Annotated in this window: 57 protein-coding genes (2 of these 57 cut by a window edge); 12 read left to right on the forward strand and 45 right to left on the reverse strand. The window is 69.4% G+C overall.

Features of this window, described 5'->3' with window-relative positions; translation table 11 throughout:
- From ACLIME_RS06675 to ACLIME_RS06700, 6 genes are all read right to left on the reverse strand, one after another.
- Positions 1-875, reverse strand: the 5' portion of a protein-coding gene (locus ACLIME_RS06675) for an acetylornithine transaminase (protein WP_411558477.1). It extends 310 nt beyond the left edge of the window; only the first 875 of its 1,185 coding nucleotides appear in the window; it begins with the start codon at positions 873-875; the stop codon falls past the left edge of the window.
- A complete protein-coding gene (argB, locus tag ACLIME_RS06680; protein ID WP_411558478.1) occupies positions 872-1,777 on the reverse strand; it encodes an acetylglutamate kinase in 906 nt (301 codons plus the stop codon). Before argB ends, ACLIME_RS06675 begins: the two co-directional genes overlap by 4 nt.
- A 2-nt stretch (positions 1,778-1,779) precedes the next feature.
- A complete protein-coding gene (gene argJ / locus ACLIME_RS06685; protein ID WP_411558479.1) occupies positions 1,780-2,949 on the reverse strand; it encodes a bifunctional glutamate N-acetyltransferase/amino-acid acetyltransferase ArgJ in 1,170 nt (389 codons plus the stop codon).
- Complete coding sequence (gene argC / locus ACLIME_RS06690; protein ID WP_411558480.1) at positions 2,946-3,989, reverse strand: N-acetyl-gamma-glutamyl-phosphate reductase; 1,044 nt, start codon at positions 3,987-3,989, stop codon at positions 2,946-2,948. The genes argJ and argC overlap by 4 nt, the downstream gene beginning before the upstream one ends.
- Before the next feature lie 201 nt (positions 3,990-4,190).
- Positions 4,191-4,880 (reverse strand): response regulator, encoded by a 690-nt coding sequence (locus tag ACLIME_RS06695; protein ID WP_191941332.1) that lies wholly within the window; start codon positions 4,878-4,880, stop codon positions 4,191-4,193.
- Positions 4,877-6,160: a sensor histidine kinase gene (locus ACLIME_RS06700; RefSeq protein ID WP_411558481.1), complete on the reverse strand. Its 1,284-nt coding sequence runs from the start codon at positions 6,158-6,160 to the stop codon at positions 4,877-4,879. Before ACLIME_RS06700 ends, ACLIME_RS06695 begins: the two co-directional genes overlap by 4 nt.
- 140 nt (positions 6,161-6,300) lie before the next feature.
- On the opposite strand from ACLIME_RS06700, the gene ACLIME_RS06705 reads away from it, so the two are divergent.
- Positions 6,301-6,948: a hypothetical protein gene (locus ACLIME_RS06705; RefSeq protein ID WP_411558482.1), complete on the forward strand. Its 648-nt coding sequence runs from the start codon at positions 6,301-6,303 to the stop codon at positions 6,946-6,948.
- Between the two features lie 36 nt (positions 6,949-6,984).
- Complete coding sequence (locus tag ACLIME_RS06710) at positions 6,985-8,544, forward strand: helix-turn-helix domain-containing protein (protein ID WP_124769494.1); 1,560 nt, start codon at positions 6,985-6,987, stop codon at positions 8,542-8,544.
- A 72-nt stretch (positions 8,545-8,616) separates the two neighbouring features.
- Here the strand turns inward: ACLIME_RS06710 and pheT are convergent, their stop codons facing one another.
- The 10 genes from pheT to infC all read right to left on the reverse strand — a co-directional run bounded on the left by pheT (position 8,617) and on the right by infC (position 18,037).
- Positions 8,617-11,130 carry a phenylalanine--tRNA ligase subunit beta gene (pheT, locus tag ACLIME_RS06715; RefSeq protein ID WP_411558483.1) on the reverse strand — a complete coding sequence of 838 codons (2,514 nt, stop codon included), beginning with the start codon at positions 11,128-11,130 and terminating at the stop codon, positions 8,617-8,619.
- 2 nt (positions 11,131-11,132) lie between these two features.
- Positions 11,133-12,173 (reverse strand): phenylalanine--tRNA ligase subunit alpha, encoded by a 1,041-nt coding sequence (pheS, locus tag ACLIME_RS06720; protein ID WP_064294511.1) that lies wholly within the window; start codon positions 12,171-12,173, stop codon positions 11,133-11,135.
- Between the two features lie 91 nt (positions 12,174-12,264).
- The gene (locus ACLIME_RS06725; protein WP_411558484.1) at positions 12,265-13,164 is read right to left on the reverse strand and encodes an amino acid ABC transporter permease; all 900 of its coding nucleotides are present in this window, start codon (positions 13,162-13,164) and stop codon (positions 12,265-12,267) included.
- On the reverse strand, positions 13,161-13,808 hold the full coding sequence (locus ACLIME_RS06730; RefSeq protein ID WP_124769498.1) for an amino acid ABC transporter permease: 648 nt from the start codon (positions 13,806-13,808) through the stop codon (positions 13,161-13,163). Before ACLIME_RS06730 ends, ACLIME_RS06725 begins: the two co-directional genes overlap by 4 nt.
- Before the next feature lie 107 nt (positions 13,809-13,915).
- The gene (locus ACLIME_RS06735; RefSeq protein WP_079707066.1) at positions 13,916-14,812 is read right to left on the reverse strand and encodes a glutamate ABC transporter substrate-binding protein; all 897 of its coding nucleotides are present in this window, start codon (positions 14,810-14,812) and stop codon (positions 13,916-13,918) included.
- Positions 14,813-14,903: 91 nt separating this feature from the next.
- Positions 14,904-15,623 (reverse strand): amino acid ABC transporter ATP-binding protein, encoded by a 720-nt coding sequence (locus ACLIME_RS06740; protein ID WP_079707380.1) that lies wholly within the window; start codon positions 15,621-15,623, stop codon positions 14,904-14,906.
- Between the two features lie 221 nt (positions 15,624-15,844).
- On the reverse strand, positions 15,845-16,645 hold the full coding sequence (locus tag ACLIME_RS06745; RefSeq protein WP_411558485.1) for a TrmH family RNA methyltransferase: 801 nt from the start codon (positions 16,643-16,645) through the stop codon (positions 15,845-15,847).
- Positions 16,646-16,747: 102 nt separating this feature from the next.
- Positions 16,748-17,134 carry a 50S ribosomal protein L20 gene (rplT, locus tag ACLIME_RS06750; protein WP_064294422.1) on the reverse strand — a complete coding sequence of 129 codons (387 nt, stop codon included), beginning with the start codon at positions 17,132-17,134 and terminating at the stop codon, positions 16,748-16,750.
- Between the two features lie 27 nt (positions 17,135-17,161).
- Positions 17,162-17,356 carry a 50S ribosomal protein L35 gene (gene rpmI / locus ACLIME_RS06755; RefSeq protein ID WP_056012069.1) on the reverse strand — a complete coding sequence of 65 codons (195 nt, stop codon included), beginning with the start codon at positions 17,354-17,356 and terminating at the stop codon, positions 17,162-17,164.
- Positions 17,357-17,371: 15 nt separating this feature from the next.
- Positions 17,372-18,037 carry a translation initiation factor IF-3 gene (gene infC / locus ACLIME_RS06760; protein ID WP_194719021.1) on the reverse strand — a complete coding sequence of 222 codons (666 nt, stop codon included), beginning with the start codon at positions 18,035-18,037 and terminating at the stop codon, positions 17,372-17,374.
- Positions 18,038-18,267: 230 nt separating this feature from the next.
- Here infC and ACLIME_RS06765 point away from each other — a divergent pair, with 230 nt between their 5' ends.
- Positions 18,268-18,639 carry a DUF1844 domain-containing protein gene (locus ACLIME_RS06765; RefSeq protein WP_056012072.1) on the forward strand — a complete coding sequence of 124 codons (372 nt, stop codon included), beginning with the start codon at positions 18,268-18,270 and terminating at the stop codon, positions 18,637-18,639.
- 27 nt (positions 18,640-18,666) lie between these two features.
- Here the strand turns inward: ACLIME_RS06765 and ACLIME_RS06770 are convergent, their stop codons facing one another.
- From ACLIME_RS06770 to hisB, 4 genes are all read right to left on the reverse strand, one after another.
- On the reverse strand, positions 18,667-19,494 hold the full coding sequence (locus tag ACLIME_RS06770; RefSeq protein WP_411558486.1) for an SseB family protein: 828 nt from the start codon (positions 19,492-19,494) through the stop codon (positions 18,667-18,669).
- A complete protein-coding gene (gene priA / locus ACLIME_RS06775; protein WP_079707068.1) occupies positions 19,478-20,224 on the reverse strand; it encodes a bifunctional 1-(5-phosphoribosyl)-5-((5-phosphoribosylamino)methylideneamino)imidazole-4-carboxamide isomerase/phosphoribosylanthranilate isomerase PriA in 747 nt (248 codons plus the stop codon). Before priA ends, ACLIME_RS06770 begins: the two co-directional genes overlap by 17 nt.
- Positions 20,225-20,309: 85 nt before the next feature.
- Complete coding sequence (gene hisH / locus ACLIME_RS06780; protein ID WP_138944589.1) at positions 20,310-20,945, reverse strand: imidazole glycerol phosphate synthase subunit HisH; 636 nt, start codon at positions 20,943-20,945, stop codon at positions 20,310-20,312.
- Complete coding sequence (gene hisB / locus ACLIME_RS06785; protein WP_411558487.1) at positions 20,942-21,550, reverse strand: imidazoleglycerol-phosphate dehydratase HisB; 609 nt, start codon at positions 21,548-21,550, stop codon at positions 20,942-20,944. The genes hisH and hisB overlap by 4 nt, the downstream gene beginning before the upstream one ends.
- A 110-nt stretch (positions 21,551-21,660) precedes the next feature.
- Between hisB and ACLIME_RS06790 the strand changes: the two genes are divergently transcribed.
- Together ACLIME_RS06790 and sufU are read left to right on the forward strand one after the other, a co-directional pair.
- Positions 21,661-22,968, forward strand: coding sequence for a SufS family cysteine desulfurase (locus ACLIME_RS06790; RefSeq protein WP_411558488.1), 1,308 nt, complete (start codon positions 21,661-21,663; stop codon positions 22,966-22,968).
- Positions 22,965-23,402, forward strand: coding sequence for a Fe-S cluster assembly sulfur transfer protein SufU (sufU, locus tag ACLIME_RS06795; protein WP_191941341.1), 438 nt, complete (start codon positions 22,965-22,967; stop codon positions 23,400-23,402). Before ACLIME_RS06790 ends, sufU begins: the two co-directional genes overlap by 4 nt.
- Before the next feature lie 34 nt (positions 23,403-23,436).
- Here the strand turns inward: sufU and ACLIME_RS06800 are convergent, their stop codons facing one another.
- From ACLIME_RS06800 to ACLIME_RS06810, 3 genes are all read right to left on the reverse strand, one after another.
- Positions 23,437-24,516 carry a histidinol-phosphate transaminase gene (locus ACLIME_RS06800; protein ID WP_411558489.1) on the reverse strand — a complete coding sequence of 360 codons (1,080 nt, stop codon included), beginning with the start codon at positions 24,514-24,516 and terminating at the stop codon, positions 23,437-23,439.
- A gap of 31 nt (positions 24,517-24,547) precedes the next feature.
- On the reverse strand, positions 24,548-26,008 hold the full coding sequence (locus ACLIME_RS06805; RefSeq protein ID WP_124769503.1) for an amino acid permease: 1,461 nt from the start codon (positions 26,006-26,008) through the stop codon (positions 24,548-24,550).
- Positions 26,009-26,097: 89 nt separating this feature from the next.
- Complete coding sequence (locus ACLIME_RS06810) at positions 26,098-26,490, reverse strand: LysM peptidoglycan-binding domain-containing protein (RefSeq protein ID WP_411558490.1); 393 nt, start codon at positions 26,488-26,490, stop codon at positions 26,098-26,100.
- A gap of 271 nt (positions 26,491-26,761) precedes the next feature.
- Here ACLIME_RS06810 and lexA point away from each other — a divergent pair, with 271 nt between their 5' ends.
- On the forward strand, positions 26,762-27,460 hold the full coding sequence (lexA, locus tag ACLIME_RS06815) for a transcriptional repressor LexA (RefSeq protein ID WP_071262299.1): 699 nt from the start codon (positions 26,762-26,764) through the stop codon (positions 27,458-27,460).
- Positions 27,461-27,544: 84 nt separating this feature from the next.
- Here lexA and metE read toward each other — a convergent pair whose 3' ends face one another.
- Both metE and ACLIME_RS06825 read right to left on the reverse strand, forming a co-directional pair.
- Positions 27,545-29,872, reverse strand: a complete 2,328-nt coding sequence (gene metE, locus ACLIME_RS06820) for a 5-methyltetrahydropteroyltriglutamate--homocysteine S-methyltransferase (RefSeq protein WP_411558491.1) — start codon at positions 29,870-29,872, stop codon at positions 27,545-27,547.
- On the reverse strand, positions 29,869-30,867 hold the full coding sequence (locus ACLIME_RS06825; RefSeq protein ID WP_411558492.1) for a methylenetetrahydrofolate reductase: 999 nt from the start codon (positions 30,865-30,867) through the stop codon (positions 29,869-29,871). Before ACLIME_RS06825 ends, metE begins: the two co-directional genes overlap by 4 nt.
- Before the next feature lie 236 nt (positions 30,868-31,103).
- On the opposite strand from ACLIME_RS06825, the gene ACLIME_RS06830 reads away from it, so the two are divergent.
- Positions 31,104-32,024, forward strand: a complete 921-nt coding sequence (locus ACLIME_RS06830; RefSeq protein WP_411558493.1) for a hypothetical protein — start codon at positions 31,104-31,106, stop codon at positions 32,022-32,024.
- A 9-nt stretch (positions 32,025-32,033) separates the two neighbouring features.
- Here ACLIME_RS06830 and hflX read toward each other — a convergent pair whose 3' ends face one another.
- The gene (gene hflX / locus ACLIME_RS06835) at positions 32,034-33,638 is read right to left on the reverse strand and encodes a GTPase HflX (RefSeq protein ID WP_228498742.1); all 1,605 of its coding nucleotides are present in this window, start codon (positions 33,636-33,638) and stop codon (positions 32,034-32,036) included.
- A 41-nt stretch (positions 33,639-33,679) separates the two neighbouring features.
- On the opposite strand from hflX, the gene ACLIME_RS06840 reads away from it, so the two are divergent.
- Positions 33,680-34,303, forward strand: a complete 624-nt coding sequence (locus tag ACLIME_RS06840; RefSeq protein WP_079707080.1) for a class I SAM-dependent methyltransferase — start codon at positions 33,680-33,682, stop codon at positions 34,301-34,303.
- Between the two features lie 5 nt (positions 34,304-34,308).
- Here ACLIME_RS06840 and dapF read toward each other — a convergent pair whose 3' ends face one another.
- The 16 genes from dapF to dapA form a co-directional block, all read right to left on the reverse strand.
- Positions 34,309-35,190 carry a diaminopimelate epimerase gene (dapF, locus tag ACLIME_RS06845; protein WP_124769508.1) on the reverse strand — a complete coding sequence of 294 codons (882 nt, stop codon included), beginning with the start codon at positions 35,188-35,190 and terminating at the stop codon, positions 34,309-34,311.
- Between the two features lie 9 nt (positions 35,191-35,199).
- On the reverse strand, positions 35,200-36,114 hold the full coding sequence (gene miaA, locus ACLIME_RS06850; RefSeq protein WP_411558494.1) for a tRNA (adenosine(37)-N6)-dimethylallyltransferase MiaA: 915 nt from the start codon (positions 36,112-36,114) through the stop codon (positions 35,200-35,202).
- Positions 36,111-37,712, reverse strand: a complete 1,602-nt coding sequence (miaB, locus tag ACLIME_RS06855; RefSeq protein WP_411558495.1) for a tRNA (N6-isopentenyl adenosine(37)-C2)-methylthiotransferase MiaB — start codon at positions 37,710-37,712, stop codon at positions 36,111-36,113. Before miaB ends, miaA begins: the two co-directional genes overlap by 4 nt.
- Positions 37,713-37,747: 35 nt before the next feature.
- Entirely contained in the window at positions 37,748-38,626 is an 879-nt protein-coding gene (locus ACLIME_RS06860) for a regulatory protein RecX (protein ID WP_411558496.1), read from the reverse strand.
- A 26-nt stretch (positions 38,627-38,652) separates the two neighbouring features.
- Entirely contained in the window at positions 38,653-39,795 is a 1,143-nt protein-coding gene (recA, locus tag ACLIME_RS06865) for a recombinase RecA (protein WP_079707085.1), read from the reverse strand.
- A gap of 281 nt (positions 39,796-40,076) precedes the next feature.
- On the reverse strand, positions 40,077-40,301 hold the full coding sequence (locus ACLIME_RS06870; RefSeq protein ID WP_079707086.1) for a DUF3046 domain-containing protein: 225 nt from the start codon (positions 40,299-40,301) through the stop codon (positions 40,077-40,079).
- A 92-nt stretch (positions 40,302-40,393) separates the two neighbouring features.
- The gene (locus tag ACLIME_RS06875) at positions 40,394-40,702 is read right to left on the reverse strand and encodes a helix-turn-helix domain-containing protein (protein ID WP_056012120.1); all 309 of its coding nucleotides are present in this window, start codon (positions 40,700-40,702) and stop codon (positions 40,394-40,396) included.
- Between the two features lie 219 nt (positions 40,703-40,921).
- A complete protein-coding gene (locus ACLIME_RS06880) occupies positions 40,922-41,437 on the reverse strand; it encodes a CinA family protein (protein ID WP_079707087.1) in 516 nt (171 codons plus the stop codon).
- Entirely contained in the window at positions 41,434-42,042 is a 609-nt protein-coding gene (gene pgsA, locus ACLIME_RS06885; RefSeq protein WP_411558497.1) for a CDP-diacylglycerol--glycerol-3-phosphate 3-phosphatidyltransferase, read from the reverse strand. Before pgsA ends, ACLIME_RS06880 begins: the two co-directional genes overlap by 4 nt.
- A gap of 2 nt (positions 42,043-42,044) precedes the next feature.
- Positions 42,045-44,939 (reverse strand): DNA translocase FtsK 4TM domain-containing protein, encoded by a 2,895-nt coding sequence (locus ACLIME_RS06890; protein ID WP_411558498.1) that lies wholly within the window; start codon positions 44,937-44,939, stop codon positions 42,045-42,047.
- A 77-nt stretch (positions 44,940-45,016) separates the two neighbouring features.
- Complete coding sequence (locus ACLIME_RS06895; protein ID WP_079707090.1) at positions 45,017-45,508, reverse strand: GNAT family N-acetyltransferase; 492 nt, start codon at positions 45,506-45,508, stop codon at positions 45,017-45,019.
- Positions 45,509-45,566: 58 nt separating this feature from the next.
- Positions 45,567-46,805, reverse strand: a complete 1,239-nt coding sequence (locus tag ACLIME_RS06900; RefSeq protein ID WP_124769514.1) for an ABC transporter permease — start codon at positions 46,803-46,805, stop codon at positions 45,567-45,569.
- Positions 46,798-47,502, reverse strand: a complete 705-nt coding sequence (locus tag ACLIME_RS06905; RefSeq protein ID WP_411558499.1) for an ABC transporter ATP-binding protein — start codon at positions 47,500-47,502, stop codon at positions 46,798-46,800. The genes ACLIME_RS06900 and ACLIME_RS06905 overlap by 8 nt, the downstream gene beginning before the upstream one ends.
- On the reverse strand, positions 47,499-48,491 hold the full coding sequence (locus ACLIME_RS06910) for an efflux RND transporter periplasmic adaptor subunit (protein ID WP_124769515.1): 993 nt from the start codon (positions 48,489-48,491) through the stop codon (positions 47,499-47,501). The genes ACLIME_RS06905 and ACLIME_RS06910 overlap by 4 nt, the downstream gene beginning before the upstream one ends.
- 147 nt (positions 48,492-48,638) lie before the next feature.
- On the reverse strand, positions 48,639-50,315 hold the full coding sequence (locus tag ACLIME_RS06915) for a ribonuclease J (RefSeq protein ID WP_064294449.1): 1,677 nt from the start codon (positions 50,313-50,315) through the stop codon (positions 48,639-48,641).
- 20 nt (positions 50,316-50,335) lie between these two features.
- Complete coding sequence (gene dapA / locus ACLIME_RS06920) at positions 50,336-51,313, reverse strand: 4-hydroxy-tetrahydrodipicolinate synthase (RefSeq protein WP_124769516.1); 978 nt, start codon at positions 51,311-51,313, stop codon at positions 50,336-50,338.
- Between the two features lie 108 nt (positions 51,314-51,421).
- Here dapA and ACLIME_RS06925 point away from each other — a divergent pair, with 108 nt between their 5' ends.
- The 4 genes from ACLIME_RS06925 (at position 51,422) to ACLIME_RS06940 (ending at position 53,837) form a co-directional block, all read left to right on the forward strand.
- On the forward strand, positions 51,422-51,856 hold the full coding sequence (locus ACLIME_RS06925; RefSeq protein WP_411558500.1) for a thioredoxin family protein: 435 nt from the start codon (positions 51,422-51,424) through the stop codon (positions 51,854-51,856).
- On the forward strand, positions 51,853-52,353 hold the full coding sequence (locus tag ACLIME_RS06930; RefSeq protein WP_411558501.1) for a DUF4395 domain-containing protein: 501 nt from the start codon (positions 51,853-51,855) through the stop codon (positions 52,351-52,353). The genes ACLIME_RS06925 and ACLIME_RS06930 overlap by 4 nt, the downstream gene beginning before the upstream one ends.
- A 128-nt stretch (positions 52,354-52,481) precedes the next feature.
- Positions 52,482-52,907, forward strand: coding sequence for an OsmC family peroxiredoxin (locus tag ACLIME_RS06935; RefSeq protein WP_079707096.1), 426 nt, complete (start codon positions 52,482-52,484; stop codon positions 52,905-52,907).
- A 39-nt stretch (positions 52,908-52,946) separates the two neighbouring features.
- Positions 52,947-53,837 carry a TIGR01777 family oxidoreductase gene (locus ACLIME_RS06940; RefSeq protein ID WP_411558502.1) on the forward strand — a complete coding sequence of 297 codons (891 nt, stop codon included), beginning with the start codon at positions 52,947-52,949 and terminating at the stop codon, positions 53,835-53,837.
- Positions 53,838-53,860: 23 nt separating this feature from the next.
- Here ACLIME_RS06940 and ACLIME_RS06945 read toward each other — a convergent pair whose 3' ends face one another.
- The 3 genes in view from ACLIME_RS06945 to ACLIME_RS06955 are tightly spaced (at most 48 nt apart) and all read right to left on the reverse strand, a layout consistent with a single transcriptional unit that may run on beyond the window.
- Positions 53,861-54,283, reverse strand: a complete 423-nt coding sequence (locus ACLIME_RS06945) for a hypothetical protein (protein WP_197977658.1) — start codon at positions 54,281-54,283, stop codon at positions 53,861-53,863.
- A gap of 11 nt (positions 54,284-54,294) precedes the next feature.
- On the reverse strand, positions 54,295-55,113 hold the full coding sequence (gene dapB / locus ACLIME_RS06950; RefSeq protein WP_159879073.1) for a 4-hydroxy-tetrahydrodipicolinate reductase: 819 nt from the start codon (positions 55,111-55,113) through the stop codon (positions 54,295-54,297).
- Positions 55,114-55,161: 48 nt separating this feature from the next.
- Positions 55,162-55,627, reverse strand: the 3' portion of a protein-coding gene (locus tag ACLIME_RS06955) for a histidine phosphatase family protein (protein ID WP_071262315.1). 137 nt of this gene lie beyond the right edge of the window; only the last 466 of its 603 coding nucleotides appear in the window; the start codon falls outside the window, past its right edge; the stop codon is at positions 55,162-55,164.

Here is a 55,627-nt window from a genome sequence, read left to right on the forward strand (position 1 = left end):
ACCGCGTTCGCCGTCGCGGTCGCGAGCGGGTTGCCTCCGAAGGTGCTGCCGTGCTGGCCGGGTCCGAACAGCTCGGAGGCGGCGCCGAAGGTGATGAGGGCGCCGATCGGCATGCCACCGCCGATCCCCTTGGCGACGGTGATCGCGTCCGGGACGATGCCGTCCCGCTGGAACGCGAACCACTCCCCCGTCCGGCCGGCCCCGGTCTGGATCTCGTCGATGATGAGCAGCACGCCGTGTGCCTCGGTGAGTGCCCTGGCACGGGCGAGGTAGCCCTCCGGCAGATCGATGACGCCGGCTTCGCCCTTGATCGGTTCGAGGATCAGCGCGGCGACCCGGTCGTCAATCGCCGCCTCGAGTGCCTCGATCGTGGTCGGGATGTGCTCGACGCCGCCCGGGAGCGGGTGGAACCCCTCCTGCAGGGCAGGCTTGCCGGTCAGGGCGAGCGCGCCGAAGGTCCGCCCGTGGAAGGAGTTCTCCAGGGTGAGGACCCGGGTCCGCGATCCGTCGCCGTGGTTGAGTCGGGCGAGCTTGAACGCCGCCTCGTTCGCCTCGGCACCGGAGTTCGCGAAGTACACCCGACCGCCCTCGTCCGCTCCGGCGAGACGCTTCAGCCGGGCCGCGAGCTCGAGCTGCGGCGGACTCGAGAAGTAGTTGGAGACGTGCGCGAGCGTGCTCGCCTGTCGCGTGATCGCACCGACGAACGCCGGATGCGCATGTCCCAGTGCGTTCACCGCGATGCCCGCGAGGAAGTCGAGGTAGCGGTTGCCCTCGGCGTCCCAGACATGGCATCCCTCACCGCGCGTCAGCATGGCGATCGGTGTGTTGAACGTGCGCATCATGTCGCGGTCGACGCGGCTCTTCCAGTCGCTCATGAGTCCTCCGGGACGACCTCGGTGCCTGAGCCGTTCTGGGTGAACACCTCGAGCAGGATGGAGTGGGGTACGCGGCCGTCGATGATGGCAGCCTTGGCGACCCCGCCGTCGACGGCGTCGAGGCAGGCGGTCATCTTCGGGATCATGCCCGATTCGAGCGTGGGCAGCATGGCTCGGAGCTCACTCGTCGTGATCTGCGAGACGAGCGAGTCGCGGTTGGGCCAGTCGCTGTACAGCCCGGCGACATCGGTCAGGATGACGAGCTTCGCGGCACCGAGTGCCACGGCGAGCGCCGCGGCGGCCGCATCGGCGTTCACGTTGAGCGTCTGGCCGGGCTGGTCGAGGTCGGGGGCGATCGAGGAGACCACCGGGATGTTGCCGGCGTCGAGGTAGGCCTGCACCGAGGTCGGGTCGACGCTGACGACGTCGCCGACGAGCCCGATGTCCACGGTCTCGCCGTCGACGACGATCGAGCGACGACGCCCGCCGAACAGGCCCGCGTCCTCGCCGGACAGTCCTGCGGCGAGCGGGCCGTGTCCGTTGATCCGCCCCACGAGCTCGGGGTTGACCTGACCGGTGAGGACCATGCGGACGACCTCCATGGCCTCGGGCGTCGTGACCCGGTACCCGCCGCGGAACTCGCTGTGGATGTCGAGCCGCTCGAGCATCGCGGAGATCTGCGGGCCGCCACCGTGCACGACGACGGGCTTGAGCCCCGCGTAGCGCAGGTAGACCATGTCCTCCGCGAACGCCTGCGCGAGCTCGTCGCTCACCATCGCGTTGCCGCCGAACTTGACGACGATCGTCTGGTCGCGGAAGGTCTTCAGCCAGGGAAGCGACTCGATGAGGGTGGCGGCCTTGATCGCCGCCTCCTCGGGAGAGTTGTCTCGATACTGGGTCATCATCAGCTCGCGTACGCGCTGTTCTCGTGCACATAGTCGTGCGTGAGGTCGTTCGTCCAGATGGTGGCTCCCGTGTCACCGGCGTGGAGGTCGATGAGCACGTGCACGGCGCGCGGTGAGAGGTCGACGAGGTCGCGCGACTGATCCGGCTCGCCGGCGGTGCACACCTGGACGCCGTTCATGGCCACGTCGATCCCGTACGGGTCGAACTCGGCGCCCGTGGTCCCGACGGCCGCGAGCACCCGGCCCCAGTTCGGGTCGTTGCCGAAGATGGCCGCCTTGAAGAGGTTGCTGCGCGAGACCGCGCGGGCGACCTCGACCGCGTCGTCCTCGGACACCGCGCCGACGACCTCGATCGCGACGTCGTGGGCCGCGCCCTCGGCATCGGCTTGCAATTGCAGGGTGAGGTCGCGGCACACCTCCGTCAGCGCCTCGGTGAAGGCGGACAGCTCCGGGGTGACGCCGCTCGACCCGGACGCGAGGAGCGACACCGTGTCGTTGGTGGACATGCAGCCGTCGGAGTCGAGGCGGTCGAAGGTGACACGGGTCGCGCTGTGGAGCGCCTGGTCGAGCTGCGCCGGCTCGAGCACAGCGTCGGTCGTGATGACGACGAGCATCGTCGCGAGCCCGGGGGCGAGCATGCCCGCACCCTTCGCCATGCCGCCGACGGTCCATCCGTCCGCGCTCCGAACGGCCTGTTTCGGCTTCGTGTCGGTCGTCATGATCGCGGTCGCCGCGGCGAGGCCGGCCGCTTCGCTCGCACCGTCCTCGTCGGCGACCGCGCGGGTGGCGTCCCAGACACCCGCGGTCAGCTTGTCGAGGTCGAGCTGTTCGCCGATGAGGCCGGTGGAGCACACGAGCACGTCGCCGGCCGAGATCGCGAGCCGCTCGGCGACGGCCTCCGCGGTCGCGTGGGTGGTCTGGAAACCGCGCGTCCCCGTGTAGCAGTTCGCCCCACCCGAATTCAGGACGATCGCCGAGACGATGCCGTCCTGCATGACCTGCTCGCTCCAGAGGACCGGGTTGGCCTTGCACCGGTTGCTGGTGAAGACCGTCGCCGCATGCTGCAACGGACCGACGTTCTGGACCACCGCGAGGTCGAGGCCCCCGGAAGACTTGAGACCGCAGGCGACGCCCGCCGCGAGGAACCCTGCTGCTGCTGTCACACTCACGGTGCCACTCCATTCACACTCAATCCGGTCGTCTCGGGGAGCCCGAGCGCGATGTTCGCCGATTGGATCGCCGCGCCGGCGGTCCCCTTCACGAGGTTGTCGACGGCGGTCACGACGACGACCCGTCCCACCGTCTCGTCGACGGCGAGTCCGATCAGCGCGGTGTTGGCGCCGAGGACGTCGGCCGTCCGTGGGAACGAGCCCTCGGGCAGCACCTGGACGAACGGTTCGTCGGCGTAGGCCGTCTCCCAGGCCTCGCGGACCGCTGCCGCCGTGGTGCCCGCGACGATGCGCGCCGTCGAGGTCGCCAGGATGCCGCGCGACATCGGGACGATGACCGGGGTGAACGAGATGGACGCGCGATCGGTACCGGCCGCCCGGAGACTCTGCGTGATCTCGGGAATGTGCCGGTGGGTACCGCCGACGGCGTACGGGTTGGCCGTGCCGAGCACCTCGCTCGCGAGCAGGTTGACCTTCAGGCTCTTCCCCGCGCCGGACGGCCCGACGGCGAGCACGGAGACGAGGTCGAGCGGCTCGATCACTCCCGCGGCGATGCCGGGCGCGAGGGACAGGGCGACGGTGCTCGCGTTGCATCCGGGAGCGGCGATCCGCTTGGCGCCCACGAGTGCGTCGCGCCCCCGACCGGTGGACGTCTGGAGCTCCGGCACGCCGTAGGCCCAGGCGCCGAAGTAGTCGCCGCCGTAGAAGGCGTCCCAGTCGGTTTCGTCGACGAGCCGATGGTCGGCTCCGCAGTCGACGACGAGGGTCTCCGGCGGAAGCGATGCCGTGACCTCACCCGACTTGCCGTGCGGCAGGGCGAGGAAGACGACGTCGTGTCCCGCGAGCACCTCCGGCGTCGTCGCTTCGAGGACGAGATGCCGGAGCGATCGGAGGTGTGGCTGGTGGTCGACGAGCGGTTGACCGGCGTTCGCGTGCGCGGTCACCGTCCGGACGTCGAAGTCGGGGTGGTCGGCGAGCAGCCGAAGCAGCTCGCCTCCTGCGTAGCCGGATGCTCCGGCCACCGCTACAGAGAAGGACATGGCTCTACCTTATTGAGTGGACGCTCGAGGGGCGGAGGCGGCGACTCCTGGACGACTGCACGGTCACCTGGACCGTGCGAGCACCGGGGTCGCCTATCGTCGCTCTGCGGTAGCGCGTGCGGACACGGGACGGCGGAGGGCGCGGAGCGTGATCGCCCGCGAAGAACCCTGTGCCTGGAAACGTGCCATGTCGAGAGCGTACTACGACGACGAGGATGCCGACGAATCCGCGCCCGGAGCAGCCCGCTCCGCGATGAGCGCGGCCTGGACCCGCGACCGTGCGTCGAGCTTCACGAGGATCCGGGACACGTGCGTGCGGGCCGTCGCCTCCGACAGCCCGAGCGCGGTCGCGATCCCCGCGTTGCTCAGTCCAGCGCGCAGCTGCTCGAGGACTTCACGCTCCCGCGGTGTCAGTGTGGCCAGACCGGGGTGCGGCAGCGCCGGCTCCGGCACGACCGGAGGTCTGGCCGCGGCGAGACGTTCGAGGACTCGGCGGGTCACCTCAGGGGCGAGCACCGCCTCGCCCGCATGCACTCGTCGGATCGCGTCGACGAGGCCGGCAGCGGAGACCGTCTTCACCAGGAAGGCGTTCGCCCCGGCCGCCAGCGCCTCGTCGACGTACCGGTCGAGCGCGAAGGTCGTGAGCATGATGATGCTCGGCGGTGGGGTGGCCGCAGCGAGGATGGCCGGGATCGCGTCGATGCCGGAGGCACGCGGCATCTGGACGTCGAGCAGCACGACGTCCGGTCGATGTCGCGCGGCTTGCGCGACGACGGCCTCCCCGTCCGCCGCCTCGGCGACGACCAGGATGTCGTCCGGCTCGTCGAGCAGCGCTCCCAGACCCGCTCTGACGGCGGCATGGTCGTCCGCGATGAGGACCGTGATGGTCATGACGCCCCTCCTGCGGTGACGACCGCGGGGGTGGTCGGTGACACGGGGCTCGGCACGGTGAGCGCCGTCCGCCAGTCCGGACCGTCCGGCCCCGCGACGAGGTCGCCTCCGATCAGACGTGCCCGCTCGGCCAGGCCGACGAGGCCGACCCCACCGGACCCGGCGAGCACCGAAGACGAGGTCGCCGTCGGCAGCGGGTTGCTGAGCGTGACGGACAGGGCACCGGGCGGGAGCGAGACCTCGACCCGGACGGAGGCACCCGGTGCGTGCTTCGCGGTGTTCGTCAGGCCTTCGACGAGCGTGCGGAGCCCGACGATCGAGGTCTGCGCGGGGACCTCGGCGAGCGCCGCGTCGTCCGGTGCCCGTACCTCCACCTCTAGCCCGTTGGCGCGGGCGACCTCGACCGCGCGGCGGACCGACTCGGCCGTGAGTCGGTCCGGTGCCTGGGTCGGGTCGTCGGTCGACTGGTCACCGCGGAGCACGTCGATCATGGTGCGCATGTCGGCGAGCGCGTCGAGACTGCTCGTCCGGACGAGTGCGAGGCTGCGCCGCAGCGCCACCGGGTCGGTGCCGTCGCGTCGTTCCAGGGCCGCCGCCGACTGCATCGCGATCGCCGAGAGGTGACCGGCGATGACGTCGTGCAGCTCCCGGCTGAGCTCGAGCCGTTCACGGGTCACGGCGTCCTGCCGGAGCGCAGCCGCCGCCTGGGCGATCGTGTCCGCGCGCTCGCGCTGGCGTTCGGCCTCGAGACGGGGGTACCGGACCATCCTGCCGTACCAGATCGAGCTCGCCAGGATGACCGGGACGATGATGAGCGAGCCGAGGACCACGCCGCGACCGAGCCGGGTGACGGCCTCGACGTCGTCGGTGAACCAGATCACCGCGAAGACACCGACCGACACGACGGCGAGCGCGGTGCAGGCGAACGCGGCGACGTCCATGACCCGGGACCGCGAGTAGAGCGCCGCCGCATAGGCGAGGTCGGACACGACGATGAGCATCCCGAGGCCGCTGCCTCCGGTGGTGAGCGCCTCGGCGAGGGCGATCAGGACGCCGACGGCCAGCGTGGTCAACGGGCGTCGACGGCGGAGCAGGTGCACCGCCAGGATGGCGGCGAGGAAGACGAGGGTGAGGAGGAGCGGCGGTTCCGACACGGTCGTCCCCCAGGGGACATGGATCCCGAGGAGGGCGAACAGGAGTCCCATGGCCGCGCACACCGTGGTGATGACCGGCTCGCGGTGTCGATCCACCCATGCGCGCGGTCCTTCGAGAGCAGCCATACCTCCATCACACCAGCTCGCGCCACACGGCGCGAGCGCCGGAGGGACGAGCCCGCGTACGCAGTTCCGCTGACCCCGTCGCCGGAGGATCAGCAGCACGGTCGATGTGGCACGGCATCACCCCGCGACACCATCGGAACATGGACAGCTTCACTGAACTCTTCGGCACGAGCCCACTCATCTGGGCCATCCTCGGCGCGGAGGCGGCGTTCTGGATCCTCCTCTTCGGCGGGCTCGCGGTCCGCTACCTCCTCCGGCGACGCCGGCTCAGCGCGATCATGTTGATCGGTGTACCGGTCGTGGACCTCGTCCTCCTGGTCCTGACCGCGACCGACCTCGCGTCCGGCGAGGAGCCCAACGTCACGCACCTCCTCGCGACCATCTACCTGGGCTTCACGGTGGCGTTCGGCCACGCGCTCATCACGAAGGCGGACGTCTGGTTCGCACACCGGTTCGCCGGCGGTCCAGCACCGCGGCCGAAGCCGAAGTCCGGGCCCGCGTACGTCCGGGCCGCCTGGTCGGAGTGGCGTCGGGTGGTCCTCGCCGTCGCGATCGCGGTCGCCGGGCTCCTCGCGATGCAGGCCATGGTCGGCTGGACCGTCCCCGCGTCCTTCGCCCTCGCGAACGAGGATGTCATCTGGGGCATGATCATCAAGCTCGTCGCGATCACCGGCATCTGGTTCGCCGCAGGCCCGGTGTACGCCGTCCTCTTCCGGAGCTCCGCGCCCGCGCCTGACACCACGGAGCGGGTTTCAGATTCCGTTCCGACATCTCAGGGGCATCCCTAACGGCGCTCTATCTCATATCTGAGATAGAGTGACGACATGGAAGACACGGCAACGTTTGAACGAACGGACCCTGCGGCACCGCTCCGGCAGGTCGGAGCACTCATCCGCGGCGCCCGTCAGGGACGCAAACTCACCCAGGCCCAGCTGGCGGAACGCGTCGGCACGAGCCAGAGTGCGATCAACCGGATCGAGCAGGGCAGTCAGAACATCAGCATCGACCTCCTGAGCCGGATCAGCACCGCGCTCGAGAGTGAGATCGTCAGTTTCGGCGAACAGAAGAAGAACTCGCACCTCCGCGTCCAGGGCGGCCGACAGCTGCACGGGACCATCGCGGTGCGTTCGAGCAAGAACGCCTCGGTCGCGCTCCTGTGCGCGGCGCTCATGAACCGCGGCCGCACCACGCTGCACGGCATCGCCCGGATCGTCGAGGTCGACCGCATCATCGACGTCCTGCGCAGCCTGGGCGTCTCCGTGGTCTGGTCGCCCGACGGCCAGGACGTCGAGATCCACGTCCCGGACGACCTCTCACTCGAGAGCATCGACGAGGACGCCGGTCGCCGGACCCGCAGTGTGCTCATGTTCCTCGGCCCGCTGCTCGGCCGCTACGACACCTTCGCCCTCCCCTACGCCGGTGGTTGCGACCTCGGGACCCGGACCGTCGAACCGCACCTCATCGCGCTCCGGCCGTTCGGCTTGTCCATCGAAGCGACCGCCGGCTGGTACCAGGCCACCGTCGCCCCCGACGTGCCCGAGGAGCTGAGCGTCGTGCTCACCGAGCGCGGCGACACCGTGACCGAGAACGCCATCATGGCCGCCGCGGTACGCGACGGCGTCACGACCATCCGCAACGCCAGCCCGAACTACATGGTGCAGGACCTGTGCTTCTACCTGGAGCTCCTCGGCATCACCATCGAGGGCATCGGGAGCACGACGCTCCGGATCACCGGCCGCAGCGTCATCAACGAGGACGTGGACTACTGGCCGAGTGAGGACCCGGTGGAGGCGATGAGTCTACTCACCGCCGGGATCGTCACCGACTCGGAGATCACCGTCACGCGCGTGCCGATCGAGTTCATGGAGATCGAGCTCGCGACGCTCGGCGAGATGGGACTGCGCTACACCCGCTCCCCCGAGTACGCAGCCGCGAACGGTCGGACCCGTCTCGTCGACGTCACCGTGCACCCCTCGAAGCTGCACGCCCCGATCGACAAGATCCACCCCATGCCGTTCCCGGGGCTCAACATCGACAACCTCCCGTTCTTCGCGGTCATCGCGGCCTGCGCCGAGGGCGACACGCTCATCCACGACTGGGTGTACGAGGGCAGGGCGATCCACCTCACCGACCTGACGCGACTCGGCGCGAACGTCCGCCTGCGCGACCCGCACCGCATCGACGTCTCCGGGCCGACGCACTGGTCCGGCGCCGAGGTGAGCTGCCCTCCCGCGCTGCGACCGGCCGTCGTCATCCTGCTCGCCATGCTCGCCGCGAAGGGCACGAGCGTGCTCCGGAACGTCGACATCATCGCTCGCGGGTACGAGCAGCTGCAGGAGCGACTCATCACCCTGGGTGCGTCGATCGAGACCTTCCGCGACTGAGTCGTCCCGTCCGACGGACGCGGCCCCGCAGATCGTCGATCCGCGGGGCCGCTGTCGTCCGGTACGACCGGCTCAGTCCCGGATGCTCGCGCCGAAGCGCTCGGCCGCCACTGCCGCGCCGGCCAGCTTCGCGTCGCTCGCCTCCGCCGCGGTGAGCGTGCGGTCCGGCGCGCGGAACCGCAGGGCGAAGGTCAGGCTCTTGCCACCCTCGGGCACGCCCGAACCGCGATAGTCGTCGACGAGGCGGATGTGCTCGAGCAGCGAACCGGCTCCGACCCGGACGGCGTCGAGGACCTCACCGGCCGAGACCGTCGCGGGGACGAGCAGCGAGAGGTCCTGCGTCGCAGCAGGAAGGGTTCCGATGCCGACGGCCTCGGGCAGTGCGTCGCCGAGCGCGATGATGCGATCCAGGTCGAGTTCCGCGACCGCCACGACACGCGGCAGGTTCGCCTCCTCGGCGACGGCCGGGTGCACCTCCCCCGCGTACCCCACCAGGACGTCGCCGACATGCAGCGCCGCAGTCCGTCCGGGGTGCAGTGCCTGGTGGCTGCCCTGCGAGACGGTGATGTCGACACCGGTCGCCACTGCGACGGCCTGGACCGCCTCGAGCGCGTCCGCGATACCGGCCGCGACGGCGGGCTGGCCCGGCTGCTTCGCGACGGCGTTGCCGACCGCGAGGAATCCGAGATGACGCGGTTGGGCCGGGACCCCCGCCTCGAGCTCCTCGAGCTGGGCCTCGCTCGGACGGACCGCCGCCTGCGGGAGTTCGGCCTGGCCGAACGCGCCGTGACGGGACGGACGGAACACCGCGCCCACCTCGAAGATCGAGAGGTCGGTCAGACCGCGCGAGACGTTCCGGTGGGCCACCGCGAGGAGACCGGGCAGAATCGACGCACGGAGGAAGGGGGCCTTCGCGTCGAGCGGGTTCGCGAGCTTCACGGCTGGGAACGCACCCGGCTGCGGAGCGCCGAACCGCGCGTTCTCCTCGGCGGAGACGAACGGATAGGCCAACACCTCGGTCGCGCCGCCGTAGGCGAGCGCATCGGCGACCCCACGGCGCAACCGCTGCGAACGCGAGAGCCCACGTCCCGGAGGCGCGACGGGGAGCACCGACGGGATGCGGTCGTATCCGAGGATCCGCGCCACCTCCTCGGCGAGGTCCTCCTTGCCGGTGATGTCGTGGCGCCAGCTCGGCGGCGTCACGAGCAGGCCGCCATCGGTCGCCTCGACGGCCGCGCCGATCTCGGCGAGCGCGGATCGTGTCTCGTCCGCTCCGAACGTGACGCCGATGAGGCCGTTGATGTAGTCGTCGGGGAGCAGGATCGGCTCGCGATCCGGCGCCGTGGTGACGGTGGAGCCGAGGTCGTCCGTCCGGCCACCGGCCAGGTCGACGAGCAACTGCGCGACGCGACCGGCGGCCGCGACGGCGATCTGCGGATCGACACCGCGCTCGAACCGCTTCGAGGCCTCGCTCGGCAGCTTGTGGCGGCGCGCGCTCCGCGCGATGGACACCTGGTCGAAGTTCGCGGCCTCGATGAGGACGTTGCGCGTGGCATCGGTGATCTCGGTGTCGAGGCCACCCATCACGCCCGCGAGCCCGATCGGGCCCGAGTCGTCGGTGATCAGCAGGTCCTCGTCGTGGAGCTTCCGCTCCTGGCCGTCGAGCGTGACGAAGGTCTCGCCCGCCCGCGCGCGCCGGACGACGATGCCGCCCGTGAGCTTGTCGAGGTCGTACCCGTGGATCGGCTGTCCGAGCTCGAGCATGACGTAGTTCGTGATGTCGACGACGAGCGACAGCGAGCGGATGCCGGCGAGCTTCAACCGCGCCACCATCCACGGCGGGGTCGGCTTCGTCGGGTCGACGTCGCGCACGACGCGGGTGACGAAGACGCTCGACCCGACGCGATCGCGGATCGGCGCCGCATCCTCGATCGTGACGGGGAAGCCGTCGAGTGGCCCGGTGAACGCCTCGGGGACGCTCGCCGCCGGGTCGCGGAAGGCCACACCGGTCGCGTGCGAGTACTCGCGTGCGACCCCTCGGATCGAGAACGCGTAGCCGCGATCGGGCGTCACGTTGAGCTCGACCGCAGCGTCGTCGAGACCGAGCAGGCTGATCGCGTCGGTGCCGACGGGTGCCTCGACCCCGATCGTCGAGAGGCGCAGGATCCCGTCGTGGTCCTCACCGAGACCGAGCTCGCGAGCCGAGGCGATCATGCCGTCGGACACGTGGCCGTAGGTCTTGCGAGCGGCGATCGGGAACGGACCGGGCAGCACGGCGCCGGGCAGGGTGACGACCACCTGGTCGCCGACGAAGAAGTTGCCGGCACCGCAGACGATGCCCCGCACGGCGCCCTCGGCGTCACCCTCGGCGACGCGGACCTGGCACCAGCGGATGGTCTTGCCGTTGGACTGCGGCTCCTCGACGTACTCGAGGACCTCGCCGACCACGATGGGACCGGTCAGCTCGAAGCGGTGGACGTCCTCCTCCTCGAGCCCGACGCGCACGAGCGCGGCGTGGACGTCTTCGGGGGTGGTCCCCGGGGCGAGTTCGACGAACTCCCCGAGCCAGCTCAATGGAACACGCACGACTACACCACCATCCCGAACTGCTGGGAGAAGCGGACGTCGCCCTCCACCATCTCTCGCATGTCCTGCACGCCGTCGCGCAGCATCAGACCGCGCTCGACGCCCATCCCGAAGGCGAAGCCCGAGTAGACCTCGGGATCGATACCGGCGGACCGGAGCACGTTCGGGTTGATCATGCCGCACCCACCCCACTCGATCCAGCGCGGTCCGTCCTTGAAGGTCGGGTGCCAGAAGTCGAGCTCGGCGCTCGGCTCGGTGAAGGGGAAGTAGCTGGGACGCAGGCGGACCTTCGCGTCGTCACCGAAGACGCTCTTCACGAAGTGGTCGAGCGTTCCGCGCAGGTGCGCCATCGTCAGGCCCTTGTCGACGGCGAGACCCTCGAACTGCATGAAGACGGGCGTGTGCGTCGCGTCGAGCTCGTCCGTGCGGTAGACGCGCCCGGGGGCGAGCACGTACACGGGGAGCTCGCGCTCGAGCAGCGAGCGCACCTGGACCGGCGACGTGTGCGTCCGCAGGACGAGATGCGACTCCAGCGGCTCCACGAAGAAGGTGTCCTGCATCGCGCGGGCCGGGTGGTCGGCGTCGAAGTTCAGGGCGTCGAAGTTGAACCACTCGCTCTCGACCTCGGGCCCCTCGGCGATCTCCCACCCCATGCCGACGAAGATGTCGGACACGCGGTCCTGGAGCAGCGTGAGGGGGTGCCGCGCACCGGGCACGCGTCGCAGCGGCACGGCGGTGACGTCGATCGCCTCGGCGGCGAGGCGTGCCTCCGTCTCCGCGGCGACGATCTCGCCCTCGCGCTCGCTCAACGCCTTCGAGACGCGCCCGCGGGCCTGACCGACCAGCTTGCCGAGCGCGGCCTTCTGGTCGTTCGGCACGCTGCGGAGCGATCCGTTCAGGGCGGCGAGCGGTGACGCTTCGCCGGCGTGGGCTGATCGGACCGCTTTCAGGGCGGCCGAGTCGGTGGCTGCGGCGATCGCTTCGAGAGCGGCGTCGACCGCGGCGTTCACCGCTGGTTCGGAGATTGGGGATGCGTCGGACACGAGAGCCAAGTCTACCCAGGCGGTCGGCCCACATGGGCGACCGTCCTCGCCCCGACGGCGGCCCGATCGCCCGGGCTCCGTCGGGACGACGTCAGATGCTCGCGCCGGACGACTGGTTCCCCGCCTGGATGCCGAGGATCTTGGTCGTCGTGTCCTCGGTCACGGCCTGTTCCTTCGGCGTCCGCGGCGACCGTCGGGTACGCACCTCGACGATCTTCGCGACGCCCGAGAGGATCAGGCAGAGCACGATGTAGATCGAGCCCATCACGATGATCGAGGGGATGATCGGGCTGCCGTAGAGCGTTTGCGACCCGAACTGCTTCGCGAGGTAGAGGAGCTCCTGATAGGTGATCAGGAAGCCGAGTGCCGTGTCCTTGAGGGCGACGACGAGCTGGGCGATGATCACCGGCAGCATCGCGCGGATCGCCTGCGGGAACAGGATGAGGCGCAGGACGGCGGACTTCCGCAGGCCGATGGCGTAGGCGGCCTCGCCCTGCCCCTTCGGCAGCGACTCGATGCCCGCTCGGAAGATCTCGGAGAACACCGCGCCGTTGTACAGCGTCAGCGCGATGGCGACGGCGACGAACGGCGTCACGAAGGTGAAGCCGAGGGGCGGCAGCCCGTAGTACATGAGCATCATCAGGATGAGGACCGGGACCGCCCGGAAGAACTCGATGAAGATCGTGAAGGGGACGCTGATGATCTTGTGGTCGGACAGTCGGCCGATCGCCAACACCAGTCCGAGGACGACGCTGCAGACGGCGGCGACCGCGAACGCGGACAGGGTCGCACCCGTCGCCTGGAGGATCTGCTCCCAGACACGCGGGAAGGTGAAGAGCTTCCACTTCGAGGCGGTGAACTGTCCGGTCTCGATGAAGCGGAAGACGACGAAGGCGAGGATGCCGGCGACGACGAGCACCGTCGCCGCACCGATCCAGCGATAGCGGACGATGGCCTTCGGGCCGGGGGTGTCGAACAGGACGGAGCTCATCGCGCGATCCTCCACTTCTTCTCGAAGGCCCGTTGGGCGAGGGACAGGAGCGACACGAGCGCCACGAAGATGAGGGCGACCCACAGGAGACCGACGAGCAGCGGCTCACCTCGCTCGGACAGGTTCGCGCGGATCGCGCCCGCTTCGGCGACGGAGAAGCCGGCGGCGACCGTCGTGTTCTTGAGCAGGGCGATGAGCACGCTGAACAGCGGAGGCAGCACGGCACGGAACGCCTGCGGCAGGATGACGAGCGTCATGGTCTGTCCGAACGGCAGCCCGATCGCGCGTGCGGCCTCGGCCTGACCGATCGGCACCGTGTTGACGCCGGACCGCAGGACCTCTGCGACGTAGGTCGCGGTGTAGAGGCTCAGCCCGATGATCGCGAGCGTCGTGTAGCTCACTTCGGGGAGCCCGAGCTTCGGGTAGCCGAAGGCGAAGAAGAAGAGGATGAGGGTCAGCGGGGTGTTGCGCACCGTGTTGACGTACACGGTGCCGAAGAGGCGCATCGCCGGGACCGGCGAGACCCGCATGGCACCGACGATGGTGCCGAGGATGAGCGCGAAGAACCCCGACACCACGAAGAGCAGCAGGGTGTTGCGGAAGCCCGTGACGAAGAGGTCGAGGTTGTCGAGCAGGACGTTCATGTCGCGCACGCCTTTCGGGAGGGGGACGCCCCTGGCGGGCGCCTGGGCGGAGTCGACGGGACAGCTCCCCCGGACGGCCGCTGGTCGGCGGCCGCCCGGGGCGCTGCTTAGTAGTCGTCGACCGCCGGCTGGGTCACCTTGGTGCCGGAGGCGCCGAGGGTGGCGTCGTAGATCTTGGTCCAGGTGTCGCCGCCATCGGTGAACATCGTGTTGATGAAGTGGCGGAGGGCGTCGTCACCCTTCGGCAGACCGATGCCGTACAGCTCGGTGCTGAACGGCTCGCCCACGACCTTGAGGTCGTCGGGGAACTGCGCCGCGTACCCGATCAGGATCGCCTGGTCGGTCGTGACCGCGTCGACCTTGCCGTCGTTCAGGGCCTCGACACACTGCGAGTAGGTGTCGAACTCCTCCGTCTTGGTGTCGGGGAAGTTGTCCTTGATGTTCTGGATGGGCGTGGAGCCCGTCGCCGAACACACGGTCTTGCCGGCGAGGTCGTCCTCGCCCTTGATGTCGTCGTTGTCCGCGGCGACGAGCAGGCCCTGGCCGGTCTCGAAGTACGGTCCGGCGAAGTCGATCTGCTCCTTGCGCTTGTCGGTGATCGAGTAGGTGCCGACGTAGTAGTCGATGTCACCGTTCACGATGGCCGATTCGCGGTTGGCGCTCGGGATCGCCTTGAACTCGATCTTGTCGGCGTCGAAGCCGAGCGACGCGGCGATCCAGGTGGCCATCTCGACGTCGAAGCCGGAACGCTCGCCGGTGGCGGCGTCGAGGTATCCGAGACCGGGCTGGTCCTCCTTGACACCGATGCGGACCTTGTCGGCCTTCACCATCGCGTCGTACGTGGGGCTGCCCTCGAGCTGGACGTCGGAGGCGACCTCGAAGAGTGCGCCGCCGTCGGACGCGCCGTCGGTCGATCCGGTGCCGGCGTCGCCGCCGCTGCACCCGCTGAGCGCGAGCGCTGCTGCAGCGACTCCCGCGGTGATGAACATGAGCCTCTTGCGCATGTTTTCCTTCCTTCCTTGGTGCCCGGGACGGGCCGATCGGTTGGTCAGTTCCGGGTCGCCGCGCGGGTCGCGCGATCCGGAGTCGGATGGGTCAGTGGGTGAGGAGCTTCGACAGGAAGTCCTTCGCCCGCTCGGATTGCGGGTTCGTGAAGAACGACTCGGGGTCGGTGTCCTCGAGGATCTCGCCGTCGGCCATGAAGACGACGCGGTCGGCGGCCTTCCTGGCGAAGCCCATCTCGTGGGTGACGACGATCATCGTCATGCCCTCGCTGGCGAGCTGCACCATGACGTCGAGGACCTCGTTGATCATCTCGGGGTCGAGGGCCGAGGTCGGCTCGTCGAACAGCATGACCTTCGGCTTCATCGCGAGGGCACGGGCGATCGCCACGCGCTGCTGCTGCCCGCCGGACAACTGTGCCGGCAGCTTGTCGGCCTGCACGCCGATGCCGACGCGTTCGAGCAGCACCTTCGCCGCATCGTCGGCGTCGCGCTTCTTCTGCTTGCGCACCTTGATCGGGCCGAGGGTGACGTTCTCGCGGATCGTCTTGTGCGCGAACAGGTTGAACGACTGGAACACCATGCCGACGTCGGCGCGCAGCTCGGCGAGCTGCTTGCCCTCCTCCGGCAGCTTCTTGCCGTCGATCCGGATCTCCCCCGAGCTGATCGTCTCGAGCCGGTTGATCGTCCGGCAGAGGGTCGACTTGCCGGACCCGGACGGTCCGATCACGACGACGACCTCACCCTTGTTGACGGTGAGGTTGATGTCCTTCAGGGCGTGGAACTCGCCGTAGTGCTTCTCGACGTTCTCCATGACGACGAGGGGCTCGCCGCGCCCTGCCTGGATCGGGTTGCTCGTGGTCTCGTATGCGCCGGCGGCACCATGCGAAGCTGCTGCATCGGGTTCCGTCGGGCCGGAGTTCGGGGACACTGTTGGCTCCATGTAACCCAAACTAGGTGACCGTGTGTTTCGTGCGCATGACGGAAGCGCTACGGTTACCGTTTCGTAACCTCGACGGTCGACGCCTCAGGCGCTCAGGCGTGCTGCGCGAACGCGCTCTCGAAGACGCACACCGAAGCCGCAGTGGCCAGGTTCATGCTCTCGGCACGGCCGTAGATCGGTACCGTAACCGCACGGTCGACGAGCTCGAGGTGCTCGTCGGTGAGTCCCCTGGCCTCGTTGCCGAACACCCATGCCGTCGGCCGCGCGAGCACACCTTCCGACCGGGCCACGAGGAGGTCCTCGCCCTTGATGTCGGCCGCGAGCGCCTGCAGTCCCGCTGCACGGGCCCGTTCCAGCACGGCGGGCAGCTCGACACCGACCGCGACGGGCAGGTGGAAGAGCGAGCCGGTCGTGGAGCGCACGACCTTCGGGTTGTAGAGGTCGACGGTCCGTCCGCTCAGGACGACGGCGTCCGCGCCGGCGGCGTCGGCGGCTCGGATGATCGTCCCGAGGTTGCCCGGATCGCGGACCTCCTCCAGGATGACGACGAGCTGCGGCTCTCCGGCGAAGATGTCCTTGATCGAGGTCGGGAACTGCTGCGCGACCGCGATGAACCCCTGCGGGGTGACGGTGTCGGCCATCGACTCGAGGACCTGCTCGGTGACGAACTCGATCTCGAGTCCTGCATCGGTGGCCGCGGCCCCGATGTCGGTGTAGCGCTCGAGGGCCGTCGGCGTCGCGTACAGCTCGAGGATCAGGTCGGGCCGGAACTGCAGGGCCTCCGAGACCGCCTGTGGTCCTTCGAGGAGGAACAGGCCGGTCTCCTGTCTCGCCGGACGCTTGGCGAGTTTGGCGACGGATCGGACGCGCGGTGACCGCGGATTGTCAAGCACGCACCCATCCTATGGGTCGCGCTCCGGACAGACGAAACGGCCCGATCCCTGGTGGGATCGGGCCGTTCGAACACGTCGTCCGGTCGGACGCAGGGCTTCCGACTACGCGGAGACCTTGGGCGCCGAGGTGTCGGCGGGCAGCGCGGCCTTGGCCGACGCGACGAGGGCCGCGAAGGTGGCGGGCTCGTGCACCGCGAGGTCCGCGAGGATACGGCGGTCGACCTCGATCCCGGCGAGGCCGAGACCCTGGATGAAGCGGTTGTACGTCATGCCGTTGGCACGCGATGCCGCGTTGATGCGCTGGATCCAGAGGCGACGGAAGTCACCCTTGCGCGCACGACGGTCGCGGTACGAGTAGACGAGGGAGTGAGTGACCTGCTCCTTGGCCTTGCGGTACAGACGCGAACGCTGACCGCGGTAACCGGCGGCGCGCTCGAGGATGACGCGACGCTTCTTGTGAGCGTTGACCGCCCTTTTGACTCTTGCCATGTTCCTAGTTCCTTACGGGTAAACGGTCTAGCGACCGAGCAGCTTCTTCATGACCTTGGCGTCGGCGGGCGCCAGCACCTGGTCCTGGTTCAGGCGACGGGTGCGACGGCTGGACTTGCTCTCCAGGTTGTGTCGCATACCGGCCTGCTGCTTCATCAGCTTGCCGCTGCCGGTGACCTTGAATCGCTTCTTGGCCCCGGAGTGGGTCTTCTGCTTCGGCATGGGATTCCTCGTTTCTTATCGGTTCTCGTCGGTGGATGACTCCACCGGAGCAGCCTCGTCGGCTTCGTCGGCTTCAGCCGGACGTGCCTTGGATGCCGCACGTTGTGCGTTGGCTTCGGCTTTCGCCTCGGACTTGTTCTTGAGTGGACCGACGACCATCACCATGTTGCGACCGTCGACCATGGGGGTGGACTCGACGGTGCCCCACTCGGACACGTCCTCGGCGAACTTCTGGAGCAGGCGGACGCCCTGCTCTGGGCGGGACTGCTCGCGGCCGCGGAACTGGATCATGGCTTTCACCTTGTCACCGGCCTTGAGGAAGCCCTCGGCGCGCTTGCGCTTGGTCTCGTAGTCGTGCTGATCGATCTTGAGGCGGAACCGGACCTCTTTGAGGATCGTGTTCGCCTGGTTGCGCCGGGCCTCTTTGGCCTTCTGCGCAGCCTCGTACTTGAACTTGCCGTAGTCCATGATCTTCGCGACGGGCGGCTTGGAGTTTGGTGCGACCTCGACGAGGTCGAGATCCGCTTCCTGCGCGAGGCGAAGGGCGACCTCGATTTTGACGACGCCGACCTGTTCTCCGCCGGGACCGACGAGTCGGACCTCCGGGACGCGGATACGGTCATTGGTACGGGGATCGCTGATGCGGAGCTCCTCTGACTGGGTGGGATGCCACGCGACCAGGTCCGATACCTGCGACGCGACGAAATCGGTTCACCACACACCCGTACCCTCCGCCGGTGTTCAGAACACCTGTCGGAAGGCACCACGCCCGACGACCCGAAGCGGTGAAGCGACAGGCGGAGCGTGACAACCCGGTAACCTTGTGAAGCGGTCAAGCGCGGGTGGGAGAATCTCCTCTTTCGTACCGAGACATGTCTCGGAGCACCGCACGAGTCTAACAGAGGATCCACGTGAACAACACCACCAGCCCGTACGACCACGACGACGAGTCGGGAGGGGCCGATCAGGCCACCCGGGACATCGCCGACGTCCCCGCCGTCGAGGTCATCACCACCGCCGCCGTGCACCTCATGAGCGCCGCAGCGGTCAAGTGCGGCCTCGCGGACGCCCCCGACGCCCAGACGGACCTCGACGAAGCCCGCAAGCTCATCAACGCCCTCGCCGGTCTCATCACCGCGGGCGCCCCGGAGATCAGCGACATGCACGCCCGGTCGCTGCGCGACGGCCTGCGATCCCTGCAGCTCGCTTTCCGGGAGGCGTCCACCATCCAGGATCCCATCGGCAAGGGTCCCGGCGAGAAGTGGACCGGCCCGGTCACCTGATCGCAGCGCGGCGCTCCGCCTCGCCGATCAGTCGGCGGGGCGGAGCGACACCGCGAGCGAGTCGACGCGCGTCGCGATGACCTCGTCCGCGGCCCAGCGCTGAGCCAGCCGCGCGAGCACTGCGTCGAGCTCCTGCTGGGTCAGTCCCTGCAGCAGGCCGAGCTCGACCACGAGCTCGGATCCGGCGAGCTTCGCCTCAGGATCTCCGGCTCGTAGGCGCACACTCACGACCGCGAGCTCCTGCTCGATCGACCGCTCGAACGCGTCGCGCACCAGCGGGTCCGCGAAGCTGGGCGTCCACGGCTGCGACTGCGCGATCGCCCACAGCGCGGGGCGGCGTACGGCGAACTCGGTGATCGACGTCGGATCGAGGACCACGACGTCCGTCTGCTCGCTCGCGGCCGCCAGTGCGACCCGGACGCCGTCGGCCGGGATCGGCCTCGCCGTCCGGTTCCACGCGGACATCGCCTGCACCGAGCTGAACACCGGGAGCACGGTGCGGCCGTCCGGACCGGTCACCGTCACGATGGACAGCTCCTGCGACTTGTCGACCAACTGGCCGTGCTCGTTCTCGCCGGCCTCACCGAGGTGGGCCACGAGCGGGATGAGCAGGCGGGAGTCCCGGAACGCGTCGACGACGTCGGCCTCTCCGACCTCGCCGGCCCGGAAGCGTCTGAGGGACTCGATCAGCCGCTCGGGCGCACTGCCGTCGTCACCGGAACTCGCGTTCGGCTGAAAGCTCCGACCAGCCCAGGGCTGGCCGGCCGAATCGGCGCCACCCGCCGCATGGTGGGCATGCCCGCCCGACGGACCGTGCCGGTCGGGCGCGGAGGATTCGTCAGCGGCCCGAGACATCCAGCGCCTCGGCCAGGGTGAACGCGCCGTTGTAGAGCGCCTTCCCGATGATGGCGCCCTCGAGCCCCAGGGGGACCAGCTCGCGCAGGGCGACCAGGTCGTCGAGGCTCGAGATGCCGCCTGAGGCCACCACCGGCCGCTCCGTGCGCTCGAGCACCTGTCGGAGCAGTTCGATGTTCGGCCCCTGCATCGTGCCGTCCTTCGTGACGTCCGTCACGACGTAGCGTGCGCAGCCCGCCTCCTCGAGACGGTCGAGGACCGTCCACAGGTCGCCGGCGTCCTGCGTCCAGCCGCGAGCGGCGAGCGTCGTGCCACGAACGTCGAGGCCGACCGCGATCGCCTCGCCGTACTGGGCGATGACACTCGCGGCCCACTCGGGGTTCTCGAGCGCCGCGGTCCCGAGGTTGACGCGTGCGACGCCCGTCTCGAGCGCCTGCTCGAGGGAGGCGTCGTCGCGGATGCCACCCGACAACTCGATGTTGACGCCGCGCGCCTTCGAGATGACCTTGCGGATGATCGACCGGTTGTCGCCACGACCGAACGCGGCGTCGAGGTCGACGAGGTGGATCCACTCCGCCCCCTGACGGGCCCAGTCCAGGGCCGCGTCGACGGGCTCACCGTAGTTCGTCTCCGAACCGGCCTCGCCGCGCGTCAACCGGACCGCCTTGCCGTCCACGATGTCGATCGCGGGGAGCAGCGTCAGTCCGGCCGTCGTGTTGAACTCGTTCATGATCCACCGTCTCTTCGGGAGCTGCGAGCCCCTCGGTTCCCGGCGCACAGCATGCCTCGTGGCACAAGCACCTGATCCTAGTCGGCTACAGGGTGCCGAGCCAGTTGGACAGCAGGCGGATACCGGCGTCGCCCGACTTCTCCGGGTGGAACTGCGTCGCCGACAACGGACCGTTCTCGACGGCCGCGAGGAACGGCACGCCGTGGGTCGCCCAGGTGAGGCGCGGCTCGGGGAACGGCGGCATGACCTCGAGGGTCCACTGCTGTGCGGCATAGGAGTGGACGAAGTAGAAGCGCTCGTCTGCGAGGCCGTCGAAGAGCACGGACCCCGCGTCCGGCGACACCGTGTTCCAGCCCATGTGCGGCAGGACGGGAGCCTCGAGTTCCGTGACCGCGCCTGGCCACTCCCCCAGGCCGTCGGCCTCGGAACCGCGCTCCAAGCCGCGCTCGAACATGACCTGCATCCCCACGCAGATGCCGAGGACCGGACGGCCTCCCGCGAGACGGCGGTCGATGACCTCGTCGCCGTGCGAGGAACGGAGGGCGCCGATCACCGCGTCGAAGGCACCGACCCCTGGCACCACGAGACCGTCGGCGGCCTGGGCGGCCTTGCGGTCACCCGTCAGTACGACGTCGGCGCCGGCGAGCTCGAGGGCCTTGACGGCGGAGTGCACGTTGCCGGAGCCGTAGTCGAGGACGACCACCGACGGGCGTGCGCTCACAGCGCGCCCTTCGTCGACGGGATGCCCTGGACCAGGGGGTCGAACGCCTTCGCCTGCCGGAAGGCCCGCGCGAACGCCTTGAACTCCGCTTCGGCGATGTGGTGCGGATCGCGACCGCCGAGGACGTTCATGTGCACGGTGAGGCCCGCATTGAAGGTGATCGCCTCGAAGACGTGACGCACCATCGAACCCGTGAAGTGCCCGCCGATGAGGTGGAACTCGAATCCGGCCGGTTCCCCGCCGTGCACGAGGTACGGACGACCGGAGATGTCGACCACGGCCTGCACGAGGGCCTCGTCCAGCGGGACCAGCGCGTCCCCGTATCGCGAGATGCCGGCCTTGTCGCCGAGCGCCTGACGGATCGCCTGGCCCAGGACGATACCGACGTCCTCGACCGTGTGGTGGACGTCGATGTCGACATCGCCCGTCGCACGGACGGTCAGGTCCGTCAGCGAGTGCTTCGCGAAGGCCGTGAGCAGGTGGTTGTAGAACGGGACGGAGGTCTCGATGCTGCTCGTGCCGGTGCCGTCGAGGTTCAACTCCAGCTCGATGCTGGACTCGCTCGTCGCGCGCTGGATCCGGGCCGTGCGCTGCTGGGTGGTCATGGGATCCAGTGTATCGAGCGCACCGCCGCTGCACGCCGTGTGTCGACGGGTGGGTATCGTCGCGTCATGCGGCTGCACCAGGCCGTGCCGACGCCTATCGTTGAGAGGTCATGACTTCCACACCCAGCATCGCCCCGGCCGTCCAACTCGACGCGACGGAGATCGCCGCTCTCCGTGAACGGTTCCCGATTCTCGCCCGGGAGATGAACGGACACCCGCTCGTCTATCTGGACTCCGGAGCCACTTCGCAACGCCCGATCGAGGTCATCGACGCGGAGCGTGACTACGCGACGCACCAGAACGCCGCCGTCCACCGTGGTGCCCACCTCCTGGCAGCTGAGGCGACGGAGCTCTTCGAGGACGCTCGCGCGACCGTCGCCGCGTTCATCGGTGCCGACGAGCGGGAACTCGTCTGGACCTCCGGCGCGACCGCAGCCCTCAACCTCATCGCCGGAGCCATCGGGACCGCGAGCGCCGGCCTCGGTGGTGCTGCCGCCGAGCGGTTCCGACTCGGTCCAGGCGACGAGATCGTCGTCACGGAACTCGAACACCACGCGAACCTCATCCCCTGGCAGCAACTCGCCGCACGCACCGGTGCGACCCTCCGTCACCTGCCGGTCGACGACAACGGCGTGCTGCGCCTCGAGGCCGCAGGCGACGTCATCAGCGAACGCACGCGCATCATCGCCTTCGCGCACGTGTCCAACGTCACCGGGGCGATCGCGCCGGTCTCCGAGCTCGTCGCCCTCGCCGAACGCGTCGGCGCGCTGACCGTGCTCGACGCCTGCCAGTCCGTGCCGCACCTGCCCGTCGACGTCGCGTCCCTCGGCGTCGACTTCCTCGTGTTCTCCGGCCACAAGATGCTCGGTCCGAACGGCATCGGGGCCCTGTGGGGTCGCCGCCGGCTGCTCGACGCCCTTCCCCCCTTCCTCACCGGCGGGTCGATGATCACGACCGTCACACTCGACGGCGCCGACTTCCTGCCCGCTCCGCAACGGTTCGAGGCCGGGACCCAGCCGGTGTCGCAGGCGATCGCCCTCGCGAGCGCCGTCCGGTTCCTGCAAGCGGTCGGCATGGACCGTGTCCACGCCACCGAGGCGGCCTACGGACAGCGTCTCGCGGCCGGACTCGCTGCCATCCCCGGCGTCACGCTCATCGGGCCGCCACCCGGGACGCCTCGCGCCGGGCTGGCGAGCGTCGACCTCGCCAGTGTGCACGCCCACGACGTGGGTCAGTTCTTCGACGACCGGGGCATCGCGGTCCGCGTCGGTCACCATTGCGCGCAACCACTCCACCGCCGGTTGGGACTCACCGCGTCCACCCGCGCCAGCAGCTACCTCTACACGACGGAGGCCGAGATCGACGCCTTCCTCCACGCGGCCACCCTGGTCGGTCCGTTCTTCGGGGTGTCCCGATGAGCGGCCTGGAGAGCCTCTACCAGGAGCTCATCCTCGACCACGCCCGCCAGCGCCACGGCTTCGGGTTGCGGGACGCGCCCGCCGCCGAGTCGCACCAGCTCAACCCCACCTGCGGCGACGAGGTCACCCTGCAGCTCCATCCCGGGCCCGACGGTCGTCTCGCACCGATCGCCTGGGAGGGGCACGGCTGCTCGATCTCGCAGGCGTCGAGCTCCTGCCTGAGCGATCTCGCAGCAGGCCTCACACCGGCCGAGCTCCAGGCCCTGGTCGACGAGTTCCGGACGGTCATCCGCTCGCGGGGCACGCTCGAGTTCGACGAAGAACGGTTCGGAGACGCCGCGGCGTTCAGTGGTGTCTCGCGCTACATCGCCCGCGTGAAGTGCGCCATGCTCCCCTGGGTCGCCGCCGAGGAGGCCATCTCCCGCCTGCCGTGAGCAGGCGCCCCACCCCCGCCCGGCTGAGGGCTGGTCAGGCGGGGCTGATCGCCGCGAGGGCCTCGAGGAACGCGGTCGTCTCCGCTTCGGTGCCCGCGGTCACGCGCAGGTGGTTCGGGATACCCACGTCACGGATGAGGATCCCCCGCGCCAAGAGCGACTCGAACGCCGCGTGCGGATCGGTGACGCCGCCGAACAGGACGAAGTTGGATCCGCTCCGCTTCGGGTCGTAGCCGAGACGCCCGAGCTCGACGACGAGGCGATCGCGCTGCGTGCGGATGTCGTCGACCATCGCCAGCATCTCGTCGGCGTGCCGGAGCGCGGCGGTCGCGGCCGCCTGCGTCAGGGCGCTCAGGTGGTACGGAAGCCGGACGAGTCTCAGCGCGTCGACGACCGCGGGGTCGGCCGCAAGATACCCGAGACGGACCCCGGCGAAGGCGAAGGCCTTGCTCATCGTCCTGGAGACGATCAAGCGCGGACGCCCCTCCAACAGCGTGAGCGCGCTCGCCTCGTCGTCGGGAGCGAACTCCGCATACGCTTCGTCGACGATCACCATGCCCCGCGACGCCTCGTACACCGCGGTGACGGTCTCGAGCGACAACGGTGTTCCGGTGGGGTTGTTGGGCGAGCAGAGGAACACGAGGTCGGGATCCGCCTCGGCCACCTGACGCGCGGCGGTCTCGGGCGAGAGCTCGAACTCGGCGTCACGCGTCGCAGGGATCCACCTGGTGCCGACACCGGCGGCCAGGAGCGGATACATCGAGTACGTCGGCGTGAACCCGAGGAGCGATCGCCCGGGACCACCGAAGGCCTGCAGGATGTGCTGGAGCACCTCGTTCGACCCGTTCCCCGCCCAGATCTGCTCCGGGACCACCCCGTGACCCAGGTATCCCGCCAGCGCCTCCCGGAGTTCCGTGAACTCGCGATCGGGGTACCGGTTCACCGTGAGGACCGCGGAGGCGAGCGAGGCGACGATGTCGTGCGCGACCGCCTCGGGGATCGGGTGCGTGTTCTCGTTCACGTTGAGCGCCACCGGCACCAGGGCCTGGGGAGCGCCGTACGGGCGCTGTCCTCGGAGGTCGTCGCGGATGGGGAGGTCGTCGAGAGCGGTCACTCCACAATGCTAGCCACTCCGACCGGCGCACTCACTCCGCCTGATGCTCCCGACGAAGGACCTCGTGCCGGGGGCTCGCCGGGTTCAACAGCGAGTGGCGTCGCCCGTAGGCGAAGTACACGATGAGACCGACCACGAGCCAGACCCCGAACCGCAGCCAGGTCTCCCAGTGCAACTGCAGGATCAGGAAGCCGGACGCCAGGACGCCGAACGCCGGGACGAACGGCATCAACGGCAACCGGAAGGAGCGGGGCTCGTCCGGCTTCGTGTACCGGAACACGATCACCGACACGCAGACCACGATGAAGGCGGCCAGGATGCCGATGTTCGTGAGGTCGGCGACCTGCTTGATCGGGAACACCCCGGCGAAGACGGCTGCCGCGCCGCCGGCGATCCAGGTCACCCGCTGCGGCACACCTCGCCGATCCGTGCGCGAGAACCACCGTGGAAGGAGACCGTCGCGACTCATCGAGAACCAGACGCGGGTGACGCCCAACAGGAACGTCAGCATCACGGTGAGGATCGACAAGACGGCGAACACGGAGATGATCGTCGCCACCACGGGCAGGCCGACGCTCTGGAACGCCGATGCGAACCCGGCAGTGGGGTCGATGTCGGTGTAGTTCTGCATGCCGGTCAGCACGAGGGTGGCCGCGACGTACAGGAGCATGGCGATGATGAGGGAGAGGATGATCGCCTTCGGCATGTGCTTCTTGCCGTCCTTCGCCTCCTCGGCCGCCGTACTCATCGCGTCGTATCCGAAGACCGCGAAGAAGACTGTCGCGGCACCGGCGAACACCGGCCCGAACCCGCTGGGGAGGAACGGGTCGTAGTTCTCACCGTCGATATAGAAGACACCGAGGCCGATGATGAACAGGATGAGCAGGACCTTGATCCCGACCGCGACGAGCTCGAATCGACCGAAGGCCTTCGTCCCGCGGCTCAGGATGAAGGTCACGAGGAGACAGACGAAGATGGCGGGGAGATTGACGAGGCCGCCCTTCCCCTCGTCGGCGGTCGAGGTCATCCAGGCCGGCATGTGGATCCCGATGCCGGACAGGAAGGCGTCGAAGTAGCCGGAGATCCCGATCGCGACCACCGCGACGATCGCGATGTACTCGAGCAACAGGTCCCAGCCGATGAACCAGCCGATGATCTCGCCGAGCGCCACATACCCGTAGGTGTAGGCGGACCCGGCTCTCGGGATCATGCCGGCGAACTCCGCGTACGACAAGGCTGCGGCCGCGGAGGCGAGACCCGCGATCAGGAACGAGAAGAGGACGGCCGGCCCCACAGCGGGCGAGGTCTCGCTCCCATGAGCGACGAGTCCGGCAAGTGAGAAGATCCCCACCCCGATGATGCCGCCGACCCCGATGGCCGTGAGTTGCCAGAGCCCGAGGCTCTTGAACAGCTTCGAACCGGAGGTCTCATCCTCGATCTCCGCGATCGGCTTCTTCCGGAGCAGCGAGCGGCTCCGATCGTCTGTACTCATGCTTGCCTCCGACGATGCTGCGGGCGTCGTTGCACCGCGCCATCGACGATAGCTGAGAACCAGTGCGGAGTGACCCGCCGATTGTCGGCCTACTCGCCCGCGTACCGCTGCGGGATCGCCAGGCGCTGCCCGGGCTCGACACCGGCGGTGCTGAGCTGGTTGAGGTTCATGATCTCGGCGATGACGTCGCGCGGGTCGGCGTCGGGTGCGATGGACTCGGCCAGCTGCCAGAGCGACTCGCCCGGGTCGACCGTGATGTACGTGAACGTGGCTCCCGCCGCCGCCGTGTTGGCCGCGGCACCACCTGCGGAGAGTCCGACGACCGCGACGCCGATGACCAGCGGGATGGCGGCGAGCGTGGTGAAGACGACGCGACCGCGCTTCGTCAGGCGGAGTCGGCGTGTGGACGGTGCGTCTGACGTCGGTACCTGCGCCGTCCGTGCGGGAAGCGCCCGGTGGGACCCGATCAGTGCTGCGCTCATGTCAACCCTCCAAGAGTGTGCTCATCGTGTGATGAGGACTCGTACCCGACACTCGACCAGGAGTGCCGGATACGAACCTGTGTTCCGAATATATCTTCGATTGTTCGAATACTCAACCCTGTCTTCGTACCTGCGACGCGCGGGATCGGCGACACGCTCGAACAGATGTTTGTCTGGACGAGCTGGTGCGGATACAGTTTCGAGTGTTGGAAGCAGTACACCACCACCCACCGACATCGGTCACCGACAGCCGATCAGGGCAGGAGCGAAGATGGCAGCGAACACGGCGGGCGACGGAGCCCGGGAACGCCAGATCGGCGGCACCCGGCGACGGAAGAGCCTGAGCGACAAGCAGCTGGCGATCCTCGACGTCATCCAGCGTTCGGTCTCACAGCGCGGATATCCGCCGAGCATGCGCGAGATCGGCGACGCCGTCGGGCTCGCCTCCCTGTCGAGTGTCACGCACCAACTCGGACAGCTCGAACTCAGCGGATACCTCCGACGCGATCCCAACCGTCCCCGCGCCATCGAGGTGCTCATCGACCTGCCGAGCGCCGTCGAGGGCAGCGATCCCGACTCCGCTCCCCCGGTCGGCGACGCCGCCATGGTCCCGCTCGTCGGTCGCATCGCCGCCGGCATCCCGATCACGGCCGAGCAGCAGGTCGAGGAGATCTTCCCCCTGCCCCGCCAGCTGGTCGGCAAGGGCAGTCTGTTCATGCTGAAGGTCGTCGGCGACTCGATGGTCGACGCCGCGATCTGCGACGGCGACTGGGTCGTCATCCGCGAGCAGAAGACCGCCGAGAACGGCGAGATCGTCGCGGCGATGCTCGACGAGGAGGCGACCGTGAAGGTGTTCCGCCAGCGCGACGGTCACACCTGGCTGCTCCCCCGGAACTCGGCCTTCGAACCGATCCTCGGCGACCACGCCGAGGTCCTCGGCAAGGTCGTCGCCGTGCTCCGGACGGTCTGACCGACCGGACCACTCCGCGACACCGACGAGGGCCGGGACGATCCGTGGATCGTCCCGGCCCTCGTCCGTGCAGGCCCCTCGACGTCAGCCGGTCGCACCGACCCGTGCGCGGACCGCACGCGTGGCCTCGACGATGTTGGCGAGGGAGGCGACCGTCTCCTCGTAGCCTCGCGTCTTGAGTCCGCAGTCCGGGTTCACCCAGACCTGTCGCTGCGGGATCCCCTCCAGCGCGATCTCGAGCAACGCGGTCACCTCCGCGACGCTCGGCACCCGAGGCGAGTGGATGTCGTAGACGCCCGGGCCGATGCCGTGGTCGAAACCACTCGCCCGGATGTCGGACACGACCTCCATCCGAGACCGTGCCGCCTCGATGCTCGTCACGTCGGCGTCCAAGCGTCGGATCGCGTCGATCACCACACCGAACTCGGAGTAGCAGAGGTGGGTGTGGATCTGCGTCTCGGCGCGCACGCCCGCGGTCGCCAGCCGGAAGGAGCCCACCGACCAGTCGAGGTACCGCCCCTGGTCGGCCCGCCGGAGCGGGAGCAGTTCGCGGAGTGCGGGTTCGTCGACCTGGATGATGCGGATGCCGGCCCGCTCCAGGTCGGCGATCTCGTCACGCAGGGCGAGGGCGACCTGGTTCGCCGTCTCGGCGAGCGGTTGGTCGTCGCGCACGAACGACCAGGCGAGGATCGTCACCGGGCCCGTGAGCATGCCCTTCACCGGCTTGGTGGTCAACGACTGCGTGTAGGCCGACCACTCGACCGTGATCGGCGCCGGCCGCGAGACGTCACCCCACAGGATCGACGGACGGGTGCATCGCGAACCGTAGGACTGCACCCACCCGTGCTCCGTCACGGCGAACCCGTCGAGGTGCTCGGCGAAGTACTGGACCATGTCGTTGCGCTCGGGCTCACCGTGGACGACGACGTCGATGCCGAGGTCCTCCTGCAGCGCCACGACGCGCCCGATCTCCGCGCGCATCGTCTCGACGTAGGCCTCCTCGTCGAGCGTCCCGGCGACCCGCTGCGCGCGGGCGCGACGGATGTCGCCGGTCTGCGGGAAGGAACCGATCGTCGTCGTCGGGAGGAGCGGCAGGCCGAGCGCCTGCACCTGCGCCGTGGCGCGCTCCTGGTAGTCGTCTCGGGTGAAGTCCGCTGGTGCGAGCGCTGCCGTCCGTGCGCGGATGGCGACATCGACGACCCCGGGTGCGGCGAGCCGATCGTCGAGCGCGGCCGACGCTGCGGTGAGCTCGGCCGCGATGGACGCACGTCCGCGGGTGAGACCACGTGCGAGGACCGCGATCTGATCCACCTTCTGGTCGGCGAAGGCGAGCCAGCTCCGGAGACGAGGGTCGAGCCTCGTCTCCACCGACACGTCGTGCGGGACGTGCAGGAGGGACGTCGAGGTGGACACCGCGAGCCGTGGGAAGCGCTCCACCGCGCGCGCCAGGAGATCGGCCGCGGCCGCCAGGTCGCCACGCCACACGTTGTGGCCGTCAATCACTCCCGCGACGACGGTCTTCGTGGCGAGTCCGGGAGACGAGTCCGGCAGGCCTCCTCGGACGAGGTCGACACCGACAGCCTCGACCCCCGAGGCGGCGAGCACCGGGAGGGCGTCCCCCAAGGCGCCGTATGGAGCCGCGACGAAGATCGCCGGGCGGTCGGACACGGCGGACAGGACGGCCGTCGATCGTTCGAGCGCCGCGAGGACCGTCGACCTCGGCACGTCGAACGTCTCCGACACCAGTGCGGGTTCGTCGAGCTGCACCCAGGGCGCGCCGGCAGCGGCGAGGCGCTGGAGGAGTTCCGCGTAGACGGGCAGCAACGCCTCCAGTCGATCGATCGGGGCGAATCCCGCTGAGGCCCCCTCGGCCGCCTTGGACAGCAGCAGGAACGTCACCGGGCCCACGATCACCGGCCGCGTCACGTACCCCTCGGCGAGGCCCTCGCGGAACTGCTCGACCACCCGGTCGTCGGAGAGCGTGAACGGCGTCGACTCGCCGATCTCCGGGACGAGGTAGTGGTAGTTCGAGTCGAACCACTTGGTCATCTCGAGCGGGGCGAGGTCGCCGGCGCCACGAGCGATCGTGAACGCCCCGGCGAGGTCGACCCGACCGTCGGCCCCGACGAGCGACGAGAAGCGGTCCGGGATGGCGCCGACGGTGAGCGCGGCGTCCAGGACCTGGTCGTAGAACGAGAAGCTCTCGGGGATCGCGGCGTTCGTCGGGTCGAGGCCGAGCCCCGCGAGGCGGGCACGCGTGGCGGCGCGCAGCTCGGAGGCCGTCCGCTCGAGCGCCTCGGCGTCGATCCGGCCGGCCCAGAAGGACTCGACGGCGCGCTTCAACTCCCGGTTCGGCCCGATGCGCGGGTAGCCGAGGATGGTGCCGACGGGGAATGCGGAGGTGGGGATCATCGTGCGTCCTTGCTGGTGAGTGGATCGGGGATGGGATGGCGGACCGGTCGGTCGCCTTGCATGGGGATGCCGGCACGGTGCAACACGTCGAGCACCGTCCGATGCTGGTTGAAGGCGTAGAGGTGGACGCCCGGCGCACCGCCCGCGACGACGTCGCGGATGAGTCGGGCGGAATACTCCGTGCCGATGTCGATCCGTCCCGCTTCGTCCGGCTCGACCTCGAGTGCGATGGCCAGGTCGCTCGGGAGCGCCTCGCCGCTGAGCTCGAGCACCCGACGCAGCCGCGCCGGACTCGTGATGGGCATCACGCCCGGCAGGATGGGCATGGTGACGCCGTGACGTCTCGCACGTTCGGCGAAGGCGAGGTAGTCGTCGGCATGGAAGAAGAGCTGGGTGATGGCGAGCGTCGCCCCCGCCGCCTGCTTGGCCAACAGGGTGTCGAGGTCCTGCGTCGTCGACCGGGAGCGCGGGTGACCGTTGGGGAACGCGGCGACCGCGATCCGAGGCCGACGGCGTCGACCGAGCTGCACCGCGCCCGGGAGTCCGGCCAGCGACCCCTCGGCGTACGGCTCGTGCTCGGCACTGACCCGGCCGATGAGCTGCACGAGTTCTGCGGCACTCCCCAGATCACCGAGGAAGGCGTCCCCCTCGACGGCTCCGGCGGGCGGGTCGCCGCGGAGCGCGAGGAAACTGTGCACCCCGGCATCGAGGAAGTCCTTGATGAGTCGGCTGGCCTGCGCGTGCGTCGAACCGACGCAGGTGAGATGGGCCATCGGGTCCACCGAGGTCGACGTCCGGATGCTCCGCAGCACGTCCAGGCTCGCCGTTCGCGAGGAACCACCGGCGCCGAAGGTGACCGAGATGAACTCCGGACCGGCGGCGGCCAGGTGCTCGACCGTCCGTGCGAGCGCGACGCCGCCGTCGAGCGTCTTCGGCGGGTACAGCTCGAACGAGAAGGGGGTGCGCCTGGGACAGGCCGGCTCCGTCGTGGTCATGAGGTCTCGTCTCGGTGGCAGCGGATCGAGAGCCGGCGACCACGCAGCACGCAGCGGTTCCGCTGGTGTGTCGTGGGCGGGTGCCGGGCTCGGCTGTCGCTCCGAATCCGCCGGTGAGGGCGGGTACGATGCGCACGACGATAGCAACGCCCGACGATCCGCGCGACGGATATCCGCCCGACAGCGTCATCCTGCGACACATTCCCCCGGCGGCGCTCCGGTCCTACGCTGATGCCATGACCATGACCATGGGCACCAGGCACCGGGGCGCCGAGCGCCGAGTACCCGGTTCGCGCGTCATCGCGTCCTGCGTGGCGGTGGTGATCGCCCTGTCCGGGTGCACGACCGCCGGTTCGCCCGTGCCGCGGGCGACACGCGCAGCCTCAGCCGAGGACATCGTGGTCGAGTTCCGTCAGAACCGGGACCAGTACGCGAGCGACGGCGCGATCGTCCGGGTCGGTAACGACGGCGACCACGACATCACGATCGTCGGACTCGAGCTGGCGGGGTCGGCGTTCACCGCGCCGACCGTCCGGGACCGATCCTCGACGGTCCGCGCTGGACAGACCACGGACCTCGCCGTCGAGCTGCCACCGATCGACTGCGACGCACGCGACGGGGACGTGCAGGTCGATCTCCTGCTCCGACTCGACGACGACTCGATCCTGTCCGCCGCCGACCTCCCCGATCCGACGAACGCGCTGCAGCGGATCCGTGCCTCGACGTGCACGGTGGCGGCCGTGCACCGCATCGCCGAGGTGGCAGCAGCTCCCGGGATCCGCCTCGAGGGTGCCGGAGCCACGACGGTCGCCGTCCTGACGATCACTGCCGTGCCGACGGGCGCCCCGGGTCGGCTGGAGCTCGTCGCGCTGCGCTCGACCGTCCTGCTGCGACCGGTGCCGACGGACGGCGGCGGTGACCCACCCCAGGACTGGCCGCTCAGCCTGACCGTCGACGCCGCCGACGGCCCGCAGTCCATCGAACTGCGGATCGTGCCGACGCGGTGCGACCCGCATGCCCTGGCGGAGGACAAGGTGGGGACCCTGTTCCCACTCGTCGTGCGGATCGACGACGGCCCGGAGGCCCTCATGACCCTGCCGCTCGACGCCGACACGGCGGAGGCGCTCAAGGATGCCGTCCGCGCGCGCTGCGCGTGAGGAGTCGGGTCAGCCGGCCACGGCGGGTGCCGGGACGACCTCGGCGAACGGCGCGAGGGCGGCGGCGAGCTCGGCACCGACCAGGGCGTGCACGATCGTGCCACGCTCGTCGTAGTCCGTCGACAGCACCTTGCCGCGTTCGTGCAGCAGCGTGACCAGGTCTCCGCGGTCGAAGGGCACGATGACGTGGACCTCGTTGCTCGGCGACGGGATCAGCGTCTCGATGCGCTCCATGAGCTCGTCGATCCCGAGACCGGTGCGGGCCGATACGAAGACGGCGTCCGGGACGAGACCGCGGAGCACGAGCAGCTGGCCGTCGTCCACGAGGTCGGCCTTGTTGAACACGACCAGCTCGGGGATGTGCCGAGCTCCGACCTCACCGATGACATCTCGCACGGTGGCGATCTGGCCGGCCGGGTCGGGGTGCGCGGCGTCGACGACGTGCACGATGACGTCGCTGTCGGCGACCTCCTCGAGCGTCGAGCGGAAGGCCTCGACCAGCTGGTGCGGCAGGTTGCGCACGAAACCGACCGTGTCGGCCAGGGTGTACTCGCGTCCGTCGGAGGTCACGTTGCGGCGGACCGTCGCGTCGAGCGTCGCGAAGAGCGAGTTCTCGACCAGGACGCCGGCCTTCGTGATGCGGTTCAGCAGGCTCGACTTGCCGGCGTTCGTGTACCCCGCGATCGCGACCGACGGCACAGTGTTGCGGCGACGGTTCGCCCGCTTGGCCTCGCGCGCCGGCTTCATCGCCGTGATCGACTTACGCAGTTTCGCCATACGGGTGTGGATGCGGCGTCGGTCGAGTTCGATCTTCGTCTCACCGGGGCCCCTCGACCCCATGCCGGCCCCGGCACCACCGACCTGACCACCGGCCTGACGGCTCATGGACTCACCCCAGCCGCGGAGGCGGGGCAGGAGGTACTCGAGTTGGGCGAGCTCGACCTGTGCCTTGCCCTCTCGGCTCTTCGCGTGCTGGCTGAAGATGTCGAGGATGACCGCCGTGCGGTCGATCACCTTCACGCCGACCGCGTCCTCGAGCGCGCGACGCTGGCTGGGTGCGAGTTCCGTGTCGGCGATCACCGTGTCGGCGCCGAGCGCCTGGACGATGGACTTCAGTTCCTGGGCCTTGCCTCGACCGAGATACGTGCTCGGGTCGGGGTGCGGTTTGCGCTGCAGGAGCCCGTCGAGCACGACGGCGCCGGCGGTCTCCGCGAGCGCTGCGAGTTCGCGCAGGGAGTTCTCCGCGTCGTGGAGCGCACCCTGCGGGTAGACACCGATGATGACGACGTTCTCCAGCCGGAGCTGCCGGTACTCGACCTCGGTGACGTCCTCGAGCTCGGTCGAGAGCCCGGCGACGCGACGGAGGGCCTGTCGGTCCTCGCGGTCGTACTGCTCGCCGTCGTCGGAGCTGCCGCCCGATGCATCGCCGGTCTGCAACGCCGCGGCACCGCTGCCGAACAGGGTGTACCCGCTCGATCGGGACGCGGCGCTCGTGAGCACGCGTGCGACGACGTCGTCGGGATCGGTGACCGAGGCGTCGTCCACCACCGCCTCGACATCGACATCGGTGTCGTCTGCGTGGTCCTGGGGTGCGTCCATCGGTGGTCTAGGCATCGCGTTAACCCTACTTCCTCCTGGTCCGGTACCGTTCCTGTATGTCGAACGAGCACTACTTCACCGCCGAACCCGCGAGCGAGTTGCAGCTCAAACCGATCACCGCACGGCTCGGCGGCGTCGACCGTTCGCTCGTCTCGGCGGGCGGCGTCTTCAGCCCAGGCCACCTCGATCAGGGCACCCAGGTGCTGCTCGCGAACACCCCTCCTCCCCCGCCGACGGGCGACCTCCTCGACATCGGCTGCGGCTGGGGCCCGATCGCCCTGTCGCTCGGGCTCGCGTCGCCGGACGCGACCGTCTGGGCGGTCGACGTGAACGAACGCGCGCTCGACCTGACCCGGATCAACGCGGAACGCCTCGGGCTCGCCAACATCCGTGCCGTCCTCCCCGACGACGTCCCCGACACGGTCCGCTTCGCGACCATCTGGTCGAACCCACCGATCCGCGTCGGCAAGGACGAACTGCACCGCATGCTCATGCACTGGTTGCCGCGGCTCGAGGACGAGGGCGACGCCTGGCTCGTCGTACAGAAGAACCTCGGCTCGGACTCACTGCAGAAGTGGTTGCAGGAGCAGCTGCCGACGTCGTTCCACGTCGGACGTGCGGCCATGGCCAAGGGCTTCCGCGTCCTGCACACCCGGCGCCGGGAGCTCCGTTCGGCCTGACCGGCTCAGGCCAGGGTGATCGTCCCGGAGTAGACGAGCGTCGCAGGTCCGGCCAGCACCACGTGCTCGCCGTCTGCGCCGGGAACCATGCGCACCCCGAGCGCTCCGCCCGGCACCTCGACGCGCCAGTCGTTCGGAGCCGCCGCGCCCGCCCAGTGGCGGAACGCGAGCGCCGCGGCAGCCGTCCCGGTGCCACAGCTCAGGGTCTCGCCGCTCCCGCGCTCGTGGACGCGCATGCGGATCCGTGCCACGCCGTCGGCGATGAGCGGCTCACCCGGGACGACCAGCTCGACGTTGGCACCGTGCGGCGGTACGGGGTCGAGCTGTGGGACGTACTCCAGTTCCGCTCCGTCGAGTTCGGCGGCGTCGGCGACCGCGACGACGATGTGCGGGTTGCCGACGTCGATTCCGATCCCCGGGCGGGCCACGGGCAGCCCCTTCACCCGGACGAGCGTCTCCCGCTCGTCGAGGCTCCAGCGGCCGAGGTCGACGGCGTAGCCGAGCGGGTCGTAGCCGACCATCCGGACGCCGGCGCGGGTGCCGATGGCGAGCTGTTCGCCGGGGGCCAGCTCAACGAGCCCGCTCTCGAGCAGGTAGTGCAGGAACACCCGGATGCCGTTGCCGCACATCTCCGCGACCGAACCGTCGGCGTTGTGGTAGTCCATGAACCACTCCGCGGCAGGGTCTTCAGCGAGCACGGCCGCCCCGGCATCGAGGTGCGCAGACCGGACGGCGCGGATGACGCCGTCGGCCCCGATCCCGAAATGCCGATCGCAGAGCGCCGCGATCTGGCCAGGATCGAGGGCCTCCTGGCCGTCGGGATCGGAGAAGAGCACGAAGTCGTTGCCCGTGCCGTGGCCCTTCGTGAAGGAGAGTGTCGACGCCATCCGACCAGTCTACGGGCGCACTCGGTGGGCCAGCTCACTGGCCTCGGTGCTGCCGCCCTCCACCCAGGTGATCGCCGGGTAGCGCTTGAACCAGCTGACCTGACGGCGCGCGTACCGCCTCGTCAGACGCTGGGTCTCGGCGATCGCCTGCGCTTCGGTGAGCTCCGACCGCAGTTGCGCCACCGCTTGCGCGTACCCGATCGCACGGGCGGCGGTGACGCCCTGCTCGAGGCCGTGCTCGAGCAGCTCAGCAGTCTCCGCGACGAGTCCTGCGGCCCACATCGTCTCGACGCGCCGGTCGAGGCGCTCGACGAGGACCTCTCGCGGCGTCGAGACCCCGATGACCTCGACCGGCCGCCATGGGACGGGGCGTTCCGGAAGCGCTGCACCGTGGCCGCGCTCGGCCAACTCGTGGACTTCGAGTGCGCGCACGACCCGGCGGGCGTTCGCCGCATCGATGCGGTCGGCGGTCGCGGGATCGGCCAGGCGGAGCCGCTCGATGAGCGCCGGGAGCCCCTCCTCCTCGAGTTCCCGTTCCAGGCGCTCGCGCAGGGCGCGGTCTCTCGGGGGGAACCGGAAGTCATGGATGACGCTCGAGACGTACAGCCCGGAACCGCCGACGAGGATCGGCGTCACCCCACGCGCGGTGAGCTCGTCGATCACCGCGCGAGCCGTCGGCTGGTACCAGGCGACGGACGCCTCCTCCGTGACGTCCAGGACGTCGAAGAGGTGGTGCGGGATCCCGCGCCGCTCCTCCATGGGCAGCTTCGCGGTCCCGATGTCCATGCCGCGATAGAACTGCATGGCATCGGCGTTGACGATCTCGGCTGGACGCCCCGCCTCGCGGAGAGCGGTCGCCAGCTCGAGCGACAGTGCGGACTTCCCCGTCCCGGTCGCTCCGACGACCGCGAGGAAGCCGGTCACCGACGTTCGCCGTCGCTCGGGTCGTAGATGGGCGACGTGGTCACGTCGACGGTCGGCGCCCCGATGCGCAGGCCCGGCAGGCCGAGCGAGACCCGGCCGGGCTCCGCCGCACCGGCCGGCGTCGGCACGCCGCAGGAGTCAGCCTGAGCTCGATCCCAGGCGTCTCCGGCTCGCGTCCGACGAACCCGCAGGGGTTCATCGCCGGGTGCATCGGCGATGAGGTGGAACGACGCTGCCACGGTGATGGTCACCGTCACGACGTCGCCCGGTCGCGGCACCTCGGAGCCCGCCGGCACCTCGAAGTGGACGAGCCGGGAGTCCTCGGCCCGCCCGCTCAGTCGATGCGTGGCGTCGTTCTTGCGGCCCTCGCCGACCGCGACGAGCAACTCGACCTGCCGGCCCACCTGGCGCTGGTTCTCCTCGAGACTGATGCGGTCCTGCAACGCGATGAGGCGCTCGTACCGCTCCTGCACGACGGCCTTCGGGACCTGATCGGGCATGGTGGCCGCCGGTGTGCCGGCACGGATCGAGTACTGGAAGGTGAAGGCGCTGGCGAACCGTGCGGCCTCGACCACGCGGAGGGTCTCCTGGAAGTCCTCCTCCGTCTCGCCGGGGAACCCGACGATGATGTCGGTGGAGATGGCCGCATGCGGGATCCTGGCACGGACCCGATCGAGGATCCCGAGGAAGCGCTCGGACCGGTAGGAGCGACGCATCGCCTTGAGGATGCGGTCGGAACCCGATTGCAGCGGCATGTGCAGTTGTGGCATCACGTTCGGCGTCTCGGCCATCGCATCGATCACGTCGTCGGTGAAGGCGGCCGGGTGCGGGCTCGTGAACCGGACGCGCTCCAAGCCCTCGATCGTGCCGGCCGCCCGCAGGAGCTTGCCGAACGCCTGACGATCCCCGAACTCGACACCGTAGGAGTTCACGTTCTGCCCGAGCAGCGTCACCTCGATGGCGCCGTCCTCGACGAGGGCGCGCAGCTCACCGAGGATCTCGCCCGGGCGACGGTCCTTCTCCTTGCCACGGAGCGACGGCACGATGCAGAAGGTGCACGTGTTGTTGCACCCGACGGAGATCGAGACCCAACCGCTGTAGCTGGAATCGCGTTTGGTCGGGAGGGTGGAGGGGAAGGTGTCGAGCGACTCCAGGATCTCCAGCTGGGCCTCGTCGTTGTGCCGAGCCCGCTCCAGCAGCGACGGCAGCGAGCCCATGTTGTGCGTCCCGAAGACGACGTCCACCCACGGGGCCTTCCGGAGGATGACCTCTTTGTCCTTCTGCGCCAGACAACCGCCGACGGCGATCTGCATGCCGCTGCGCTGCTTCTTGATCGATGCCAGGTGGCCGAGGTTGCCGTACAGCTTGTTGTCGGCGTTCTCGCGGACCGCGCAGGTGTTGATGACCACGATGTCGGCCTGCTCGCCGTCCGCCTTGACGTAACCGGCTGCCTCGAGCGACCCGCTGAGCCGCTCGGAGTCGTGCACGTTCATCTGGCACCCGTAGGTGCGGACCTCATAGCTCCGCTGCCGACCTGACTCGTCGATCGCGGCGGGTGAGGCGCTGATGACCGTGGGCGTCTCGACGATGCTGCTCATACCGGCAGTCTACGCGCGGCCTGAGATGCCTCCGGTCAGCGGAAACTCACGCCGGAACGCTTCGACCCCGACAGGGCACGCGAGCACGCCTCACGGATGATCGCCGAGCCATATCCGCGTCTCGCGAGATAGGCCGACAAACGTCGCTCGGCCGTCGCCTGATCGAGGGAGCGCAGTTGACCAGCACGCTTCTCGGCGACGACCAGCGCTCGTCGGAGCTCGTCGTCGTCGTCGATGGCTTCCAGTGCCTCGGAAACGATCGAGGCGTCGATGCGTCGCGAGGAGAGCTCGCGGCCGATCACCGCACGGGACTGCCCCTTGCGGGTGTGCAGGCTCTCGACGAGCTGCCGGGCGAGTTCGGCGTCGTCGAGATAGCCGCGTCGGCGGAGCTCGGCGAGGACGTGTTCGACTTCGTCGGGTGCGGCGTCGTGGCCGCGGAGGAGTTCCGCGATCTCCCACTCGGAACACCCGCGGCGGGCGAGTCGTCGGACCGCGAGCAGGTCGAGTTCGGCCAGCCGGACCTCTGGATCGACGGGAGCCTCGACCTCATCGACTTCGGCGCGGTCGTCTGCGTCGTCGTCCTCCGGCGCCTCGACGACCGAGGTCCAGGCGAGCGTCCGCGGGGCGGGCTCGGGTGGTGTCGTCGGGCTCGTCGCTGCGGGGGCATCGCTCGATGCGTCGCCCGGCGGGGTGGCCTCCGTCTCGTCGCGCTCGGTGGAGGTCCGTCGCAACGGAGCGACGGGACGCACGACGGGCGCGGCAACGACAGGAGCGTCGTCGGTCTGCCCGACGAACCAGCCGTCGGGCTCGGCAGCTGGATCGGGCGCCGGACGGCGCCCGAACAGCGAGGTCACGGGGGCCACGTGCTCCGACGACTCGTCGGCCGGACCGGCGGGAGGGAAGGAGACGACCATGGTGACCTCGCTGTTCGGGGCGTGCGTTACGCGCTGCGCTTCGCGGCGGACTTCGGTGCGCCGGCGGCTGCGAGCTGCGGGGCTCCACCGGTCGCCGCCTCGAGCGCGGCGGCCTCGGCAGCAGCGACCTCGGCTGCGGCGGCATCCGCGGCCTTCTTGGTTGCGGCACCCTCGGCACCGACACCGAGCTTGCCGAGGATCCGGCGCTCGATCTCAGCGGCGATGTCCGGGTTCTTCAGCAGGAAGTTCCGGGCGTTCTCCTTGCCCTGACCGAGCTGATCGCCCTCGTAGGTGTACCAGGCGCCGGCCTTCTTGACGATGGCGTGCTCGACACCGAAGTCGATCAACGACCCTTCGCGGGAGATGCCCACGCCGTACAGGATGTCGAACTCGGCCTGCCGGAAGGGCGGAGCCATCTTGTTCTTGACGACCTTCACCCGCGTACGGTTGCCCACGGCCTCCGTGCCGTCCTTCAGCGTCTCGATGCGACGGATGTCGAGGCGGACCGAGGCGTAGAACTTCAGGGCCTTGCCACCGGCGGTCGTCTCGGGGCTGCCGAACATCACACCGATCTTCTCGCGCAGCTGGTTGATGAAGATCATCGTCGTGTTCGTCTGGTTCAGGCCACCGGTCAGCTTGCGCAGGGCCTGCGACATGAGGCGGGCCTGCAGACCGACGTGCGAGTCACCCATGTCGCCCTCGATCTCGGCACGGGGCACGAGCGCGGCGACGGAGTCGATCACGATGAGGTCGATGGAACCCGAGCGCACGAGCATGTCGGCGATCTCGAGCGCCTGCTCACCCGTGTCGGGCTGGGAGACGAGCAGCGAGTCGATGTCGACGCCGAGCTTCTTTGCGTACTCGGGGTCGAGTGCGTGCTCCGCGTCGATGAAGGCGGCGATGCCGCCGGCACGCTGGGCGTTCGCGATGGCGTGCAGCGTGAGCGTCGTCTTACCTGACGACTCAGGCCCGTAGATCTCGACGATGCGGCCTCGCGGGAGCCCTCCGATGCCGAGCGCGACGTCGAGGGCGATCGAGCCGGTGGAGACGACCTCGACCGGTGCGCGCTCGTCGCTGCCGAGGCGCATCACCGAGCCCTTGCCGAACTGACGGTCGATCTGGGCGAGTGCGGTTTCGAGGGACTTCTCGCGTTCAGCTGGACTTGGCATGGTGTGCTTCTCTCTGCTCGGTGTCGGGTGCCTATAGGCTGTCGCCGCGTGTTCCGGGACCCGCTTCTGCTGAAGGTCGGGACCCGAGGGCGACAAGGCGTCGGTCGTTCCTGATGTCTCCGACGGTACGCGCCACCACCGACATGCACTGGTGGACGGCTCGATCCGTGCAGAACGCACTCACGAATGATCCTGTGGAGGACACTAGCACCACTAGAACGGATGTTCGATACCGATCGGGCGGCGTGTCGAAGACCGCTTCGCCCGTGGCACTGGACGCGCTACGCGCCCGGCTGCAGCCGTCCGACGCCGTGGCGTCGCTCGTCCGGCACGTCGGTCGCGGTACAGAGCGCGATCCAGACGTCGCGGGGCGGGACACCGGCGCGCAACGCCTCCTCGGCGGTCTTCGAGCCGAACTCGGTGAGTCCGAGGTCACCGGTGAGTACCGCTCCGTACGCCGCGCCGAACTCGTCGGCGACGGCCGTCCTGAACTCACTCAGCTTCATTCCTGCTCCTGTCCCTTCCTCCGTCGTCCGTCCGGACGCGGAAACGCCCCGGGAGAGGGATCCCGGGGCGTTCTGCTGCCGTGCTCGCTCGATCAGCGGGAGACGAGTTCGTCCAGCTCGTTGACCAGTTCGTCCGGAACGGTGTCCGGGATGTTCGGGGAGAGACCCTCGATGACCGCGAGGCGGTCTCCGACCTCTCGCATGATGACGGAGATGGGGGTGTCGAGGGCGTCGGCCACCGAAGCGAGGATCTCGCTCGACGCCTCCTTCTGGCCTCGTTCGACCTCGCTCAGGTATCCGAGTGCGACGCTCGCCTTGCTCGCCACCTGGCGCAAGGTGCGACCCTTCTGCAACCGGAAGTCCCTCAGCACGTCGCCGATCTCTTGACGGACTAGAACCACGTGACCCTCCCTCTGTGCTCTACGACCTCGTGTCGTACAGCGCTCTGCTTCTCCAACGCGGATTCACGTCGTCCCAGCTGATCGCCGTCTCGTTCGTGGATGGCCAACATTACAACCACCGTATGCCGAACAGTAACCAGGATCACTGGGCTTTTCTTGTGAATACGTCATCTGTAACGCGATGGAAACGGACGGTATTCCGCCGAACGGACCCGGCGTTCACTGGAGTGCGCCGAGTTCGCGCACGAGGGCTTCCAACGCCAGCTCCACGGTCCGGTGTCGGATCTCCTGGCGGCCTCCGTCCAGGGTGAGCGGCACCACCCGTCCACCCGCTCGCGTCACGATGCCCACGAAGACCGTCCCGACGGCCTGGCCGTCCTGCGGGTCCGGTCCTGCGACGCCGGTCGTGGCGATACCGACGTCTGCCGGAAGCCCGTCGATCGCCAGGGCACGGCGCACGCCGTCCGCCATCTGGAGGGCCACCTCCGGGTGCACGGCGCCATGGAGCGCGAGGAGGCCGGCGTCGACTCCGAGCAACGAGTGCTTCAGGCGGGTGTCGTACGCGACCACACCGCCTCGGACCGTCGCGGACGCGCCGGGCACGCTGATGAGCGCCGCGGCCAGCAGCCCGCCGGTCAGGGACTCCGCGACACCGATCGTCAACCGGGCGTCGATGAGCGCGTGGACCGCCGAGGCGGCACCGGCGTCGGCCGACTCGACGGCGTCGGACGTCATCGCTTGACCTGCCGGTCGGCGCGAGACCCCCGGACGGCGGTGACGACGTAGTCGATGCCGCTGGCGATGGTCAGGAGCACGGCGATGGTCATGAAGACCCCGTTCACCCAGAGCACCCAGTCACCGAGGAGCACCCAGAACGGCGCGAGGGCGAGTGAGATCGCGACGGCCTGTGCCAGGGTCTTGAGCTTCCCCATCCACGCGGCGGCGACGACATGGTCGGAGATCACGATGAAGCGGTGGACGGTGATGCCGATCTCGCGCACGAGCACGACGGCCGTGACCCACCACGGCAGTTCGCCGAGGATCGACAACGCGAAGAGCGCTCCGCCCGTCAGCACCTTGTCGGCGATCGGGTCGAGGATCTTGCCGAGGTCCGTCACGAGGTTGCGACTGCGGGCGATGTGTCCGTCGATGCCGTCGCTCGCGATCGCCACGACGAAGAGCAGGGCGGCCCACCACCGCAGTGCGCCGTCGGAACCGTCGTCCGCCAACAGCATCCACATGAACACCGGTGCGAGCACGATCCTCGCGACGGTGATCGCGTTCGGGAGGTTCCAGTTCGAGATGCGTGGCTCAGCAGCCGACGCGTTCGATGCCGTCATGTCTACTCCCGACCGGTGAGACTCCAGGCGTCTTCGTCAGAACCGCCCTCGACCTCAGGATAGTCCTGGAACTGGGCCTCGACCGGGTCCGCACCGTAGGGGTCGGGCTCGACGCCGCCGACAGTGCCGGCGACCGGGGCTGCCGCGGCGGCTGTCGAAGCCGCCGCCGCTGGGGCCGGAGCGGCCGAACCGTCGTCCTCGCCGCGCAGACGGGCCAGGACACCCGGCAGCTGCTCCGCGGTGACGAGGACGTCGCGGGCCTTCGAGCCCTCGGACGGGCCGACGATCTCGCGCGACTCCATGAGGTCCATGAGCCGGCCGGCCTTCGCGAAACCGACCCGCAGCTTCCGCTGCAGCATCGAGGTCGATCCGAACTGCGTCGACACCACGAGCTCCGCTGCGGCGAGCAGGAGTTCGAGATCGTCGCCGATGTCCGCGTCGATCTCCTTGCGCTCGGCGACGGCCTGGACGTCCTTCCGGTACTCCGGCCGCGCCTGGTTCGTGACGTGTTCGACGACCCGCTGGATCTCGTTCTCGCCGACCCATGCGCCCTGCACACGGATGGACTTGTTCGCACCCATCGGCAGGAACAGGGCGTCGCCCTGACCGATGAGCTTGTCGGCGCCCGGCTGGTCAAGGATGACCCGGGAATCGGTGACGCTCGTGACGGCGAAGGCGAGGCGCGAGGGGACGTTCGCCTTGATGAGGCCGGTGACGACGTCGACCGACGGACGCTGCGTCGCGAGGACGAGGTGGATACCGGACGCACGGGCCAGCTGCGTGATGCGGACGATGGAGTCCTCGACGTCGCGGGGGGCGACCATCATCAGGTCGGCGAGCTCGTCGACGACGACCAACAGGTAGGGGTAGGGCTTCAGCACGCGTTCGCTGCCCGAGGGGAGGACGATCTCGTTGGCCACGACGGCTTTGTTGAAGTCATCGATGTGCCGGTAGCCGAAGCTCGCGAGGTCGTCGTACCGCATGTCCATCTCCTTCACGACCCACTGCAGCGCTTCCGCCGCCTTCTTCGGGTTCGTGATGATGGGCGTGATGAGGTGCGGGACGCCCGCGTACGGCGCGAGCTCGACGCGTTTGGGGTCGATGAGGACCATGCGCACCTCGCTCGGCTTGGCGCGCATGAGGAGCGAGGTGATCATCGAGTTCACGAAGACCGACTTGCCGGAGCCGGTCGACCCGGCGACCAGGAGGTGCGGCATCTTCGCGAGGTTCGCGACGACGTAGCCGCCGCCGACGTCCTTGCCGACGCCGATCGTCATCGGGTGGTTGCTGTTCGTGGCCGCCGTCGAGCGCAGGATGTCGCCGAGGGTGACGATCTCGCGGTCGGTGTTCGGGATCTCGATGCCGATGGCGCTCTTCCCCGGGATGGGCGAGAGGATGCGGACCTCGTTGGACGCCACGGCGTAGGAGAGGTTCTTGCTGAGTGCCGTCACCCGCTCGACCTTGACGCCCGGGCCGAGCTCGATCTCGTACTGCGTCACGGTCGGGCCGCGGGAGAAGCCCGTGACCTTCGCGTCGACGCCGAACTGGTCGAGGACGCTCGTGATCGCAGCGACCGCTTCGTCGTTGGCCGCGCTGTGCGTCTTCGCTGGCTCACCCGCCGCCAGGGTCCCTGCGGACGGGAGACGATACGGCGTGTCGTCCTGGCCCTGCTGCGCCATCGGGCGCGCCGAGAAGTCGATCTGGTCGGGTGCACCGAGGAGCGCCGGGTCGAGGTCTTCGATGACCTCGGTCGCGCCGGGGATGCTGTCGTCATGCAGACCCGTCTGCGGTTTGATCTCGCCCGTGTTGAACCGCTTGACGGCGCTCTCCGCCGCTTCGAGGTCGCCGAGGAGCTCGGAGCCGAAGGCGTCGTGCACCGGAGCGACCTTTGGCGACGCGGCAGGCATGGCCACCGGTTCGAGCGGCGAGTCGAACCCGCCGGACGGCTTCTCGAGGCCGAGGAGCTCGGTCATGTTGTCGCCCATGAGCGGGTCCTCGAACGTCGGGTCGTCCTCGCGACGGCTCGTGTTGCGACGCCACCACGGCAGTGCCGCCGGCTCGTCGGGTTCCTCGTCGAGGTCGTCGAGTCGCTTCGTCCGCGCGCTCTTCGGCTCCGCGGGCTCTCCTTCTGGTGCCTCTGGCTGCTCGCCGAACATCCAGGTGGAGAACTGCCGCACGCGGGCACCGACGCGGTTCGGCGGCGTCTTGGTCACGATGAAGAGGCTGAGGAGGATGAGGAGCGAGATGAGGACGGTTGCGCCGATCGGGGTGATGATCGCGGCGAGCGGAGCGCCGAGGATCCACCCGAGGAGACCGCCGGCCTGCGCCAGCGCGGGCAGGCCCTCACTCGGGTTCGGCTGGCCGCCGTGGATGTGGCAGAGCGCCGAGATGCTGATGAGAAGCAGACCGAGGCCGATGCTGATGCGGCCGTTGTCGTCGACCGAGGCCGGGTGCCGGAACAGCCAGACCGCGAACACGATCATGATGACCGGGAGCACGAAGGCGAGTCGGCCGAAGAGGCCGCCGAACGACCAGGCGTCGAAGGTCTGGGCGACCGGGTCGGCCGCGCCGAACCACTCGACGACGGCACCGACGACGGCCAGCAGGAAGAGCAGGAAGGGGAAGCCGTCGCGACGGTCCTCCTTGGCGATGCGCTCGGGGCCGAGGGCTCTGACCGCTCCACCGACGCCGTGCGCGAGACCGAGCCACATCGAGGTCAGCACACTGCGCTGCTCCTCGGCGGACGGATAGGCGACGGTCTTCTGCTGCTTCGTCGTCGACGCGCCCGCCTTGGTGCCGGGCTTGGTGTTCGTCTTCGTGCTCGTGGTGCGCGACGAAGCGCCGCTCGGCGAGGAAGCGCTGCGCGAACGGCTGGTCGAGTTGGAACGTGCGGCCATGCGTTCACGGTACTCGTCGCCACCGACGCAGCCCGGCAAGCTGGCGGGGTGTCCACGATCCGCGATCCGCCGGGCGGTCAGCGCAGATTCAGGACCATCGTGTCACGGGTCCCCCGCCGGTCCACGGTCGCGAACCCCTCGGTGCGGTACAGCGAGACGGCGTGGTTCGCCCGCTCCACGCTCAGGCTGATGCGCTGGTACCCGGCCGCTCTGGCGAGCTGCACGGTCGCGCGGAGCAACTGCCGGCCGACACCCTGGGCGCGGTGGATCGGACTGACCCCCAGGATGAGTTCGGGGACGCCGCCCGCCACGTACCCGAACCCGGGTGCATCGGACGGGAAGAGTCGATACCAGCACGCCCCGACGGGCGCACCGTCCTGCCCGACGGCGACGACCCCGGCGTCGCCGGGGCGACGCCAGCCGTGCACATACCGGGTGTGCTGCGCATCGGCGAGGACGGCGGACCGGGGACGGGGCGCGACGGCGTTCCAGTTCGCCGCCTCGACCATCATGTCGGTGAGGACGCGCACATCAGCCACCGCGGCGTCGCGGATCGAGTAGACCGCCATGGACGGATGGTACGCCACCGGTGTTTCGAGCAGATGACGCGTGAGGGGTCGCCGTCGGTCAGTACCGGATGGCGTCGATCACCTTCACGCGGACGGCGACGAGCGCCGGGAGGAGCCCGGCGATCGCCCCGACGGCCGTGGCACTCACCAGCCCGAGGACCGCCGCCTCGATGGGGAACGGCGGGAAGTCCGTCACGAGCCCTTGACCGATGAACTGCTCGACGATCGGACTCTTCACGACGGCGACGGCGAGCATGACGCCGATGACCCCGGCGACGAAGGTGGCGACGACACTCTCCATCATCACGGCGAAGAACACCCGCGGCGCGGTCGCCCCGAAACTGCGTCGGATCCCGATCTCGCGGATCCGCTGGCGGACGGTGACGAGCGAGAGGTTGATCAGCCCGAGGGCTCCGAGCAGGAGGATGAGCCCGGCGACCGCGCCGACCACGAGCTTCAACGACAGGAGCGGGTCTTCCCCCGTCTGGCCGAAGTCGTTGCGGAACACGTCGACGCCGTACGCGTCACCGAGTTCGGCACGCAGGTCGGACTGGATCCGCTGGGTGAAGGCCTCGGCGTCCGCGTTCGGGACCCAGAACTCGAACTGCGGCAACTGACCGGGCTGCCCCATGCCCTCCTCGGCGCCGGACACCGGACCGATGAGCGCTGTCCCCGCGGGCAGGATCGACAGCTGCGGTTCGGTGTCCCACTCGTTGCTCGCGTACACCCCGACGATCACGGCCGTGACCGGGTGCTCACCGTGGACCGTGACCGTGGGGTGCGTCTCGATGGGTGGTGAGCCCAGGCGCTGCCAGAACGCCGGGTTCACGACGATCGCGGGTGCGAGGCGGTCGCCGTCGTCCTCCTGGAACCAGGCGCCCTCGTCGAGTCTGATGCGGTGCATCTCGCCGTATGGGACGTCGACGACGGTGGACTGCACCGGCACGGTTCCGTCGGCGAACTGCACGTTCAACTGGGTGCTGCCGGATTGCGAGACGTACCCGATGCCGTACCGCTCGGCGAGGTCGTGCACCGCCGTGATGTAGGTCTCCGGGTCGGGTTGCTCCGTTCCGGTGCCGTAGGCCGACGCCATGAGCGTGGCGGGCCGGCCGCCGTAGCGTTCCTGCGACTCCGTCTGGGCCTGCGCCGCGAGCGACGACATGCCGACCATGCTCGTGAGGGCGCACACCGCGACGCCGACGCCGATGAGCGAGAGGATGACCCGGCCACGATGGATCCGCAGCTCCTGGGCGGCCTCGACGACCGCTCCGACGATCGAGGTCAGGATCCTAGACATCCGCTGCCTCCAGTTCGTGATCGGGAGTGAGCACGCCGTGGTCGAGACGGTGGTGGGTCGTCGCGAGTCGGGCGATCGCCCGGTCGTGGGTGATCGTCACGAGGGCGGCGCCCGTGGAGGTCGCCACCTCGTCGAGCAGGGACATGACGGAGGTGCCGGTCTCGACGTCGAGAGCGCCGGTCGGCTCGTCCGCGAGGATGAGCCGTGGCCCGCGGACGAGTGAGCGCGCGATCGCGACGCGCTGCTGCTCGCCGCCGGACAGTTTCGTCGGCATCGCATCGAGGCGGTCACCGAGTCCGACGCGTTCGAGCATCGCGGCGGCGATCTCGCGGCGACGCCAGAACGAGCGTCCACTCGCGTAGAGGAGCGGCGTCGTGACGTTCTCGAGCGCGGTCCGGCCCGGCAGGAGGTTGAACTGTTGGAAGACGAAACCGATCTGGGCTCCGCGCAGGCGGTCGCGCGCACCGGACCCGAGATGCTCCGCCGGCCGGCCGTCGAAGACGAGCGATCCGGAGGTCGGCTTGTCGAGCAGGCCGAGCAGGTTCAGGAGCGTCGACTTGCCCGAACCCGACCGACCGACGATGGAGACGCGATCGCCCTCGTGCACCTCGAGGTCGACGCCGTCGAGGATCGTCAGCGGCGGCGCATCGGGGATCTGGACGACCCTGGTGACCCCGCGGAGTTCGAGGAGCGTCACCCGACCGACCCGTCGCAGGCCATGCTGCCGTCCGGAAGCGTGGTGCACCCTTCGGGCGCGGGTGCGACGGCTCCAGGGACGAACTGGAGCACCGAGTCGCCTTCGGCGACGCCGTCGACGATCTGCACCTGCTGCCCGTCGTTCAGTCCCAGCGTGACCGGCCGTTCCTCCTGCGCACCGTCGGCGCCGACGACCCAGACGGTCCCGGTCCCGGCCGAACCCTTGACCGCGGTCGTCGGGAGCACGAGGACGTTCTCGGCGACGCCGCCCGCGAGTTCGATCGTCGCGGCGAGTCCGGCGAAGACCCGGACGTCACCGGGCACCGCGCAGGTGACGGCGGTTCCGCCGGCACCGGGTGTCTGCCCGGATCCACCGCCCGTCGTCGGCTCCTCCTCGTCGCCACCGCTCGACGGCGTCGTGACGCGCACCGCCGGACAGACGAACGGGGCCGGGCCGCCGTTGATGGTGACCGTCGCCTCGCCGGGGATGGTGAGCAGACGGTACTGTTTGTCGGCGCTCAACGCCCCGGTGATCGAGAACGTGGCCGGTGACACCTGCGCCACCGCGTCGCCGATCTGCACCGACTGCCCGTGGATGAGCTTGACGTTGCCGAGGGTGCCCGCGACCGGCGCGGTCACCTGCACGTACCGCTCCTTGCCTTCCTCGTCGATCGTCTTGACGTCGAGGATGGGATCGCCCTCCGCGAGGACGGCCCCCTTGGCCGCGAACACCTCGTCAACGGTGCCGGCGACGGTCGACTTCGCCGTGCTGGCCGGGTCGGCGACGACCTGGCCCTCCACCGAGACGGTGTTGACCACGGTGCCGAGCGCCGCCTGGACCTGTGGTTCCACGAGGCTCCCGGTCGGCTGCGTCGGCCCCTCCTCCTGCGGTGCGTCCGGGAAGAACGCGACCTTCACGAGCGCCACCGCGATCGCGGCGAAGACGAGCAGTTTCAGAATGGGGAACACCCAGGTGCGGACAATGCCCACGCCGACCTCCGGAATCCACCGCAGTCGGAGTGACGAGCGGCCATAGGGGATTCCAAGGTAGCAACGCGGAAGGCGGCCGGACATCACCCTCGCGAATGATGTTCGACCGCCTCCTGGCGGGTGGGACCGAGCGGACCCGACCCGTGATCAGGCCTCGATGACGAGCGGGACGATCATCGGGCGGCGACGGAAGGACGTGTTGACCCAGCGGCCGACGGTCCGACGGATCACCTGCGACAGCGCGTGCGTGTCGCGGACGCCGTTCTCCGCCGCCTCGGCGAGTGCCTTGGCGACCTTCGGCTTGATGTCGGCGAAGACCTTGTCATCCTCGGCGAAGCCCTTCGCGTGCACCTCGGGGCCGGAGATGATGTGCCCGGTCTTCGAGTCGACGACGACGATGACCGAGATGAAGCCCTCCTCCGCCAGGATGCGACGGTCCTTGAGGTCGGCGTCGGTGATCTCGCCGACGGTCGAGCCGTCGACGTAGACGAGCCCGACGTCGAGCTGGCCGACGACCTTCGCGACGCCGTCCTTCAGGTCGATGACGATGCCGTCCTCGCCGATGAAGGTGTTCTGCGCCGGGACACCGCTGTCGATCGCGAGCTTCTGGTTCGCGACGAGGTGACGGTACTCGCCGTGGACCGGGAGCACGTTCTTCGGCTGGAGGATGTTGTAGCAGTAGAGCAGCTCACCGGCGGCTGCGTGACCGGAGACGTGGACCTTCGCGTTGCCCTTGTGGACGACGGTGGCGCCGAGCTTCGTCAAGCCGTCGATGACCCGGTAGACCGCGTTCTCGTTGCCCGGGATGAGGCTCGAGGCGAGGATGACGGTGTCGCCCGGGCCCGGCTCGATCGCGTGGTCGAGGTTCGCCATCCGACTGAGGACGGCCATCGGCTCGCCCTGTGACCCGGTCGACATGTAGACGATCTTGTCCTCGGGGAGGTCCTTCGCCTTCTTGTAGTCGATGAGCAGGCCCTCGGGGACGTTCAGGTACCCGAGGTCGGCTGCGATCCCCATGTTGCGCACCATGGAACGACCGAGGAACGCGACCCGGCGGCCGTGGGCGTGAGCCGCGTCGAGGACCTGCTGGACGCGGTGCACGTGACTCGAGAAGCTCGCGACGATGACACGGCGCTCGGACTTCGCGATGACCTGGTCGAGGACCGGCCCGATGGACCGCTCGAGCGGTGTGAAGCCCGGCACGTCGGCGTTCGTCGAGTCGACGAGGAAGAGGTCGACGCCTTCTTCACCGAGGCGGGCGAAGGCGCGGAGGTCCGTCAGGCGGCCGTCGAGCGGCAGCTGGTCCATCTTGAAGTCACCGGTCACGAGGACGGTGCCGGCGTCGGTGTCGATGAACACCGCGAGCGCGTCCGGGATCGAGTGGTTGACCGCGACGAACTCGAGGTCGAACGGCCCCAGCGCCTCGATCTGGCCCTCCTTCACCGGCAGGGTGTAGGGGACGATGCGGTGCTCCTTGAGCTTCGCCTCGATGAGCGCGAGCGTCAGGCCGGAACCGATCAGCGGGATGTCCTTGCGGAGCTTCAGGAGGTACGGCACGGCGCCGATGTGGTCCTCGTGACCGTGCGTGAGCACGACGCCGACGATGTCGTCGAGCCGGTCCTTGATGGAGGTGAAGTCGGGCAGGATCAGGTCGACGCCCGGCTGGTGCTCTTCGGGGAAGAGCACGCCGCAGTCGACGATCAGGATCTTGCCGTCGATCTCGAAGCAGGTCATGTTCCTGCCGATCTCGCCGAGTCCTCCGATGGGGATGACGCGGAGCGTCCCCGGCTCGAGGACTGGCGGATCGATGATGGTATTGGGCATGTAGCCCCCCTCTGGTTTGTCTAGCGAGTCGTACCGGCGACCTTGGGCAGCGCGCCACCGGCGGCGGCGTTGCGGTCTGGCCGGAAGTTGCGGAAGTCGACGCCTGGGATGTCCTTCACCAGGTCGATCTCATCCTCGATCTGCGCAGCCTCCCACTCCTCCGGACCGACCAGCGGAAGACGTACCCGCGGGCTCTGGATCCGGCCGAGGCCGTGCAAGATGTATTTGGCGGCGACGGTGCCGGGGACGTGGGTCATGACCGCGCGCACGAGGGGCTCGAGCTGCCGGTGCGCCGCGGTGGCCGCGGCGAGGTCGCCGGAGTTCACCGCGTCGACCATGTGTCGGTAGGGCGTCGGCGCGATGTTGGCCGTGACGCCGATGAGGCCGGTGCCACCGATGGCGAGCGTGGGCAGTGCGTTGGCGTCGTCGCCCGCGAAGTACATGAGGTCCGTCTGGTTCATGACCCGGCTCACCTCGCTGAGGTCGCCCTTGGCGTCCTTCACCGCGAGGATGTTCGGGTGCTTTGCCGCACGCAGGATCGTCTCGTAGGTGATGGGGATGCCGGTTCGCCCCGGGATGTCGTAGAGGATGACCGGCAGATCCGTGGAGTCGGCGATCATGCGGAAGTGGGTGAGCACGCCGGCCTGGGTGGGCTTGTTGTAGTACGGGGTGACGATCATGTTGCCGTCGGCACCCGCCTGCTCGCTCTTCTTCGCGAGCTCGATCGCGTGGGCCGTCTCGTTGGATCCACCACCGGTGATGATCTTCGCGCGCCCGCCAGCGACGGCTTTGCCGACCTCGACGAGCTTGACCTTCTCCGGGTCCGTCAGCGTCGACGTCTCACCCGTGGTGCCGGTGACGACGATGCCGTCGGCCCCTGCGGTCACGACGTCGTCGATGTGTCGCTCGACGGCCTTCCAGTCGACCTCGCCGTCGGCGGTGAACGGCGTCACCAGGGCGACGAGGACTTGACCGAAGGGGTTCTCTGCACGCGACACCCTCTCAGGCTATCGGGTTTCCCTCTTGCGGGTCACCACCCGCACGGCCGTCACCTCGCGTCACACGGGCTCAGGGACCGGCACCCGGAACCTATGCTGACGGACACCATGTCCCCGCTGCCCGCCCTCTCGCTGATCCTCGTCCTCGTTCTGTCCGCGACGGCGGTGGGTCTGGTCGTGCGTGCACGGAGCGGGCGTGCGTCGCACCGCACCGACGGGGACCGACTCTCGTCGGCGGCACTCGGGACGACCACTCCGCTCGGCCGATCGGCCACCCTGGTGCAGTTCAGCACCGAGTTCTGTGCCCAGTGCCCCGGGACCAGACGACTGCTGCACGAGCTGGCCGACGGGGAGGCGGGCGTGGGCGTCCTCGACGTCGATCTGACCCACCGTCCCGACCTCGCGGACCGCTTCTCCGTCCTGCAGACGCCCACCGTCCTCCTCCTCGACCGCGCCGGGATCGTGCGCGGTCGGTTCTCCGGGGCCGCACGCCGTGCGGTGCTCGCCGGCGAGCTCCGATCCGTCCTCGGGAGACCAGCATGACCTCGAATCCTCCAGCAGCACAGCCGACCGGCATCGACCCGCGCAGCCCGCGGTTCGGCGCGACCGTGACCGCCGTGCTCCTCCTCGTCGCCGTCTTCCTCGCGCTGACGGCGCCGCTCGCCGACACGCTGCCCGCGCGGGCCGGCCAACCGGCCTTCGTCCTCCTCGTCGTCGTCGCAGCCCTGTTCGCGTGGGGCGCGTTCGCCGGGATCCGACGCCACCCGTACGGCATCGTGTTCCGACGCCTCATCCGCCCGATGCTCGGCCCGCCCGTCGAACTCGAGGCACCCGAACCACCGACCTTCGCGCAGGGCGTCGGGCTCGTGGTGGTCGCGATCGGACTCGTGCTGCACCTCGTCGGGTTGCCGGGATCCCTCGCCGTCTCCGCCGGTGCCGCGTTCGTCGCCGCCTTCCTCAACGCGGCGTTCGGGTTCTGCCTCGGCTGCCGCCTGTATGTGCTCCTCCTCCGCGCCCGCCTCATCGGACGACCAGCGTGACGGTGGCCTGAAGCACCTGTCGACAGCGTTTGTCGACGGGGTGACCGCCCAGGTCGATCCGGTTAGGCTGACCCCACGAACACCAGCGCCGATGCGCTCCTGCACGGCCCGACGATGGAGGTTGCACCATGGCGGTAACAAGCGAAGCCACGACGGTCTGGAACGGCACGCTCTTCGAGGGATCCGGGCACACGAGCCTCGACACCTCCGAGGCGGCCGAGTTCGCCGTCGACTGGAAGGCACGCTCGGAGGGCTCCAACACGACGACGACCCCCGAGGAACTGCTCGGGGCTGCTCACGCCTCCTGCTACTCGATGGCGTTCGCCAACGAACTCACGAGCGCCGGATTCCCGCCGGAGCGCATCCAGGCGACCGCGGCGGTCTCCTTCACCCCCGGCACCGGCATCACCGGCAGCCACCTGCTCGTCAGCGCGGTCGTACCCGGCATCTCCGAGGCCGACTTCGAGCGCATCGCCACGGCGGCGAAGGAGGGTTGCCCGGTCTCGCAGGCGCTCGCCGGCATCCCGATCACCCTCGAAGCCAGCCTCGCGTAACCACCACCGTCCAGCAGCACGAGCAGGAAGGCGACGCGCATGCGCATCGTGATCGGCGGAGCCTCCGGGCTCATCGGAACGGCGCTTGGGCGCTCCCTCGAGACCGACGGCCATGACGTCGTCCGGCTCGTACGACGTCCGGCGCGTGGTGCCGGAGAAGCGGAGTGGGATCCGCTGGCAGGCGTGCTGGATCCAGCGGTCCTGAGCGGCGCCGACGCGGTCGTCAACCTCTCCGGTGCCTCCCTCGGCAAGCTGCCGTGGACGGCGGCCTACCGGTCCACGATCCTCTGGTCACGACTCAGCGCCACCCGGACACTCGTCGACGCCATGAATCGGGCGGAGCAGCCACCGGCCGCCTTCCTCAGTGGTTCGGCGGTCGGGTACTACGGCGACCGTCCCGGAGAGACCCTCACGGAGGACTCCTCCAGAGGGACCGGATACCTCGCCGACGTCGTCGTCGCCTGGGAGGACTCGGCGCTCGCGGCGCCCGACGCCGTCCGCACCGTGCTGCTCCGCAACGGTATCGTCGTCGACCTGGCAGGCGTGCTCAAGCCGCTGGCACCGCTCACCCGGTTCGGGGTCGCCGGTCCGCTCGGTTCGGGCCGCCAGTTCTGGCCGTGGATCGGGCTGCAGGACGAGGTCCGGGCGATCACCCACCTCCTGACCTCGACGCTCTCCGGACCGGTGAACCTGTGCGGTCCGCAGGCCGCCCGTGCCGACGACCTCATGTTCGAGCTCGCCAGACGGATGAACCGGCCCTATCTGCTCCGCGTCCCGAAGTTCGCCCTCAAGGCGCTCCTCGGCGACGCCGCCGACGGACTGCTGCTGAGCGATCAGCGCGTCGAACCTCGTCGGCTCCTGGACGACGGCTTCACGTTCAGCACGCCGACCGTCGAGCAGGCGTTGGCCGAAGCACTCGCCCGGGACTGAACGACGGGACGCCGTCGCTCCGGTCAGCTCCGCGAGAGCCGGATCGCCTGCCGGATGGCCTGCCGTGCTCGGCGGCGGTCTCCGGCACCGTCGTAGACGAGTCCGAGGCGGTACCAGGATCGCCAGTCGTCGGGAGCGGCCTCGGCCGCGTCACGGTACTTCGGGAACAGCTCGTCTGCGGCATCACGCATCGGCCGGCCGCTCTCGCGGGTCTCGACCTGCTCGGGCGGAAGGCCGCCCTCGGCCTCGAGGCGGACGCCGAGGCGCTCGGCGCCCAACCCGAAGGCGATCTCGCGCCAGAGCGCCCAGACGCCGAGGATCGGCAGGACGACGAGCGCCGCACCCATGGCGATGCCGACAGGTTCGCCCGTGCCGAGGAGGACGACGGCACGGTACCCGACGAGGACGATGTAGAGGACGAGCAGGGCCGCGATGATCGCGACCATGACGCGGGTCTTCACAGGGCGCTGGCCGCCGCGGCTTGGCCGGAGACGTGCTCGGGCGCCCCCTGGGCGGGCCGCCGACCCGCCGGCCCTGGGCGATCGAGTCCGAGGTCGAGCAGACTGTCGAGACCGACGGTGACCCCCTGGGCGTCGCGGGCGGCCACGAGGGCGAGCCGGATGCCCCGCTCGTAGGACGCGGGCGAGATCGTGTCGTGCGTGATCGTGACGAGTTCGTCGACGCCACCGAACACGACCTCCTGGCGGGCGACGACACCCTGGAGCCGCAGGCTGTGGATCGGGATGCTCGAGACCTGCTGTCCCCTCGCCCGCTGGTCGGTGTGCGGGGCGGCGACCGGCCCACGGTCGCCTCGCGCGGCCATCATCAGCTCGGCGGTGCGCACGGCGGTCCCGGAGGGCGAGTCCACCTTCGTGTCGCGGTGGGACTCGATGATCTCGATCGAGTCGAAGAAGCGGGCCGCGACGGTCGCGAGACTCGTCGACAGGACGGACCCCAGCGAGAAGTTGGGGATGATGACGACGCCCTGCTCGGGCAGCTCGGCGAGCCGGCGGTCGAGTCGCTGGATACGCTCGGCCGACCAACCGCTCGTCCCGACGAGCACGTTGATGCCCTGAGCGACGGCGTGGTCGACGATCCGCTGGCTGACACCCGGGACCGTGACGTCGACGACGAGGTCCGCCCCGTCCATCTCGCTCAGCTCGCTCGAGGAACCGAGCGACGCGACCAGCTCGAAGTCGTCGAGTGAACCGATGATGCTGGTGAACAGTCGGCCCATCTTGCCGCTCGCGCCGGCCAGCGCCACTCGTGTCGTCATGCCCTCAGCTTACGTGCTGCCCGTCCGGGCGGAGGCGGGCCGCCCGGGCTAGACGATGTGCGGCTCGGGAAGACCCGTGCGGAGCTCCATCGGTAGGTGCGCGAGGTCGTTGTGGGTGATGAGGCTCCACGGACGCCCGGCACGCTGGTGCAGCACCGTCAGTCCGCCGTTGGCCTGGTTGATGCTCACCCAGCGCCATGCGGGCGCCTGGAGCGCTTCGCGGACGAGCCACCCGATGACGAAGTTGTGCGTGATGAGCAGCTCGTGATGGTCACCGCGCTTCGGCGAGAGGAACTCGGCGGCGGCGTCGGCCATCTGCGCCTCGCCCGCCTCGATCTCCGCTTCGGTGATCGAGCCGAAGAAGGGGTCGAACGCCGACGGCGTCTCCGGTGTGCGACCGCTCGGGACGCAGTCGAAGAGCAGTGACGACGGCTCCGGTGTGACCGCCGGCATCCGCTCGGCGATGATCTGGGCGGTCTCCGCGGCACGCTGCAACGGCGAGTGCCACGCCGCG

Origin of the sequence: Plantibacter sp. MPB07, from assembly GCF_046619465.1 — a bacterium.
Lineage (GTDB): Bacteria > Actinomycetota > Actinomycetes > Actinomycetales > Microbacteriaceae > Plantibacter > Plantibacter auratus.

What these genes read in the sequence shown, in the direction of transcription:
- argB (WP_411558478.1), bottom strand. Translation starts at nt 1,777, where the DNA reads ATGACCCAGTATCGAGACAACTCTCCCGAGGAGGCGGCGATCAAGGCC.
- argC (WP_411558480.1), bottom strand. Translation starts at nt 3,989, where the DNA reads ATGTCCTTCTCTGTAGCGGTGGCCGGAGCATCCGGCTACGCAGGAGGC.
- ACLIME_RS06695 (WP_191941332.1), bottom strand. Translation starts at nt 4,880, where the DNA reads ATGACCATCACGGTCCTCATCGCGGACGACCATGCCGCCGTCAGAGCG.
- ACLIME_RS06700 (WP_411558481.1), bottom strand. Translation starts at nt 6,160, where the DNA reads ATGGCTGCTCTCGAAGGACCGCGCGCATGGGTGGATCGACACCGCGAG.
- ACLIME_RS06705 (WP_411558482.1), top strand. Translation starts at nt 6,301, where the DNA reads ATGGACAGCTTCACTGAACTCTTCGGCACGAGCCCACTCATCTGGGCC.
- ACLIME_RS06710 (WP_124769494.1), top strand. Translation starts at nt 6,985, where the DNA reads ATGGAAGACACGGCAACGTTTGAACGAACGGACCCTGCGGCACCGCTC.
- ACLIME_RS06725 (WP_411558484.1), bottom strand. Translation starts at nt 13,164, where the DNA reads ATGAGCTCCGTCCTGTTCGACACCCCCGGCCCGAAGGCCATCGTCCGC.
- ACLIME_RS06730 (WP_124769498.1), bottom strand. Translation starts at nt 13,808, where the DNA reads ATGAACGTCCTGCTCGACAACCTCGACCTCTTCGTCACGGGCTTCCGC.
- ACLIME_RS06735 (WP_079707066.1), bottom strand. Translation starts at nt 14,812, where the DNA reads ATGCGCAAGAGGCTCATGTTCATCACCGCGGGAGTCGCTGCAGCAGCG.
- ACLIME_RS06740 (WP_079707380.1), bottom strand. Translation starts at nt 15,623, where the DNA reads ATGGAGAACGTCGAGAAGCACTACGGCGAGTTCCACGCCCTGAAGGAC.
- rplT (WP_064294422.1), bottom strand. Translation starts at nt 17,134, where the DNA reads ATGGCAAGAGTCAAAAGGGCGGTCAACGCTCACAAGAAGCGTCGCGTC.
- rpmI (WP_056012069.1), bottom strand. Translation starts at nt 17,356, where the DNA reads ATGCCGAAGCAGAAGACCCACTCCGGGGCCAAGAAGCGATTCAAGGTC.
- ACLIME_RS06770 (WP_411558486.1), bottom strand. Translation starts at nt 19,494, where the DNA reads ATGTCTCGGGCCGCTGACGAATCCTCCGCGCCCGACCGGCACGGTCCG.
- priA (WP_079707068.1), bottom strand. Translation starts at nt 20,224, where the DNA reads ATGAACGAGTTCAACACGACGGCCGGACTGACGCTGCTCCCCGCGATC.
- hisB (WP_411558487.1), bottom strand. Translation starts at nt 21,550, where the DNA reads ATGACCACCCAGCAGCGCACGGCCCGGATCCAGCGCGCGACGAGCGAG.
- ACLIME_RS06790 (WP_411558488.1), top strand. Translation starts at nt 21,661, where the DNA reads ATGACTTCCACACCCAGCATCGCCCCGGCCGTCCAACTCGACGCGACG.
- sufU (WP_191941341.1), top strand. Translation starts at nt 22,965, where the DNA reads ATGAGCGGCCTGGAGAGCCTCTACCAGGAGCTCATCCTCGACCACGCC.
- ACLIME_RS06805 (WP_124769503.1), bottom strand. Translation starts at nt 26,008, where the DNA reads ATGAGTACAGACGATCGGAGCCGCTCGCTGCTCCGGAAGAAGCCGATC.
- ACLIME_RS06810 (WP_411558490.1), bottom strand. Translation starts at nt 26,490, where the DNA reads ATGAGCGCAGCACTGATCGGGTCCCACCGGGCGCTTCCCGCACGGACG.
- lexA (WP_071262299.1), top strand. Translation starts at nt 26,762, where the DNA reads ATGGCAGCGAACACGGCGGGCGACGGAGCCCGGGAACGCCAGATCGGC.
- metE (WP_411558491.1), bottom strand. Translation starts at nt 29,872, where the DNA reads ATGATCCCCACCTCCGCATTCCCCGTCGGCACCATCCTCGGCTACCCG.
- ACLIME_RS06825 (WP_411558492.1), bottom strand. Translation starts at nt 30,867, where the DNA reads ATGACCACGACGGAGCCGGCCTGTCCCAGGCGCACCCCCTTCTCGTTC.
- ACLIME_RS06830 (WP_411558493.1), top strand. Translation starts at nt 31,104, where the DNA reads ATGACCATGACCATGGGCACCAGGCACCGGGGCGCCGAGCGCCGAGTA.
- hflX (WP_228498742.1), bottom strand. Translation starts at nt 33,638, where the DNA reads ATGCCTAGACCACCGATGGACGCACCCCAGGACCACGCAGACGACACC.
- ACLIME_RS06840 (WP_079707080.1), top strand. Translation starts at nt 33,680, where the DNA reads ATGTCGAACGAGCACTACTTCACCGCCGAACCCGCGAGCGAGTTGCAG.
- dapF (WP_124769508.1), bottom strand. Translation starts at nt 35,190, where the DNA reads ATGGCGTCGACACTCTCCTTCACGAAGGGCCACGGCACGGGCAACGAC.
- miaB (WP_411558495.1), bottom strand. Translation starts at nt 37,712, where the DNA reads ATGAGCAGCATCGTCGAGACGCCCACGGTCATCAGCGCCTCACCCGCC.
- ACLIME_RS06860 (WP_411558496.1), bottom strand. Translation starts at nt 38,626, where the DNA reads ATGGTCGTCTCCTTCCCTCCCGCCGGTCCGGCCGACGAGTCGTCGGAG.
- recA (WP_079707085.1), bottom strand. Translation starts at nt 39,795, where the DNA reads ATGCCAAGTCCAGCTGAACGCGAGAAGTCCCTCGAAACCGCACTCGCC.
- ACLIME_RS06870 (WP_079707086.1), bottom strand. Translation starts at nt 40,301, where the DNA reads ATGAAGCTGAGTGAGTTCAGGACGGCCGTCGCCGACGAGTTCGGCGCG.
- ACLIME_RS06880 (WP_079707087.1), bottom strand. Translation starts at nt 41,437, where the DNA reads ATGACGTCCGACGCCGTCGAGTCGGCCGACGCCGGTGCCGCCTCGGCG.
- pgsA (WP_411558497.1), bottom strand. Translation starts at nt 42,042, where the DNA reads ATGACGGCATCGAACGCGTCGGCTGCTGAGCCACGCATCTCGAACTGG.
- ACLIME_RS06890 (WP_411558498.1), bottom strand. Translation starts at nt 44,939, where the DNA reads ATGGCCGCACGTTCCAACTCGACCAGCCGTTCGCGCAGCGCTTCCTCG.
- ACLIME_RS06895 (WP_079707090.1), bottom strand. Translation starts at nt 45,508, where the DNA reads ATGGCGGTCTACTCGATCCGCGACGCCGCGGTGGCTGATGTGCGCGTC.
- ACLIME_RS06900 (WP_124769514.1), bottom strand. Translation starts at nt 46,805, where the DNA reads ATGTCTAGGATCCTGACCTCGATCGTCGGAGCGGTCGTCGAGGCCGCC.
- ACLIME_RS06915 (WP_064294449.1), bottom strand. Translation starts at nt 50,315, where the DNA reads ATGCCCAATACCATCATCGATCCGCCAGTCCTCGAGCCGGGGACGCTC.
- ACLIME_RS06925 (WP_411558500.1), top strand. Translation starts at nt 51,422, where the DNA reads ATGTCCCCGCTGCCCGCCCTCTCGCTGATCCTCGTCCTCGTTCTGTCC.
- ACLIME_RS06930 (WP_411558501.1), top strand. Translation starts at nt 51,853, where the DNA reads ATGACCTCGAATCCTCCAGCAGCACAGCCGACCGGCATCGACCCGCGC.
- ACLIME_RS06935 (WP_079707096.1), top strand. Translation starts at nt 52,482, where the DNA reads ATGGCGGTAACAAGCGAAGCCACGACGGTCTGGAACGGCACGCTCTTC.
- ACLIME_RS06940 (WP_411558502.1), top strand. Translation starts at nt 52,947, where the DNA reads ATGCGCATCGTGATCGGCGGAGCCTCCGGGCTCATCGGAACGGCGCTT.
- ACLIME_RS06945 (WP_197977658.1), bottom strand. Translation starts at nt 54,283, where the DNA reads ATGGTCGCGATCATCGCGGCCCTGCTCGTCCTCTACATCGTCCTCGTC.
- dapB (WP_159879073.1), bottom strand. Translation starts at nt 55,113, where the DNA reads ATGACGACACGAGTGGCGCTGGCCGGCGCGAGCGGCAAGATGGGCCGA.